The organism is Thalassobius sp. Cn5-15, assembly GCF_022347685.1.
Classification (GTDB): Bacteria; Pseudomonadota; Alphaproteobacteria; order Rhodobacterales; family Rhodobacteraceae; genus Thalassobius.
Window position 1 is genome coordinate 515,900 of sequence record NZ_JAKRGF010000001.1, and the last position, 52,904, is coordinate 568,803.

Genomic DNA, 52,904 nt, shown 5'->3' on the forward strand with positions numbered 1-52,904 from the left:
TCGCCAATGATGGTTTTATAGTCCTCAAGCAAAGTGCCCGACGAACCATCAACCAGATGCAGCAGTGCGGCGCAGCGCTCAACATGGCCAAGGAACAGATCGCCCAGACCACGGCCCTCAGACGCGCCTTCGATCAAACCGGGGATGTCAGCGACAACAAATTCTGCGCCATCCACACCCACAACGCCAAGGTTAGGGTGTAGCGTCGTGAAGGGGTAATCCGCCACCTTGGGACGCGCGTTTGATGTGGCCGCAAGGAAGGTCGACTTACCGGCGTTCGGCAAACCCAACAGGCCCACGTCTGCAATCAGTTTCAGGCGCAGCCAAAGGGTCCTCTCCACCCCTTCCAGACCGGGGTTTGAGCGACGCGGTGCCTGATTGGTCGAGGATTTGAAATGCAGGTTACCCCAACCGCCATTGCCGCCCTTGGCCAGCTGCACGCGCTGGCCAAGTTCGGTCATATCGGCAATCACCGTTTCCTGATCCTCATCCAGAATTTCAGTGCCCACCGGCACCTTCAGGATGATGTCCGCACCATCTGCGCCGGTGCGCTGGTTACCCATGCCCGGACGGCCGTTATCAGCGAAGAAGTGTTGCTGATACCGGAAGTCGATCAGCGTGTTCAAACCATCCACGGTTTCAGCCCAGACAGTACCGCCTGTGCCACCATCGCCACCATCGGGGCCGCCATATTCGATGTACTTCTCACGGCGGAAGCTGACACAGCCGTTGCCGCCGGAACCCGAACGAATATAGACCTTTGCGAGATCAAGAAATTTCATGACTGTCTCCTAGCGCAAAGGTCGCGGGATGCACAAGCATGCACATCCCCCTTTGCTTACGCCTGTTTTGGTTTTTCACCGGCGTGTAGTTTTTTCAGGTAAGTCCAGGTGGCCATATTGGCGCCGCGGGCAACCGAAAAGGTTTCCGCATCCCCCAAATATTCAAAACCGCAGTTGGTCAGCACACGGGCCGAGGCCGGATTGTCCTGAAACACCTCGGCAAACACGGTTTCCGCGCCATGCGGGTTTGCCTCCAACAGAGCCGTAACAGCGGCAGAAGCAATCCCATTATTCCAATGCGGCGGCGCCACCCAGAAACTGATCTGGCTCTGACCGCGATCCATTTCCTCTAACCCGATCAGCCCCATTACCTCGCAGCCGCCCACATGGGTGCCGTCGATGGCCCACATGTCTTCTGACCGTTCATCGTCTAATGCGCGATCAACAAAGGCATCAATCGCCCCCGGCGGCAACGGATGCGGGATTGTACGGGTATTGCGCGCAACCCGCAGGTCGGCGCTGTTCATCTCAATGAGACCCTTGTCCGATTTGCGCAAGGGGCGCAGCACGAACCGGTCTGTTTCAATCGCCGCCTCCAGCGGCTGCTTGTCGAGCATCATATCAAACACTCCTCCAACTAAAACGCATCAACCTGGGCCAGCCTGCCTGTGCTGCGGCCTCCTCTTGCCGTGTTGCCGACCCCGCAGAGGGGATTTCCGATCAACCTGCGCGGCATCTAACCCGCTGATGTATCAAACAGATGGCAATCCGCCCTGCAAAAGCAAGTCACACTGCCAAAAACTCTTGTGAACTTAAAACCTTATCGGCATCGCCCGCGCCCAAACGGGCCAAATCAACAAAAGAGAAAGGGGACCGGCTTTCGCCGATCCCCCAATTTGCTTAACGCGAAACCGATCGGCTTACTCAGCGGCCTCCGCCACTGGCAGAACAGAAACGAAGGTACGTTTCTTCAGACCTTTGTGGAAGGTCACTTTGCCTTCGACGGTAGCAAAGAGGGTGTGGTCTTTGCCCATGCCGACGCCTTCACCCGGCCACATCTTGGTACCGCGCTGACGCACGATGATGTTGCCCGGAATTGCGGCTTGGCCACCGTAGAGTTTTACGCCAAGGCGGCGACCAGCTGAGTCGCGACCGTTACGGGATGAACCGCCAGCTTTTTTATGTGCCATGAGGTGTCTCCTAAAGCTCTACTTATTTCGCCAGTTCAGCGGCTTGCTCAACCCATTCGGGTTTCACTTTGACGTCCGAAGATGCGGCGTCAACAGCGGCCAGCTGTGCGAAGGTGGTGATGCCGGCTTCGGCCAGCTTTTTAGCGGCTGCGGGACCAACACCGGTGATCTGGGTCAGATCGTCGGCTGCGCCTGCGGCTGCTTCGGCTTTTGCGGCTGCGGGCTTGGCTGCGGGTGCTGCTGCAACCGAACCTGCGCCTACGGCTGCTTTCACGCCCGACTTCTCTGCGCCTGCGGCCAGAATGTCGGTTACCTTGATCAGGGTCAGTTGCTGACGGTGACCTTTGGTACGCTTGGAGCTGTGCTTACGACGACGCTTCACGAAGTGGATCAGCTTTTCGCCTTTGATCTGGTCAACAACTTCGGCCTGAACAGCCGCGCCGTCTACCAGAGGTGCGCCAACAACCATGTTGTCGCCACCCAGCATCAGAATCTCGTTGAATTGGATAGTTTCACCTGCATCGGCAGCCAATTTTTCCACGCGGAGGATATCACCCGCCTGAACTTTGTACTGCTTGCCGCCGGTTTTCAGAACCGCAAACATTTGCATTTCCTTCAGTTTCCGCGTTCTATGGTCCCCGTTTCGGGCGTTCATGCTACAGGCATTTCATCCTGCACCACCGCGAACTGCGTGCCCCTCTCAGGGCGATATTACAACAAAACAGGGCAGAGTTACCCCTGCCCTAGAGTGCGCTTATTGTAGGTCGCAGGGGATAAGTCAACAGTTTCTTGCGGCAAAGAGGCAGAATGCCCCCTTATTTTCTTGCGTCTTTGCGCCGCCAGCACGCCTAGATACACCCCCTACAGTGTCTGCCCTTGCATCTGCCGCGCAATCGCGACGCCCAGCGACAGCGAAATCGCCCCATACATATTGTCAAAGCCAGCAAAGAGCGCGCGGTTCATTGCTGCCCCCTCTTTGGTCCCGGACAGCGCGACATAGGCCTGAACCTCCTCGACACTCAGCGGTTGGTAGGCCAGCGTCAAAAATGCATAGATCCATTCGCGGCTGTCGGCGCGGGTCTCCTCCTCCTGCGCCCAGACATCGGCCAGAATATCGCCCTCACTCATCTGAAAGGCACCACCCTGCACCAACCCGCGCATGAACATGTAATTGGAGTTGAGCGCGCCGGTGACATTCATTTCCACCAGATCGTTCTGTTCGACAAAGGCGTCAATTGCGCCGAGGTGGTCATCAAAAGGTGCCGCAATATCGCGCACCTGCTCACGCGCAGCCTCTTCGACCGCATCATCCATAAAGGCACGCCGCGCCGCCAGCTCCAGCCCGACAATTCGCTTGCCTGCCTCACTGTTAAAGAAGTCCAGCAAAGGCGCCGCGTCCGTATCGCCAAAGCTTTCCTCAAACCCACTGCGCATCAGGGCGCGCAGATCATCGGGATTGTGCAGATCAGCCACCACCGCCTGCCACACCGGATCGCTGCCGCCGGGCAGCATCTGTTCAGCCAGCTCATCGCCGTACGCCACACCCTCATCGCGCAGCATGCCCAGCATTTCGGGCATACCCAGCGCCTCAAACAAAGCATCAATTTGCGCGCCCCGCGCCACCTGCGCCGATGCAGGCAGCCCCGCTATGATGATCAAAAGCGCTGCCATCAATAGGTTGCGCAGCACATCCGCACCCCGCCTGATCGTAGAAATGATATGGTGCACGCTCTGTCCTTCCTAAACTCAATGCCGACCGCACGGCTGCCTCAGGGACGATGTCCGACACGTCGGTGTGACTTAAAGCACTTCGCCCAAGGCAGCATGCCGTTCGCCTAACGGACACTATGCCCCAGCACGCCGTGCACTCAACCCGCAGACTGGCCCACGACGGTAAAGACTTCGCGAAGCGTGGCACGACTATGGGCAAAAATCGCCCCCACCACACAGAGTTAAGACAAAACGCTACCGTTTCCAGCCACGCTCTGTGCCCACTGGCCACAATGCAACGCCAGTGCACGCGAAAAAAGTGCACGCGAAAAACTTTTACAAAAGTCCAAAAAGCCCCTTGCCCCCCACAACATTACTCTTTAAATCGCCCCTCACCAAGACCACGGTCTCAGCGGACGGAGAGGTGCCGGAGTGGTCGAACGGGGCGGTCTCGAAAACCGTTGTGGGTGCAAGCCCACCCAGGGTTCGAATCCCTGTCTCTCCGCCACAACTCCACCCTTTTTAAAAAATATATTCATAAAAAACAGGCAATTAGGCTTTTTATGCCTGCGCGGCCTTGCTGTTTGACACGATTTTTGACACGACTTTTGACACGAAAAGGACGGATTGGGTATGTCAAATAGTCTGCAATTACGCGGCAAAACTTGGTGGATTAGGTGGCATGTTCCGAAGCGGTTCAAGTCGGTCGAAACACGCAAAGAAATATTTTTCAGCCTCAAGACCGGCGACGAGGAAGTCGCCCAGTTGCGCGCGGCCACTGCCAAAAAGCGAACCGTCGCAATGTGGGAGGCTCGCCTTTCCGGCGAAAACCCCGACTTTGAGGCCGTCGTAAAATACTGCCAAACACTCGGCTTCACATACCGCCCTGTTGCAGAGGTGTCAGACGAGGAGTTCATTGCGCGCTTCAAAGCGATCGAGGACGTGAAAGACGCGGCAACAGCTGATGCGGTCCTTGGCACGGTCAAGCCCCCTCAGATGAAGGTATCCGGCCTTGCCGACTGGTACGATGAACACACCGCATACAAGCGCAAGAAAAAGAACAAAGAGCAAAACCGGATCTGGAAGTCACCCTTTAACCTCTGCATCAAACGCTTTCAGGAAGCGTGTGGCGACATGGAAGTCCTGACCATCGACCGGAAGGATGCCGTAAAATTTCGCGACAACCTGAAAGAAATGGTGGCCGCTGGGTCCATTCAGGCCGACACGGCCAATAAGTCGCTCGGTTCAATTAAAACCATGATGAAATACTACCTGCTGGATCTGGCACCAAATACAGCGAACCCGTTTGACGGTCTGGCCCTATCCGCCGGTAAGAAGCAGCAAAAAACGCGGCCGCCGATCCCAAGTGCAAGCATTCAGCAATGGCTGCGGTCTGGTGTTCTGGATGGGCTAAACGATCAAGCGCGCGACATCCTGCATGTGGTGGTCAACACCGGCTGCCGGCCTTCTGAAATTTGCGGCCTCCTGCCCCACCACATCCATCTCAATGCAAACGTGCCCCATTTCGATCTGGTCGAGGAAGGGCGCGAATTGAAAACCGCGGCGTCGATCCGAAAAGTCGTGGTGGTCGGTGTGGCCCTAGAGGCTATGCGGCGCAACCCCGAAGGCTTCCCGCGCTATCGCGGCAAACACGGGACGTATTCAACGGCCGTGAACAAGTATCTGCGGGAAAACAAACTGACAGGCGATAACGGGTTGAGTTTCTACGGCCTGCGTCACGCCTTCAAGGACCGCCTGCGCGCTGCCAACATGTCTGATAGCCTGATGGATCAGCTGATGGGGCACACAGAGAAGGGTGAGAAGTATGGCGAGGGCTACGATCTGCACCGAATGCAGGAAGCCCTCACCGAGGTCAGTTTTTACTGATACCAGTAAGCGTCTGCGGTGTAGTCACGGAAACTCGCTGCGCCGTCAGCGTCGATCTTCATCAGCTGAACGCGCCCATAGGCGCCGTATTCGCTGCCCCCGCCGGTTGCGCTGGCAAAGAACACGGCCGAACCGTCGTCATACTCGGAAATCAGGCCGCTGCGCTCGTCCACCGGAACGTGCTTGCGCCAGTCTTTTTCCTGCATACCATCGACCAGCTGCCAGTCTTCGGCCAGCATATCGCTTTGAGATGCCAGCCATCCATGCAAGATCGCACCTTGCGCGGTGATCATCGCAACACAGGGCAAGCGGGTGCTGGTGTCGTGATCACCCAATTCAAACAGCTTTTTGTCGATGCCTGCGCGCTCCGCATCACAAGCACCCTCAGGCGCAAAGCTACCGTTGACGATGTAGACGCACATTCCCTTGCCGTTCCAGCCTTCACGGGCGACCCGCGCGCCGTGCTTCATCGCATCAATTGCTTGACCAAAGTTCATTCGTCACCTTCCAATTCATCAAGATCTTCCTCTACCTCCTCCGGCACTTCCTCTTGTGATGGCGGCTCAATCGGCATGATGTCCTGCATCGGGCGCTTGGTGGCCGCCTTGACCGCGTTCATCGCGCCGTCCTCAAACTTGCTGGCTGCCATTGCCGCTTGACGCCCACCTTCGGGAACGCCCTCTGCGCCGGAAGCCAATGTCATGTCGATCAGGTCGGCCGCTGCCGCCTTGAGGATCGAAACCGAGCCAGAAGCTGACGGGTTGAATTCGGTGCCGACGCGATAGCTTCCCATCGTTTCGTTACGCTCGACGCCCAGCCCCTGCACGGCCAGAGAAATCGCCTGCAGCGCCAGGTCATGTTCGGGCTGCGCGATACGCATACCCGCGCCTCTGAGAAGGAAATAGCGGACCAGCCGGTCCATTTCCTGCGGGATCTCAGCGCCAATGGCTTTGAGGGTGGTTTCCGCAGCAACGCTAATGTCGTTCAGTGTTTGATTAGAAATCATAGCTCTTTATCTTTCTCGCTGATGGGTCAGACGCCGAAGGTATCCGGCGTTTTTGGGTGTATTGCGGCTGTGGCGCTAAAAGGCGTCGGAAACACCTTATTCATACATTCGCGCATGGTGGCCGCTTCGGCTTGGGCGATCCGCATTGCGACAATGGCGTTGGCTTCGGCCTTCTTGGCTTGATCCAGCGCCTCGCATTCTGCCTTTGCCTGCGCCACCTGCTCTCGCAGCAGCTGGATGGTTTTAACCATCGCAGACGCATGGCTATCCTTGCTGACCGCCTCCATATTCAGGCTGGCGACATTTTCCTTATCGATGATCGCGCACTGTGTTGCGGCCTCAATGGCTTCGGCGGCAGCGATCATCTTTTTATTTTTAGTGGTGTCCGCGCGTTCGCGGATGTAGGCGACTGCCTTCTGAAAGGCGTCACATTCAACGTCAGGGCGGATTTCGGAAGTATCCTCAGACATTAGGAAGACTCCTCTGGTTAAGTGTTCATTTCGTAGATAAAAGCCGCAATCGCTGAGAAAATTCCGATCAGGGCGGCTGCCGAAAGCCCATCAGGCTGCATAGCTGCGGCTGTGAATGAGGCGCTGGAAATGGAAACAAAAAAGTAGTTCATATTAGCCATTCTCCTTATTTCATGCGGGCAATACGGGCGGCGATGAACACAAGGACGACAACCATTGCATCCAGCACCCAGTCGATCACCGGCGGCATTACGGCCTGCAACGCGGTGAGGGTGGCGGCTGCTGTGACGGACCACAGCAGCACCTTTTCTTTGAGCCAATCAAGCATCGTAGTCAGACAGTTTCAGGCTCAGCTTGTCGGCCAGCTTTTCCAGAACCTTGATTTCAGCCGGATCGACTTCACCGTCCGCATCTGCAATATCCATCGCGGTCAGCAGAACGATTTCGCTGTCTTCGTGATTGCCGGCCACATCCTCGATCTCTTTCCAGAGGCCAATCTTGCCGACACGGCGGCCTTGAGCGCGCGCCAGCATGCTATCAATACAAGCTTCGATTTCACGGGTCGAAAACGAGTCTTTCAGCACCTTGTTTGCGGTGACGGCATTGGCCGTTGCTTCGATTTCGATGTCGTCAATGTCCCCGTCAGCGGCCGCAACCAGCGCGGCAGAGGCGCAGACAGCCTCCAACAGATCGGTGCGGCCCGACATGCGTTTTGCGCCACCAGACAGTTTTTCTTTCAGTTTACCAAACATTCTCTCTCTCCAAGTTTTGGTTAAATCGGCTCTGTCGTCCGCCGCTGCCCCCGACGCGCAGGGGCAGAAAAGGGCGTCAGGATTTTTTGGAGGCCGTGAACATGTGGACCTCACTCATCAGGAGTTCCTCGCCGTCTTGCTCAAGGCTGCTTTCGTGAAAAATCTGCGGGTTATCCTGTGCCGCCATCATCATTTCGCGACGCATGTTTTTCACTTGCATGTCGCGCAGCTTCGGCTGATCCATTTGACGGATTAGATCAAACCTACTGAACGCACGTCGGCCTTGGATTGTCGCAATTCTATTGCGATCAACGCACACCATGCCGTGCAGTTCAGCCTCATGGATAAGCTCTTGGCGGGAAAGCCGCGTCAGGCCGGAGGGGGCTTGATTGCGCACAGACTTGAAGGTCGGTTCCGTCATGTCAGCCACTCCACCGCAAAGAACAAACCTACAATCAGCGACCAAGCGAATATGAAAATGACGACCGCATCCACGATCAATGCGGATTTTGATTTAATCTGATGCCTATGGATCGTTCGGGACATTTGCGCCGCCGCGATTAAAACGATCAGCTGGCACAAATCCACAATGGTGACCCATGCTTCTAACAGCCACTCCATCAGTGCAGCCCCTTGCCAGGCATGATCAAACCGCTTTTCTGGCCTTCGCCTTGCAGAGCCGCATCAATCGCTTGAGTGGCGTCCAGCTTTTGCGCTGCGACCGAAAAGTTTGATCCAGTATTGGCGATTTCGAGGATCAGACCCTTAAGCTCATCGCGCACCTCTTTTGCCAGCGCGTTGTCTTCGGGGATTTCCATTGCCCCGATCTTTTCTGACACGAAGAGTAAATGCTGGTAGATCGAACCTATCGCGTTGCGGGCATTGACATCAAGCACAGCAAATTCAGTCGCGAGATTTTCGAGGCTCTGCCCCGGCATGGTCATGACCGCGATTGCGGACTGGGTGAGTTGCTGCTCCAGCTTGTTGGTCTGGGCCTTGTTCAGTTTTTTAGGCTGCATTCTGCATGCTCCTTGCGATTTCGCGCGCTCTTGTGATTGCGCACTGGGATGATTTCGCGATTTCAAGGCGCCGCTCGGCTTCCAAAAAAGCCGGCACGAACCGTTCGCCGTGAATGGCGACCAGCTGCGCAGCCTTTTCGTGAGCTTCCTCAAAATCGCGGAGGGTCAATTCATCTTCTCCGGCTTGGCGGCTGGAACGCAGATGAACGTCAGTTCAGCGTGATAGGTGACTGTCGGGCGCACCTCTTCGTCGCCATCCTCAAAGGTGCCGTCGATCAGCTGCACCGGCATCAGATCCATTGACCGACGCGCCAGTGCGTTCTGGGTTCGGACGCAGCGGGTTTCGTGCATCTTCTCGAAGTTCTCAGAGCATTTTGCACAATTGCAATACTCATACCCCGCCTCAAGGCGCACCACTGCATCCTTGGGGGCGCACAGGTAGCCCCGCCGCTCCATTTCAGCCAGCAGCTCCTTGATGCTTGTCTTTTCAATTGAGGACATCTGCAAACTCCTTGCGCGCCCAGCGAACAAAGGCGGCCATATCAATGTCAGCGGCGTCACACAGAATTTTGAGATCCTCGGTTTCTGTGGTCAAAAGGCGAATATCCCAGATGGTGCGCGGCACGGTGCCGGTCTCCATCTTGGTTTTCAGCGCTGATTTTCTTTCGCGTTGAGCGTCACGGATTGCGCAGACCAATACCGACGCCCACATCGCGCGACAGGCTTTGTAATCCCTCGGCTCACCACCCCCCAAAAAACCATCAGGCCAAGGCATCCGATCCATCTGCGGTGAGCCACCTTCCCCATTAGTCATAGGTTCAGGCTGGCTCACCGCCGGACGCTCGGCCGATCCGCTCCCCAAAGCGTCGGCCATCAGCTGCGCCAAGAGATCGTTGTCACTGCTCACGAAGAAACCTTTTCAGCAAGATTTCATCAGCGCCGCTGAAAATCGCACCGCCTTCGCGGGTGCCCGTCATATCAAGAAACACCTTCTTGTCCGCGCCCGCATCGACCGGCTCTACAGCCACATATGTGAAGGTGATCGTTCCGGCCGCACGACATGCACCCTTAGCACCCTCGCCCTCTCGGCACGGCATCAGCGCGACCTTGCCTGCGTTTACCTTGACGCCCAGCTGCAGCCTCATCGGCTTGGTCGGGACGCCATCAGGCCAGATCTTCTCCGCAACCACCTTCTTGATCGAAAGCGTTATAGTGGGCTTTTTGCGCGCACCGCGGCCAGTGCCGGCAGACTTCACCGAAAGCGTCACATTCCCAGACGCCATGATCGCTGGCATGGTAACAAAAGTCATACCGACACCCCGCACAGACGACGTACCCAAGAAGGATTGTGGCAGATCATCGTGTCACATACTCGCATCAGATTTCCTTTCTCAGTTTGCTGGAAGGGGGAAAGAACAGGCCGGAACAGCCGACATAGAAATGACGTACCCAGCCAGCAGCTGAAGGCCGAAAGCCACCGAAAAAACCAGAGCCACAAGACCCAAGCTCCCAAGCACGAGGCAGGTAAAGCTGGGCGGCCCCATGCCTTCGTTCAGATCCTCAAAATCATCGGGGTAGAGGGGAAATTTTTTGTCCATTTTGTCTATTGATCCCATTTTGAAAAATTGGTGTCGCGAGGAGAGAGGGGGGCTATGTATAGGGAACCCCCGCTGCCATTCGGGGTTGATGGGGGGGTGGGTGTTGGTGCACGCATGGCTCCTTGCCTACCCCCTACCCCCCTTAGACCCACGTCACCGCGCCACCACTGACAGCGCTGCCATACCCAACACGAACCCGATTGCGATTAGAGCCATGCAGATACCCATCACACGGTCGCTTCGGCGCTGCGCTTCTTCCTTGCGCTGTATCCGCGCCATTGCCTTAGCTGCCTCCTCCTTTATCGTTGGCGCTGGTGCTGGCTTCCACGGTTCGGGCTGTTCGTATGGCACGAGGCGCTTGGGTGGCGCTGCCTGCACCTCCCGCGCGTACCAGTCAGCCGCGAGTTCTGCCCGTAGCTGCTCTTCATCATTCAGCAGGCCCAGCGACGGCGTGTATCCGAGATACCGTTTGGCCTCGACTGTCTCTGCCTCCCGCGCCTCTGCCTGCCGCTCCAGCTTGCGCAGGCCAGCCTCAGCCGCACGCCGCTCCTTACGGTTCCCAGCCTGCTTGATCCGCCGTCGCGCTACCTTCCGGCGCAGTGCTTTCTTCGATGCCATTGGCTCTATGCCTCCTGTTTTCGCTCTATGAGAGTACAAACCCCGTGAATTTCGGTACTAACCCGTGGTTTTCCTATCCTCAGGTTGCAAAATGGGAAAATCTCTGGGGAAAATCCGGTAGAGGAAGGATTTGATGGTCCATCCTCCCTGCGAATATTTCCCATTTTTGCTAGGATTTCTTCGCCTTTGCGTACAATACATCCATCATACCCACCTATCTGTGCATTATTGTCGTGTGGTGCGCGGTACAGGGCGTCAGTCAGTCGGCATTGGCTCTCTACTTGGGCTATTACTTGGACTGCTTGTTGTTCTATGAGTTCTGTTATGAGTTTGAGGGTTTGTGCAGGTGCGTGGTGCTGGCCCTGCCAGATCAGTGAAGGCGCAGAATTTCTCCCGTTCTTGCTCATTTCAGGGTCTCCTGAATGTCTGCAATGCGCTGTTCGATCTGTTCTGTTGTGGCGTCTTGCAGGCGTGTGCGACCCTGCATGACCCAACGCACCATTTGGTGCTGGTGCTGGTACAGATCGGCCTCAATTTTCTGCATTGCGAGTAGCCAAGCCTTCGCGGTGATCGCGCCGCGCAGGTGCTGTCGTGGATCATCTGCAATGGTGATGTGCTGGCTATAGGATGCAGTGGAGCGGAATAGCCCAGTGCCCTTTGCCTTATGGGTATCCGGCCATCCCTGGCTTGTACCCTTCTGCGGGCATGATGTGAGTGGATCGAGGTTGACCCGTGCCACGGGTTTGGGCGGCAAAATAGGTGAACGCCTCATGATCGCGTAGCGGATGATCAGAGACAACGTTTGGCCTGTCACTGCGCGCTGAACCAGATCGTGCGCCAACACAGCATCGTCGTGACTTCTGTTGGCAACCTGCATTTCTGCGGCGCTGGATGTGTCCACCCGAACGCCCAATCGAACCATACCTGATATGAGGTTGGTGGCGCTGTTTGCACCATAGCCTTCCACCCCATCAAATGACATGTGCGCCTGCTCTACAGCATAGGCCCAATGCAGCATTTCCAGCGCGTTTCCGCGATATGATCGGTGAAATTGGCTCATGACATCATTCACTAATGACACATGGCCGCATCCAGAAGGCTTTTTTATCCAATACGGCAAATAAGTAGCGCTAAATCAGATACTAAAACCACAAGAAACCATCAATGCAAGCGACTCAACATACTGATATTAAACATAAAAATAAAATAATGCGATTATTTAGAAAAATCCCCAAAATGTCCTTGCTTGTATCCATTTTGGATAATATAAGAGTCCGCAGAAGAACAATAAACGCACCGAAAAGGAGAAAGGATGCACAAAAGAAGACGGGGCTAATTCGGATCAGATGGCCCATACAACCCCCCCGATATGTTTGGCTCATCTGTGTGAGCCGCGCGAACCACTCACTTCCCCATCCCTCGACGCGCGGCTCACATCACATGGACCAACCACCCATGACAGCGAAAGGACAACCAAATGATTAACAGTATGGGAAGATTAGCGGACGCTCAGTTGGCCCGCTACATGGCACCGGATGCACAGAAACACATCCACGACACACCCGAAAAATGCATCGAATTCCTCAATGAGGATGCAAAACTCGCCTACCTGCGCCGCTTGTCGTATGTAAACGACCGCGCAGAGAAAACCGCCAAACGTCTCGGCTATGTGGGCGTCGGCATTATCACCTTCGCAGAGGATCGCATGGCGACGCTTAACCGTCGCGCGACCCGCGCCATGATGGGCAAAAAGGTGGTGATGTAATGACCTTGAAATTCACCATTGAAATCGAGTGCGGCAACGCAGCCTTTGACCCTGAAAGCGGCGGCGAGGCGAATGAGATTGACCGCATCCTCAGCAGGCTTTGCCGCAGCAGTTATATTTATTTGATGGCGCAGAGTATGCACAACGGTGCTGACGAGGCAGAACACAGCCTGTCCGACCTGAACGGCAACCGCGTCGGCACGGCCCGCTTTACCATCGAATAAACGCTTGCCTCGGGTGCTGGGTTTACTGTCCCCAGCTCCCACTTCCCCCGCGTGGCGTCACTCCACCACTCACGGGCCGCGCGGGGGCTTTTTCAGCGAAAGAATGACCAATGACAACTTGGATTACCGACGAGAATGGAAACCGCGCAAGCGTTGAGCATTTCGGCAGTGAAGAGGCAGCACGCAACGCCCTCGCAACCCTTATTAACTGCACGAACTGCAAGAACTGCACGTACTGCACGTACTGCACGTACTGCACGCGCTGCACGGACTGCATGCACTGCACGAACTGCACGAACTGCACGAACTGCACGAACTGTCACCGCATCAAGTACGCAACCAGCCCTATTGTAGTCGGCCCTTTCCGGTCTGACGGCTGGCAATTCGTTATGAATAACGACGGCGGCATCCGTGCGGGCTGTCGGTGCTTTGGCAACATTGAGCAGGCGTACGAACACTGGAACGAGACGCGCGGCGGAACGCCGCTGGGCGACGAAACCACGGTTATTTTGGACGCGCTGGAAGCCTTGGCGAAGGTGAAGAGATGAACACAACGGAAATCATCATGCGGGCGCTTAACGATTACCTTGACGACCCGATGCGGCTCCTCGGTGACGTTATTGGCGCTGCCAGCATCTTTATAATCATTCCATTGGGCCTGACTTTGGCCGCGATGTTTGGGGGTTGATGCAATGACCGCAAGCGAAAAACTGGAAGCAATACAGCAACTGATTGACGGAAATTGGGACCACCCGATTTTGAGCGCAGTTGGCCCTCTTTTCACAAATTTGACTGACAACATTCAGACTGTGCTGGATTTGGAACTGATAGAGTTTTGATGACATGAACGACATGATGCCCGCCTACGCCCTTGCCGCCCTGCTTATGGTCGGCGCGTTTATCCTCACTGTTGGCCGCGAGTGCCCCCACGAGGATAGCTACAACTGCACCCACGACGACGGCACCGGAACGCCCTTTGTCGATGTGCTGGGCTATCGCTTTTACGATCAGAATGCAGAGGTTGAGACATGAAAACCAGACGCACAGAAGCCGATATACGCCGGAACAGACCTGCACGCAGTATTGATAACATCGTGCCTGTCATGGCGCTGGAAATGGCGCTGGAATGCGCCCTGCCAGACAACGTAACCGACTGGCCTACGGGCTTGCTGGGGACATGGGGCAACGCAATCCAAAACGGCGCCTTCGACGAAATGCCCCAATACCCCAGCATTGGCGACATGGCCGCTGCCTTCATCAAGTATCAGGCCAAAAAAATCGAAAGCATGGTCGCGGCGGACAAGACAAGCGCCGAAGCCGCGCAAGAGGAGGATTGATCCATGCGCGTTTACACCAAAGACAGCAATGGCACGGAAACCCGACTACGCGTCAATCGTGGCTCCGGTGAGTTTTCCGAGCGCGTCGGCGTAACCCTCTACAGCGATGCCATCGACGCTGAGTGCATCCCCCTGCGCATGACCGTAGGGGAAGCCGCGCAGCTGGCCGCTGCCCTGTCCACAGCGATTGCAGAAGTGAACGCAGCGAAGTGACCGCGCCATCGGTGAGGGCTGACAGAGCGCAGCCCGATCCCATGCCACGGCATGAACCAACCACCAGCGAAAGAACCACCATGATCACCAACGAATACCTATGCCTCAGACTGGGCTTGCGGCCCTCTGAAATCCCCCAAAATCGGCTGAAACGCCAGCAAGGACCGCATGTCCTTCAAATCCGCGTGCATCACCACGCGGGCGAAAAATCCCTGAATGTGGAAATCACTTCGGACACCGTGCAGTTGACCAACAACTGCCAATCGCTTTGCCACATGACGAATGCGGACCTCGACGCAGCAATGCGCTATGTGTTGGCGATCACCACAAACGCGAAGGAAATCAAACGTCTGGTTCTGAAAGATCGCGGCACTGACTGGGTGCGTATCTGGGATCTTATCAAGGCTGAGGTGAGCGCATGACATACGCAGTGATCGACAACACCGGAACACCCTACCCCGTATCAGACATGGATGACGCCATTTACAAGCTGGCAAGCATCGCGCGGCACCGTGAAGGGGCAGACCCTGCCAAGATCCGCGTCGGCTTGGAAAATGACGGCGTGTATCGCATTGACGACAAGCCCTGCATCAATACCAGCCGCTTCAACGCCGCTGTGATCGACCTGCGCCGCGCCGGAATGCAGCACTATCAGGCGATGAACCGCCACCTTGACGGGATCAACCAAACGATTGCCGACGAGGCACAGGCCGCTCGGTTGCAGGCCAAACGCCCCCTCAATGGCGATTGGCTGGTGCTGGCATCCGGTGATCGCCGTCGATTGGCTCTTGTCCATGATGATTTGGGGCAATGGGAAGCGCAGCCGACCATGACCAAAGGTGGCTCATTCACCATTTCAAAAAGCGGAAAGTCCGGTTTTTCAGGGTTGTTTGACGACTGCTGCGCCATCGAGCCGTCCAACCTGCATCCCGAACCCGCGCATTTCTGGTTTTTCGATCACGGAGAGGCCGGAGCCAACCGTGCCGTCAACTGCATGATCCGCGTCAATACGTGGATCGAAGGACTTCCCTTCTAACCAAGGATCAACACCATGACCAACGAACAACGCGGCCCCCAGGCTGCGAACAGTATCCTCTTGTCTGACGACATGGCCACGATTGCCGAAGCGCTGATGGATTATTGCGAAAACAACATCGCAAGCGATGCACACGAGGAATACCGCAAGGAACTCAATGCGGCTTGGGATCGCGTGAAGGAAGCAGCGAAAGCAGGGTGCGCGGCATGATCAGCACCCGCAAAACCATCGGCGCCAACATCCAGAGATTAAGACGGGAACGCGGCCTGACTGTTTGCTGTTTGGCAGAGCGCACAGGGAAAAACCCGAACTCGCTCAACCGGATCGAACGCGGCCAAACCCGCCTTTCCGTTGATGTGCTGGCCTGTATCTGCCGTCACCTCAACGTGACCCCCAACGACCTCTATGGATGGGAGCCGACTCAATGACCCAACCGAAGAACAAAAAGCGCGCGCACCAGAATGTTTCTGCCCGTTTCCGCGCACAAGACGAAGCGATTGAAATTTTCACAGACGCTTACGTATCTCACAGGCGGGCCAACAGAGGCGGATATGCCTCGTCTTTTTCACTGAATGTGGACGACGCCAAAGCGCTCCGCGACCTGATCAACATAGCTTTGGAGGATCATAACGATGCTTGATAGCCTTTTCAGTCATTCGGATCTGGCCCAGCCAGTGTGCGAAAAGCGTCCTCTGATAATTGACAGTTTCGCCGGCGGCGGTGGCGCGTCTACTGGCATCGCGCAAGCCCTTGGCTGCGATCCAGACTTTGCGATCAACCACGACCCGCTGGCCCTGTCTATGCACGCGGCCAACCACCCGAACACAACGCACCTGATTACCTCGGTCTATGCCGTGGACCCGCGCGATCTGGTGCGGCGCGGGCAGAAGGTCGGGCTGTTGTGGGCCTCGCCGGATTGCACTCATTTCAGCCGCGCCCGTGGATCAGCGCCAACATCTGACCGTGTGCGCGGTCTGGCTTGGGTTGTCCCGCATTGGTTGGAGGTGCTTGGCCCCGCCCAAAGCCCTGACGTGATCCTACTGGAGAACGTCGAGGAGTTTCAGACATGGGAGGACTTCAAACCGTGGTGCGCGAAGATCCGCAGCCACGGATACCGGATGGAGTTTCGTGTGCTTCAAGCCTGCGACTATGGCGCACCAACGATCCGCAAGCGCCTGTTCATGGTCGCACGGCGCGATGGTCGCCAGATTGTCTGGCCTGAATCGACGCACGGCGATCCGAAATCCCCCGAAGTGCTGGCGGGAAAACGCCTGCCTTGGCCCACCGCTGCAAGCTGCATCGACTGGTCTGTGCCTATGCCGTCGATCTTCGACACCAAAGAACACATCAAGGCCACTATGGGCATCAACGCGCAACGGCCATTGGCCGACAACACGCAAGCGCGCATCGCGGCAGGGATCAAGAAATTCGTGATCGAGGCGAACGAGCCGTTCTTTGTCAGCTACGCCCAGCAAGGCGGGGCCAACCGCAGCGCAAACGACCCCATGCACACCCTCTGCGCCAGCCGGAAAGACCAAAACCAGATCGTTGCGACCAAGCTGCGGCTTGCAGCTGGCTTCATGGCCCAGCACAACACAGGCGTTGTCGGCCGCGATCTGAATGCACCCCTGTCAACGCTTACGACGCGCGGGACACAGCAACAGTTGGTTGCCGCGCATCTGATCAACATGCGTGGAACAAAGCAGAACCAACTAAAGGGTCGATCCCTACTAGACCCCATGCCCACAATCACGTCGGGAGGCGGACACGCCGCTCTTGTCGCTGCCTTCATGGTTAAATTCTATGGAACCGGCATTGGCGCAAGCCTGCATGAATCCATGCACACCGTCACGACCAAAGATCGCTTTGCGCTGGTGACGATAAACATTGGCGGCGAACCCTATGTGATCACCGACATTTGTATGCGGATGCTGACGCCACGCGAACAATTCCGCGCGATGGGCTTCCCTGAGGGCTACAAAATCGAGCGCGGCCACGACGGGCGGAAACTGTCCAAGACAGACCAAACCCACAAGTGCGGCAACAGTGTGCCGCCCCCTCTGGCACGCGCCCTGTCAATGGCGAACTGCACCCACCTGTATCAATGAGGATCAAATGCAAGTTTATGAGCTGATTAATGAACTGGAAAAGCACAACCCACACGCAACCGTGGTTTTTCCCGACACATCTGGTTCCGCTGATTTTGAGATCGTCGGAGATGTGAAATTCCGCTGTGGCACCGACACAAACGGCTATGGCGTCTATTTCCGAGAAGCCAAGAACGACGGCAGCGCCGAAAATTTGGATTTGGTGGCGCTGTCATGAGCCGGAAATCCACAATTTACGAAGCCCTTGCCGAAAGGCTGGGGCGCATCCTGCACGAAGTCGCAGAGGAAAGGATCCAGGCATGAACGAAGATCGCAAAGCACTGCTTGAGCGCATCCGCGCCATGCAAGCAAAAGCCGAAAGCGAAGCCGCATCGGAAAATGAGGCCATGCAGGCCGCAGCGATGGCCGCAAAGCTGATGGCAAAGCATGAAGTCACCGAGCAAGAGCTGGACCTGATCGAAGGCGGTGCGGCGGGTGTCACAATGGAGCGCCTCAAGGCCAGCACAAAGACTGTGCATATGGCTGTCCGCTGGGCTGCATCTGGAATTGAAGACATGACGGAAACGACTGGGTTTTTCTCAAAGTCGAAAACCCTTGGTCGCGAGCAACTGGTATTCACAGGAATTGAGACCGACGCAGAAATGGCGATCTATCTGGCCCTAATGATCAGGGGCGCGGCGGATCGTGCGTGGAAAAGTCATGCGCATGGCCAGCATTTCCGCAACCGGAACAAGTCCCGCAAATCCTTCATGATCGGCTTTGGTGTGCGTATTTCCGAGCGCCTAAGGGTGCTTGGGCGTGAGCGCCGCGCATCCCGCGCGCCTTCGGGCGGAACGGATTTGGTGATCCGAAAGCAAGACCTGATTGAGCGCCACCTTTCCGACATCGGCCTTGACATCACGGAGCCGCGAAAAGCCCGTCGGATCGAGGTGGATGAGAACTATCACCACGGACGTCAGGCAGGCGACCACATCAACCTCTCTCGCCCCATTGAGGAGGGCGAAGGCGACACCGCCGCAATCAAAGAAGCCACACGAGGATAAAACCATGATCAACGCAACAGTTTACACCTTCGCCACCGACTGCAACGACGGCACCAACAGCGTCACCTTTGGCACCGAAAGCGAGGCCGAAGAATACGCATGGGAGTGGTGCGCAGAACGCGCAGACCTGTGCCGCATGTGCGTGGACCTTGACCTGAAATTCGACCCCGAAGACCCCACCGAGGCGCTGGCAAACTCGGACGTGTCGTGGGGCGACATCTGGGAATACAACACCGAAATGTTGGCGACGTGCAGCATGGAAAGCCACGTTATTCGCATCCCCTTGCCCCACCCCGACATTGGGGCTTTCAACAGTATGGAAGCCCTTGCCAGTGCGTTGAAAGACGGTATCGGCTCAGACATTTGGTATGACGCTGACGACTATAAGGACTTTAACGCCGCCGCGCAAATCACAAAGACGCAAAACGCAATGGCAGCAGCTGCAAATCTGGTCAGCGAAATGTTTGGAACGCGCGCGCCCCTTCACAACATCCGCGATGAAGCGGTGCAGCTGGTGCGCCAGATCGCAACCGGACAATTCGATCCGGCCACAATCACCGATACCGCCAGCGACATCGTGCATCGTCTGGAGGGGGGCAAGTGATGAAAATTATTCGTTCTTTTTCGATCTATGTAGCCAAAGGGCTGGGAGTGGTTGCGGCTATGATGATGGCCCTTGCATTGCTTGGTGTGTTGATATTTTTCCCTGCAATTCTTTCCGAAATTTTCAACAACAAAGCCTTTGACTGGCTGTTCGCAATCCATGTCGTGCTGATCTTGGCTTGGACGGGAAAGGAATTTTCACAATGACAGCCCTGCACCTTGTCGAATGGCGCATGCACATCGACGCAGACAGCCCACAGGAGGCCGCACAGAAGGCTTGGAGCTATATGCGCCGCCAAGGCAGCACGGCCAACGTGTTCGACGTTTACAGCGACGGAGGGAACGTCGAACGCGTGGATCTGCAAGCCCTGATTGAAGATGAACAGACTGAACCCAGTCAAGAAGAAATCAAACTGGAGAATTAACCAATGAGCGAAGAAACAACCACCGTAGGCGTCCGCCCAACCCTGGTAAAAGCCACCCTCGAAGCGATTGTCGAACATACCGACAACCACGCCGAAATGATTGCCCACGCCGCCCTTATCTGGCTTGTACTAGAGCGCGAATTTGGGGTCGAAAATCTGGATCATATTCGCAAGGAGTTTCAGCCTATCGCTGACGAAATCTTTGCGTCAGTGATCGACGAATTGGAACTGCCGGAGCGCGAAGGCGAACCTGACAAAGGGCAGGCCCAAGAAGCTACCCCCGACGGCCCTCAAAAATTCTACTACACCGTCCTATTGATGGAGGACGAAGGGATGCGCGATGAAGACCAGCCCCCCTCCGAATGGGTCAAGCGGTTCTTCATCGAAGTGGAGAGCGAAGATCAAGCTGTGATCATCGAGGCAGCGCGGCAGGAAATGGCGGATCTGTTCAATTGGCAGGGTGAATACACCCCCGAAGAACTGCGACAACTACTGGATGCTCAAGAGCCGGTCGCGATCTATGCCGGGCACCACACTGACGAGCTGGTGTCGTGAGATGGCACATCGAGTGGCTGGATGAAACCGGCCACTCATGCACCACCGAGATTGACGCAGCGCACTGGCAAGGTGCCTGCGACGACCTTCTGGACCAACACCCAAACGCCGAAATCGTGTCTGTGACCGATGAAGACGGCGAGAAAGTAGAAATCTGATGAGCGGAATGGTAACGATTTTCGCTGACGCCTCTGTCAACACCCAACACAAGCGGGCTGGCGCAGGCGCATGGGCCAAGGGCGACGGGCGTTCCTCTGTCTTGTTTCGCAAGACGCTGGAATATGATCGAAACGTGACGCTGGCTGAACTTCGAGCATTGCGGTTCATGATCGAACACCTGTTTGAAACCGGATACATCCAGCCAGACGATGATGCGATCATGCTGCAATCGGACTGCCTGCAAGCCCTATGGGTGCTGAGCAGGATCATCCCCTACGCGGTTGAGAAGAAACACCCCAACGGCGCGCCCTTGAGCAAATGGAAACAACGATCCTCCGAAAGCATTTGGCAACGACGAGAAGCAGAGGCCATTCGTCAAACGCTGGGTTCCCGTCGCGTGTATCTTCGTCACGTCCGAGGCCACAAGGAGGGTGACGGGCGGCAATGGGTCAATGAACAGTGCGACCGACTGGCAAAGAAGGCTGCATGGGAAGACAGCCCTGCCTGATTTCTCTCTAAATCCCCACCAAAGGCACGACCAAGGCCCGCGTTTTGGTTGTGCCTTTGACCCACTAAGGGCAGATAGTGGACGAATGGGATAACGCAAGACTTTCCGATTTAGCAAGTCTATGTGAAATAAAGGGGCACTGTATTTAATATCAATTTTAGAGGCTTATGGTGGACAACCAGATCCGAAACATCCGAAGACAGATTGGCATGACGCAAGAGAAACTTGCAGCCCTAACTGGTGTATCAACCGGATACCTCAGCCAAGCAGAGCGCGGGATAATTGAGAACATCCCAGCGTACCGCCTATCCGATCTGGCGGAAGCATTAGGCACCACCGTTGAGGATCTGACACGGCCCGACGAAGAAAAAGAACAATCAGCGGTCGATATGATCCGAGAAATATTACGAATGCCCCGCGCCGCAAACGAGGTGATCGTTCTGGGTGGGGAAGACATCGAGCGCATGAAAGCGCTAGTATCCAAGGACTAACAACATGCTAATCATTCTACACGCCACAGTCGGCGGATATTTTGCAGCTGGATTTATGAGCGATGGGGAGCGCGAAACAAAGCCTATTGGGCGGATCGCAATCATCATCGCTGCCACCCTGCTCACCACTGGCTTCTTTACGTTCCTGTATATGTTGGCCGAGCAAGAAGAAATGCACAACCTCATCAAGCGCGGCCTGAAAGAACACACAATACTGGCGCTGGTGTGCAGCGCCGTTGGGTCGATTATTGGCAGCAGGCCACGACGCACCACAGGCGCTTACGGCAATTCAAAACGATAGGTTCCCCCGAATTTTAAAGAGTGATTTGTGTAAGAAAAGACGTCCTTATAAGGGCGTCTTTTTTCTTTATATTTAGCTCAAAAAACATTTGGTTTTGTCCAGTTTGGCTAATAATATATAGCCACTAGCGAAAGGATAACCAATGAATGCAATGACCAAATCCCCCGTCACCCCAGTACCGACACCCGCCGAATTTGCGGAAATGATCGCTGCCAAATACGGCCAGAAGTCTGGTGTTCTGGATGGAGAGAATACCCGCCAAGCTGAGAAGCTGGTGCGCCTTGCCCTGATCGGCCTGATCGGTAAGGACGACCCGCTGTCCAAGCTGCTGACAGCCTATTCCGCTGCCCAGCACTACGCCCTGATTGGTGCGCGCTATGATGAAGATGTGCATCTGGCCTGCGACAACGCCGTTGAAGCGTGTGAGGAGATGGTGCAGTTCATCCAGAACAGCCTGCGACCAGGCGGGCAGCACTGATGGGGAGCGTGAATATCGCCCAAATGCGGGCAGAGTTGAAACGCATTCGTTTTGAAGATGCCTATAAAGCCAAATGGCTGGCCGAAAAGCCGACCAAGGCCCAACAGCGCGCCCTGATGGACGTAGGCACCCGAAAGTTTACTGTCTGTGGGTTCCGCTGGAGCAAGGGCGCTTCGACGCTATCAACGGATCTTGCCGCGCTACAGCCGAAGAAGCAACCCGACGGGTCTTGGTTCTTGTGTGATGATGACGCCAAGATCCTCATGATACTGGACGAGCAGGAGCCGACGCTTAACCGCGCACTGACAAATGAAGTGCGCAGCAAGAACGCCGGAACCGATACCATCAAGAGCAATACGGATCGAATGCGAAACTTCTGCCTGATCCGGCGCATCAACATCGGGTTAAAAATCTCTTGGGTACTGACACCGGAAGGTCTGGCCGAAAAGAAACGCAGAGAAGCCACAGCATGACCTTTGACGAATATCGGCGAAAACACTCTGTATCAGGGCGGTCGATATTCGCATTACGGGCTATGGCAGAGCGGGAGGGCGTGGAAGTCCCGCCGCTCAAGGCAAGCCCAAGGCCGGAAACGCCGGAGGCTGGTCCAATCACCCTACCCAGTGAGCGAGAGGCGGAAATCATCCGCGATGTGTTCAGGCGTTATTTCAGCCAAGGATAAACAACAAGGCCGCGGAGACAAACCGCGGCCTTGTTTTATTTGATCCGACCCGCCGACCGATCAAAGTCCTCTTTCATCCGGTCGAAATTCTGGCCCACCTTATCGTCCTTGCCGATAGCCGCGCGGCTTTCTACTCCCAGCAGCTTCCGCATCCCGATAGCTGCACCCTCTTTGTCGCCAATGGTCATTTCCAGACCGCAGAGATCCAGAACAGCCGCCTCAAGCCATTTCCAGTAGGCTTTGTCTTGGCACAGCACCGCAGCCTGTTTGACCCGCGTCTTGCCGCGATCAGCCTTTTCCAGCTTGTCGTGGTCCAGCTCCTCATCGTCAGCTATCGGGGCCAGCACCATCATGTAGCGTTGACCCCCGCCAATGGCAGAAAGTGTATCCAGAAACTCACGGTCGGCCACCTCAAACACCGCCGACGCGCCGTTCTTGGTGGACCAACTGCCCCGAAGAAATTTGACCTCACAATGGGGATTGTCAGCCATCTGGCGTAGCCTCCTCAATCGCTTTGATGATCCGGTGCGCCTCGCTTTGGCTGTCTACGTTCCGCTTGACAGCAGCGATAGCAGCCAAGCGGATAGCCTTTGCCTTGTCGCGCTCCAATTCCAGCATGTGCTGGTGGTAGCGCTTTTCGCTATCAAACACATCGGCATGGACATAGCGGCAAAACTCACCCTCTTTTTCTGAATAAGAGTGCATCCAGTTGTGCTGCATGATGTCCACATCCTCCTGCGTGATGTAGATGTTCATCGGCCAATCGGGGTCATTCATAGGTCCAGCGCCCCCTGTGAAAAGATCTTACCCAGTCTGGTCAAGCCTTTCGGCGTAACCAGCGCCTGATGGCGACTACGATCATCGCCGCCCTCCACTGACTGAGTGAAGGTTTTGACAGTCATTAGGCCAGCTTTGGTCTTGTCGGAATAGGGTAGCCACGCCCCCTTGTTGCCAGGTCGATAGATCCAGCCATGTTCGTGCATCCAACTGATGAATTGGCGCTCTTTCACCTGCAAGATCTTGGCGGCCGCACGGAGGGAATGCCCACCTTCTGCCCGCGCGATCCGGTTTAGCGCCCCAACATCGTCCTGCATGTCTTGGATCTTCTCAGCCTGTAGTCGGCTTTCCAGCGCCAGCGCCTTGTTCTCCTCCACCTGATCGGCCCACGCACGAGCGGCGGCGGCAGGATCAGCGAAATTGGGAAGCTGCAAGGAGGTTTTCGCTTCCAGCTCTTGCCAGCGGTCCACCACCCGGGCGGTGAACTCCGGCGATAGCTGCGCCACCACCACGTAGCTGTCGCGCTTTTCGAGAAGGTAGACAGACATGGTGCGACCGCGCCCCATCACATCTTGAATTTGTTCATCCTCAGTTTGAGGACGGACAATCACCCCCTTATTTACAAGGGTTTCGATAGTTCGCTTCACATTGTCATGTCTCACATCCAGTAGGTCAGCGATTTCCTTGCTGGACATAGTGAGGGGTTCGGCGGTGTTAAAAATCATATCGTTCATTGTCAGGCTCTCCCTGTCATAATCTGGTAGATGAAGTCTCTGTTGGTTTGTCCCAGCATGTCCCGTAAGGTGTCATCACATGCCTCTGGGTTGCCCGTGGCCTCGGCTAATCGCTCTGCCCAGATCCGAGGGTCATTGTCCGAGCCAATCGGAAAACCAGCCTTTTCCCACCAGTCGAGGCCGCTTTTTTCCTGATGGATGTGAATTTGGTGACGCAGCGGCAAGACATGCCGCCAGTGGGGCTTGAGCGCCATTCCGGTGTGGACGCGGATATGGGCCACCTCCAATTCCACAGAGGCACCCGATAAGGCGCAGCGCCGAAGGCTTTGCAAAAAAGCAAAATGCCGTTTTTCTTGGGTACTCCAGCGCTCATCGCGCAGATTTCTTGATGTGTGCATGATCATCCCCTGTTCTGGCTGGGGCCAGCGGGCAAACACCGCTTCATGGTGTCCTTCATTTCGATGATAAGAGGGTGACGCTTGGAACTATCGGAAAGACGCTCAAACCACCAATGACGCAGATCGTCTTGGTTCTTGACCGATCCGGCAGCCCGAACCGCCACCCAAATGGCGCCGTAATCACTCACGGCACCACCTGGTCTTTCAGAAGGCATTAGAACGGAATTTCGTCGTCTAGGTCACGGACAGGATAGCCACCGTCGCCCTGCTGATTGTCGTAGCCGCCCTGCTGGTTCTGGTTGCTACCGTTGTTGTAACCGCCGCCCTGCTGGTTCTGACTGCCGTTACCGTAGCCGCCACCGCCGTAGCCACCACCACCATAGCCACCGCCTTGCTGGTTGCCGCCGCCACTATCGCCACGCCAACCTGACAAGATTTCAACGCTGCCTCGATATGGCTTAACAACAACCTCGGTCGTGTAGCGGTCTTGGCCGTTCTGGTCCTGCCATTTTCGGGTTTCCAGCTGCCCCTCAATCAGAACCTTGCTGCCCTTGGCGGCGTTGCGCTCAAGGAAGTTGGCGACCCCCTCCCCGAACACCGCCACACTATGCCACTCAGTCTTTTCTCGACGTTCGCCGGTCTGCTTGTCTTTCCAGCTTTCACTAGTCGCAACCCGAAGATTTGCCACCTTGCCGCCATTCTGGAAGCTGCGAACCTCAGGATCACGCCCAAGGTTCCCAGCAATAATCACACGGTTGTAGCCAGACATTAAGCCGCCTCGCGCGCGGTGCGCTGGCGGATCTTTTCAATCACCTCCAACACATCCTGCTCAAACTCAGCGGCCTTTACTTCCATATCGGCAATGATCGCGTCGTCACGCGCAATACGAACAATCCACATCTGCATTTCCAGATCCTTGATGCGCGGATCAAACACGCAGTAATCACAGAACAGCGCCTGCGGCTCACAGGCCATTTGCCAGTGCATCTGGTGGACATATTTTTCCTCCAGATCATCCTCACCCTGAATGCCCACGTATTTGACGAAAGTGTTGCTCTGCGGGCATTTGAACTCAGTCAAGCCGATGAACTTACCCTCGGAGTTATAAACCCGACCATCCGGCGAAGCGCCGGCATTCGGCAGCGTCGGATGGTCAGCGAAATCTGCATCTTCGATCTGGTTGCCCGTGATGAACTCATAGGCGGCGCGCGCCTGCGGCTCAGTCTCGGTGCCCCAGCGCATTGCGGCGTTTTCGTAGAAGTCACCAGCCTCGCCTGTAAGGCGTTCAGCTGCGACATCCGCCACATATTCCCAGTAGGTCTTTGATTTTGGCGTCCCCTTGCTTTTGAGGCGGTGCATCATCTTGTACGCCATCGAAGCGGTCATTTTACCAAGGCGGGCGGCATACCAATCGTCGGTACGTTGTGCGTTGTTTTCCATTGTCGTTGTCCTTAGTTGACGCGCTTGTTGAGGGTGTCCATGACCTGCTTGAAGGCGGCAGGTTGCAGTTGCTCAAGGCTCTGGATGTTGTAACGGCCAAGAATGCTTTCGGGGCGGGTGCCAGTCTTCTCAATCAGCGCCTGCAATTCGGCCATCTTTTCAGGCGGCACCATCTGCGCCTGCTGATTGCGGCCACCGTTGCCGTCGTCGTCCTCACCAGAGGAGAGGGCAAAGCCCAAGCGCAGAAGATAGCGTGCGCCATAGCTCATCGTGGAGCCTTTGGCCTGAATTGCCGTCTTATTAGTTTTGCCGCCAGTACCAGCCGCATCCAGAGGAAATTCATCGCTCATTTCCTCCTCATAACCGTCCTCGTGGCACATCACCATCGTCAGACCTTGGTGGTTCTGCTGCTGGGCGGGAAACGGGCGGTAGTAAATGCTCAGACCATAGCGAGACAGCGCAGGCACAACCGCGGCAAGGATCGTTTCAAGATCGGCGTATTTACTGCGGGTGTGGTTATTTTCTTTGGTCTTAATGATATTGCCGACCTCAGCGCGGGCCTGTGCCACAGCGCGCCGGTAAGCCTTCTTGGCGCTCTTTGCCTCCTCGCGGTCGCGCATGTCGATCAACTGCTGGAGGCGATCCAAATCCGCACCGGAATGCAGTGCCATCTGGATCATGTTTTCAGCCATTGAGGCGTTGGGGTTTGGGGTGAATGCGGCTTGTGGCGCAGGCTGAGCGGCTACAGGCTTTGCGTCATGAGATACAATCTCACCGGATTTAGATGCACCGGGCGCAATCGTATCAACATTTTGAGTCTGTGTTTCCATTTTTGTGGTTCCTTTGTCTATCGCTGACGATTGGACGATATGGATAATGATAGAGGACTGCAAGCAATAATATCCAATAAAGATTAAAATATAATCCTAAATATAAATATCAATCTATCCATTTTGGATATTTATATTGACGACTAATGGAATTTGAACATATGTTGCCGCCCATTTAGGGGATGTGCGATGAGCCGAAAATCCAGGCGCGGTAAACGCGACAACAATCACCAAGAGATTTTTGCAGTGATGCGACCCATCGCATCTGTGTGCGATCTTGCTGACGCAGGCGATGGAATTCCTGACGGATCGGTGAAGCCCAAGGGTCACGTCGGCTGGCAGTGGTTCGATGTGAAAAACCCTGAAACACCGTATGGCCGCAGCGGCCTGAACCCTATCCAGATGGATTGGGCAATGAAGACAGGTGGGCCTGTCTATCTGATCAGCAGTGTCGATGAGGCGATGCAGCTTGCACGCGGGGATCTGGATGGACTGAACCGCTTCCCCCCCGAAAACGGGAAAATCTCGGCTGGCGACCTGCTGGCCCTAAAGAAAATGGGCCGCCCAAAAGGACGACCCATCAGCGAAAAAACAACCACTGACCAAAGAACCACCAAAGGCCAGCTACGCACGACGTAGGGCGACAGCGAAACACCGACGCAGACACCGACGTAGAAAGGTTATTCGCCTCCGTTTTACGTCGCTGAATTTCAAAACTCAAGGCGATAACGAAGGTAAAAATGAGCATCATTGCGCTACAATCCGCATTCAAGCACATCCAAACCACCCCAATGTCGGCCCCTGCGCGACTTGTGATCTTGGCGCTTGCTAATCGCCACAATCAGGAAACAGGCCGCTGTGACCCGTCGAATACAAAGCTGCAAGGGGACACGCAGCTGACCGAACGAACGGTCAGAAAGGCGATCCGGGAACTGGAGAAGCTGGGAATTATTGAGACTGTCGAACGCACCAAAAGAACTGGTCGCGGCAAGACGAATATGACGAACCGCTACCGTATAAATAGGGGGGTCCAATATGCCGGTCGGGGGGGGTCCAATATGCCCCCAAAACAGGAATATAGAAAACCGAGCGCTTTCGACGATCTGGCGATGGGAATTGAGGTGGTCGATTACCTCAATCCGCACCCCCAGTTTCAAGCGCCACGCAGCCCCCTTCCAGATGATGAATGCGATCTGGATTTTCTGAAAAACGATTTCTCAGTCTCTGGCAGGGGAAATCCCGCCGCCAGCGATCAGGAGGAACGCTGATGGTGGATCTGCCCTTCACACTGCGACCAGCCCAAGCGAAAGCCGTGCGTATGGCCCGCGAGGCCGTGCGGGACGGGCACACGCGCATCTGCATTCAGCTACCCACCGGCGCGGGCAAAACCCGCATGTCGATTGCAATGATCCTGTCGACCCTTGCCAGTGGCCACAAGGCGGCGTTTACCTGCCCCGCGATCACGCTGATTGACCAAACCATTTCCGGCTTCATCGCTGACGGGATTACCGACATTGGCGTGATACAGGCCAACCATCCCATGACCGATTACAGCAAGCCAGTTCAGGTGGCGTCGGTCCAGACTCTCAAAAACCGCCCGAAGCCGCGCGGAATGAAGCTGATCTTTATTGATGAGTGCCACATCAAATCCAAAGCCGTGCGCGACTGGATGGACAGCGAAGACGGTAAAGACGCAATCTTCATTGGCCTGTCTGCTACCCCGTGGCGGGGCGGAATGGACGAGGAATACAGCACCCTGATCATCGCGGGCACCATGCGCGAACAGATCGACAGCGGCGTATTGTGCGAATACGACTTCTACGCCCCTGATGTGCCAGACCTGACGCGCGTTAAGATCACCGCCGGTGACTACGACGAAAAGCAAATCTCTGAAATCATGTCTGACAAAACTCTTGTCGGCAATGTCGTGGACAACTGGATCAAGCACGGCGAAAACCGCCCTACCCTGATCTTTGCCGTCGATAGGGGGCACGCTCAGGCCATCCAAGACGAATTTATCGCCAAGGGTCTGTCCTGCGGCTACGTGGACGCATACACCGACCGCACTGAACGGAACGCCATGCTGCGCAAACTGGGGCGCGGAGAGATTAACGCAATCGCCTCAGTCGGCACCATGATTGCTGGGGTGGATGAGCCTGCAATCTCTTGCATCATCTGGGCGCGACCGACCCGCTCAGAAATGATTTGGGTGCAAGCGATTGGCCGCGGCCTGCGATCCATGATCGGCAAGCTAAATTGCATCGTTTTCGATCACGCTGGCACCGTTTCAAAGCTGGGTTTCCCCTGTGAAATCCATCACGACAGGCTCAAGCCACGTCGCGCAAATGCCGAGGAGAAAGCACGCGAAGAACGCCGCGTTCGGGAGCGCGAACAGAAAGCACCAAAGCCTTGTATCAAATGCGGCTTTGCCCGCCCCGGTGGCGTGCTGATCTGCCCCAAATGCGGCTTTGAACACCAGCCGCCACGTTTGGAAAACACGACCAAGCACGAGGAAGGAGAACTGAAATCCATCAAGCGAGTGTCGATGGAAGACAAGCAGCGCTTCTATAGCGAGTTGTTGTCAATGGGGCGCAGCAAGGGGTGGCGCGCGCACACCTATCGGGATCGCTTCGGGGTATGGCCGATCAAGATGAAGGAGATCCCCCTACCCGCCAGCGCGGAAACCAAGAATTTCGTTAAGCACAAAGACATCGCTTGGCGGAAATCCAAGCAGAGGCAAAACGCATGAATACCCGCACCTCAACCGCTGAACTGGCCCAAGGCAAATGGGTCGCTATCCTGCAAGCAGCAGGCGTTCCAAGTCAGTTTCTCAAGAATAAGCATGGTCCCTGCCCCGGCTGTGGTGGAGAAAACCGCTATCGCTTCGACAACAAGGAAGGGCGCGGCACTTGGATCTGCAGTCGTTGCCAATCAGGCGATGGACTGGACCTGTTGCAAGGGTATTTCGGCTGGGATTTCAAGACGGCCGCGCAGAAGGTGGATGAGATCATCGGCAATAATCCAGACCTCAAAAGCGAGGCGCCCAAGGGCGGCACAAATAAAGAAAGCGCCGAGCGGTGGCGGCGTGAGCTGTGGCAGCAGTCGGAACCTTTCGACCCCTCAAGGCACGCCCATATTCGCGACTACCTGACCAAGCGCGGGTGTTATGATCCTGACATGCTGGGTGACGTGCGATATGCGCCCAGTGCGCGCGTCAGGGACGGCCTGTGGTTGCCCGCGATGGTTCTTGCCGTCAGAGGCTCAACTGGATCTGTTGTGCAGCTACACCGCACGTTTCTGGACCCCAACAGCCCCATTAAGGCTGAGATTGAAGCCCCGCGCGCGATGATGCCAGGGGCGGTGCCGGAGGGCGCGGCGGTATGGACCAGCGCACCAGCTGAAACAATGGGTATTGCCGAGGGCTTTGAAACCGCGCTGGCGGCATCACTGATGCACGGCATTCCGGTATGGTCCGCTATCGACGCTGGCAAGCTGGAGAAATTCACCCCGCCAGAAGGCGTAAAGCATCTTGTGATTTTCGGGGACAATGATCGGTCATTCACTGGACAGAAAGCCGCCTACGCATTGGCGTGGCGGATCAGTCGAAAGGGTGAAGTCAAGGTTGATGTTGAGATCCCAGCCGAGACAGGGGACTGGAACGACGTGCGGCTAAGTCGCCTACTTCATTCGTAGCGGTTGAGGCGCATGGTGTCGTCCACATCGCGCCTCAACCTCTTAAATCGTTCACTGCGGTTTGTGAAATCGCTGTGCCTGCGCAACTTCACCGTTAATCCTGTCTGGGCCTCAAAGGCTTTGATCTTTGGATCCAGCCACGGCTTTGCCTGAATGAATGGCTCCGTAACTTCCTCCACCACGGTTTCAACCGGCTGGCCGGTTTCCTCATCCATGATCTGATATTTGAAAGTCGGGCAATAGTCCCAGAGCTTGCGTCCCAGAAAGACAAAAGCGTGAGGCTGCTTCACGCGCAGGAAAGCGATCTGGCCGCGCTTCTCCTTCCTGCGCAGCTGGAAATACCTCTCAGCCTCAAAGTGGCTTTCAAACATGTGCCCTTCTACCTCGACCTTTGCCCGCGCGGTTTTGGTGGCTGAGATCATGCCGCGAACGCCGCGTTTTGCCCGACTTGCCATTAAGCATCATCCTTGGGAATTTCTACACCAAGGGCTGCGAATGCTGGCCCTGCTGCATTTTTAAATTTTCCCTTGCTGGCGCGCGCCACCCGTTCATCAAGCGGGCGATACATCTTGAAGACACCAGGGGGGAATGTCACCCCTTTTGCCATACACTCCACAGCAAAAACGATTGCGTATCGCGCCGGCACCTCGCCGCGGAAGATCCACTTGTTGATTGAGGCAACAGGAACCCCTGTTTGTTTTGAAAACGCACCTGGGCTATCGGCCAGTCTGTAGATTAGTCGTGAAACCTTATTGTTGATTTTCTCTCGTGCCATGCAGCATTCCATTATCCATTTTGATAAAAAACAATATCCCAAATGGATAAACCGAACAATGCTTTGAGTACAAAAATAAATGCGGATCAGCTCGTATATACTAAATCGCCCTTTATTGTTGTCCAATTTGTCCTTATTAATTACTCCCATTCAGAGAAAGGACACAGGCAATGAAGGAAATCTCTTATATCTTTGATGATTACGAAGGCACCGATAACATGATGCGCTTCCGGTTTAAGGCGTGGCGTCAAGTCAAGGGTTGGTCCCGTGATCAAGTCAAAGAATTTTTTGGAAAAGGCGCCGACATAAATAAGTTTGAACGTCCAGACGGTCCATCCAAAATGATCACTATATGGCGAATGATCCACGAGTTAGGTGTGGACGCTGAGTTTCTGACGAAAGGTAGCTATCGCGGCATCAAAGACAAGGATATGTCAGATCGACTGAAAGTCTTAATGAGCATAGGTCACACCGTCACAGACAAACAAGCCGCTCAGCTGCTATCTGACGCAGGGCTTGATCGGCGGATCGAATTGAAATGATCTGATGCGCCCTGATCGGCAAAGAAATCCATGCCAGGCATAGTGACCTGCATCGGCCGGTCGAATACATTCCAAATGATCGCATTCCCCACTGGACCACACATAGACAGCAGGCCAGCGATAGCACCTTTGATGCCGTTTCTTTTCGTGATTGATACAATGTACCGGACTGTAAGACTTCTCATATTCACACCTAGAGTATTATCGGAGTGAAACCTTCACGACCAAGGGGCGATTCTCAATCCTCTTGGTGGGGGTTCTGAGAGAAATAACTTTATCCTTCAATAACTTGAAAAATATATACATTCCCCCGCTAAGACCTATAAGAACTTTTCCACACAGCGAAGCGAATAGCCGTCACATAGCTGCTTTTGGAGAGTTCTTTCAAAACCTTCACGAACCTCTTAAAATCCCAGAACAGCCCTTTTCTGGTTATGAAAAAGCGCTTTTTCTCTGAGGTCGCAAGACCCTCTTTCTTTAGGGTGTTCAGCTCACGATGGACCGTTTGATAGGCAAATCCGGTGATCGTGCTAATCTCGGAGATAGTCCAACCTTTTGTCTTGGGATGGTAGGTCAGGACATTTGCCACCGCGCTTTGGGCGAGTGTGTGGCGTAGTTTCCGCGCTGCCCTATCCAAATCGCAAAAAACGCGCATAAATTGACGGACAGGATGTTGATAGCATGCCTTGCCAAATTCCCGAATAATCAGTCTCAATTCGACATCCAAGTTTTGCCAAAAGCGCCTGAATAAACCCCACGCCTTGAGTTGACCCTTTTGCGTTAAGGACCACCCCTGTTCAACATAACCACCGCGCTCAAGTGACCGCAGGCTCGATCGGATCGTAGATCTATCAATACCAGATGCGTCCGATAATGCTGAGATATTCCAATCTCCCCCACTGACAGACATCAACCAGATAATCGACACGGTTGCCCGCGACATTTCCAGCTTATTGGTGGCATATATTATTGATATGGTGGCGGAGCCGAGCCGTTGTCGCTTGGCCCCAACATCGTTTAAGTTCATGACGTATAACATCGCACATTTTCTTCATAAACTTAAGTGAAAGTTATGAAGACTACGGGATGAAATGCACAAATTTAGGGCAAATTCTCGCATACTGTGCATACAGCATTGCGATTTCATTCTGTGTTTGGGGGGTGTCTTTAGTTGATCGGGTAGGAAGCCGTCGCCCTACCTCGATACAAACCGCATCCGCGGTGGCCGTGTATGGATCAGTCCCTGTACCCAGCGTCGTCAAACTTGCGCAACTCGTGGTCGCTAAAAGGGATAGCGCCCCGGTGATGAGCCTCAAGGGCTGATTTATGGTCATGCAGCTCAACCTCCGTGATTGCATCGCGGCGGGCGTCACGGCGCACCACAGTCACCAGAAAGGCGCCTAGGGCGACAATGCCACCCCAGACCTTTGCGCGGGATGGAATAAAACTCCAGAGCCAACTCACCGGCTTTCCAACCATTTCCAGATCAGCAACCCCACACCAATCCCGATAAGGACCACAGAGGCCGTTTGTGCGACGGGGTGAAGCCCCTCAAGAAAGCCGCCGGTATCTTTCAGCACACCGGACGCTTCACGCACCACAGGGGCCGCAATCAGGGCGCTGACGCCTTGAACGCCTTTGTCCTTGGCCGCTGGCTTGGGATGATCCTGCTCCAAAGGCAGGCCAGTTGCGTGGCGGCCTGCATGCCACCACTTACCCCATTCCCGCTTGGGTCCGGTGTCGATGTGCATAAAGCCTTGTTTGGGGTAGCCGCCAAAGCCGGTAAAGCCCACAGCCTCGGCTGCTTCACGGAATACCCACGGATCGTGGTTGTCCATGCGAACATCATAGGCTTGTGCCTTTTTGTGGAAGCTGCCCTTGGCCCCGCCAACACGACGATTGTGTTCATCTGAGCGGAAAGCGCTATTGACGATCACAGGGCGCCCTAGACGGTCGCGCAGAGCCTGCAGTTTATCCATGCTGGGTGGGTGGATCGCCAGCCGGCCAGTACCACGGCAGGCCATTTCCTGAGGGCTGAAATCCTTCCAGCGCCATTCAGACATCGGAAACTCAGACCAGTGAGGATAGATAGTCAGCATATTGCGCCTCTTAACTTTAGGACAGGGGGCCGAAGCCCCCCGCCCTGTTTAGAACTGGCTTTCGCCGCGCTCGTCTTTCACGCGCTCATCGCTCACGATGACAGCGCCGCTGCGCTCAATGAAACGGTCGGCAGACGCGCGGGAAACATTGCGAACAGCGGTTCCGTCAGCCGCAACGACGCTGAAGCGCGGATCGCCGCCGCCTTCATTCGCCAGAAGAACCTTGGCGCCGAAATATTCACCGGCTGCCTCGCCGTCGAACATGTCACCGATGGTCGGATCGCTAACCACAGCATATTTACCATGCAGCTTCTCAAAGGGGCCTTCGCGGTCAGTCACCACAGACACAACCGCACCGGCGTCACGCAGAACCCAGACAGGCACAAAAATGGCCTCACCGACCGCCTTTACGGAGGTACGCTCCACGGTCAGTGCTTCATCTTGAACCACCCACGGCCACGCATTTACCGAGGTGGGTGCGAAGGAAAAGGAGGCCGCCAAAATGGCAGCCGAAAAGATACCGCAGATTGCGGCGTAGATAGTTTTGGTCATGATGCTCTCCATGAAGAAAAGGCGGCGTTAATCCTTGAAGCACACCCCCAGCCGCCAGCGGGGATGCAGGAAAGTCTCAGACTGCGATCCAAGCGGCTCCAACATTAAGCTGAGTACCGCCAGCATTTCCCTGAATGTCGCCCCCAGGTCGAGCAATATCCAACGATCCAATCCGGTCGCTGCGGCTGTAAATCCAGTAGCCGTCCGCCGTTGGCCCGCCAGGGAAGGTAATGGTGCGGTTGTTGTTGTCGGTGTTTCGAGCTGACAAAGACGCCCGCCAGCTACCTGAGCTTTGACCTGCAGTGTAAGGCCCAACACCGCCACTACCGCCACCGGCAGACGGAAGATCACCAATCTTCACCTGACGCAGTGCCCCGTTTGCCAGCTCCACCAAAACGGTTTCATCCGTGGTCAGCGCGGTAATTTCGGCCGCCGTCGCGTCTGCGATCCCGTCATGTAGAGCGTTCAGGTCAGCACCGGCAGACGGAAGATCACCAATTTTCACCTGACGCAGCGCCCCGTTTGCCAGTTCCACCAGAACGGTTTCATCCGTGGTCAGCGCGGTAATTTCGGCCGCCGTCGCGTCTGCGATCCCGTCATGTAGAGCGTTCAGGTCAGCGCCGCCAACTTGTGACATCGCAGATCCATTCCACGAATAGATCCCGCCGGTGGTCGCTAGACCATAAGCAACGCCAGCTTGAGGGGGCGAAAAGACCCACGCGCCATTGATGTGAGTTGCAATTTGATTGTCGCGCCCCGCCCAATCGCCAGTGCCAGCGGGCGCCACCAGATAGGATGCACCTTCTGGTGAACTAGCTGGCGGCGTTGATAGTGTGATGTCATTCAGCACCTGAGTACTACGCAAAGCCGCAAACACATTGCGCAGGCGCATAGGGCCATAGGTGCCAGCTGCTGCATTGCCGGGGGCGCCGTTACTATTGGCATCCAGAAAGGTGCTATCGGGGTTGATGGTCATGCCTGTTCTCCAAAAAAAAGGCGCCGAGGAGAGGCGCCGTGGAAATCGTTTCTGTCTCAGACTGTTAGGTCAGTTCGTTCTGACTCATCCAATACAGCCGATTGTATTGTGGGGCGCTCATAATGCCCGCCTCTGTCGCGGTCGCCGCCGGCAAATCAACATTGGAGCCAGAACTACTGGTTACGGGCAGTACGTTCGCTTGCCGCGTTCCTACGCCAAGGTTTGCTGCACCGACCCCGAAGGAGTTCCATTGAGTGCCATTCCAGTGGTGGAGAGTATGCGGTGTGGTGCTGGTGTCGATGTAGAGGTTGCTCTGATCGTCGGTCGGCGCCGTAGTGGGTATAGCCCCGCCGCGGATCGGCTGAGCCAAGGCCACATCCATGCTTTCGTACTCACTGGTCTTGATCCACCCTCCGTTGCCAAAGGTGTAGCTGGCAGCGCCACTATCCACAGTGGGGTCTCCAGTTGCATCGTTCACAAAGGCTTGGTCCCCATTCAAATTGCCGGCAGTTGGCAGTTCGGAGAAGACGCCCAGAAAATGCTGTTTCTTTCGCGGAATGGCCGCCAAGGTGGCGCCGACTTCCTGTAGCGCAGCCTCCACGTTGTCATTTGTGAAGTAATTGCCAGCATCTTCAAGATTTCGGCCCGTTTGGTTCGGGCCAGTCAGTTCATCCGACAGCGCCTGAATTGCACCTTTCACAGAGGTGTCGTCGGGGATCAACCCGCCGCTGAAGTTGCCAAGATTTTCATCACCAACCGGCACACCAATCAGCCCATAAATCTTAGCCAGGCGATTATAGAAATCTCTCATGAATTTAGATTTCATCAGCATATCAGGTAATCTCCGCGTTTTGCATCCAGCTGCCGACCTGAACGCCTGAATTGTCATTGCGCACCCAAAAACGGCCATCGGCCGACTGGATCACCGGCGGCGCGGCTGCGGGCAGCGGGACCGCCGCCGTGACCGTGCCGGTTGTATCGACCGAATACCAATAGCTGACACCAGAATTGATGAGGTGCATGCGCTGGATCGCGGCGTCAGTCTGAGCCGAAATGTCAGCGGGCGTATCAACGGCCTGTGCGGCGCCGGTGTAGATGTCGGGCAAATACGGGTTCAGATCCGTCGCCTCATCCACCGCCTGCCACGTTCGCCCATCGACGCCAAGGATCACGGACGGCGCGATAGCTGGCGTCGTGGTCGGTGCCGGCAACGGCGTTTCCTTCGACACATCCGCATAGAACTGCGCCACCTTGGCATTCACCAGCAGCAAGTGTGTTTTGGTGGTGTCTGTGTGTGTCTCGATCTGGGTAATGGACCGCACCACACCGATGGTATCGTCCAGATACGAGTAATCGCCGTTGTAGACCCAATCGGGTGCATCAACGTGGTTTCCAGTCAGAGGCATTTGGATTTCCCATAAAAAAAGGCGCGCTGCCCAAATGGGCGGCGCACCTCTGATGCTTGTTCTATGCTGCAATGCACCGGAAAAGTCAAGGTTTCCGCTTCAATGAGCGCTCTTTTGCGGCCTTGGCCTTCTCCGCTGTTTCAAGGAACTGCTCGGCCGTTGTCATGCGTTCAGCTTGAATTGCATCATGCTCCTGCCAATAGGCTGCAAATGCACTTGGGTCTTCTATTAGGCCATTGTACTGATCCAAGAATTTCTTGCGCTCCTGCTGCACGCGACGGTTCAGCTTGGTGTTTGCCGATATAAATTGCCGCACCGGGCTATCCAGCTTAGCGGTGAAGATGTTGAATTTGACGGACTTCTCACCTGGCACAACGGCTTGTTTTGCGCCTGAAAGCAGCGCGCTTTTAATCAGCTTTCGGTTCAGCTGACCGCGTTCATCAATGGCCCCGCCAAGATAGGCAAGATCGCGATTTTCGCGCAGGTATGTTTGAAGATCAGGCGGGATACCCTTTTTCAAAATTGCTTTCGCAAGAGCCTTTGGGTCTGTGCCGACTTTGTACCCCTGCCCGCTTTTCTCTGCATGCTTTGCCAAACTGCGGTAATAAAAATCCATCACACCTTCGACCTCATCAATGGTGTCATATGCGGCGCCAGTGATCGCGCTGACTTTTCGGTCAGCGGTATACGCATCAAGGATCGGAATATCAGAGGTTTTGATGGATTGACCCCCATAAAGGCGCGATGCCACCACGCCTGATTTTTCAAGCAAGGTGTAATAGCCGCCCAAATAGCCCCGTAGAACATGGTCCACCTGCTTGGGGTGCATATCCAGCTTGCCCTTCTCAATGTCTGAGCCGCCGGTCACAAGGTTTGCCTTTTGCGCGATAGGTCCAGCCACCCATGATTGCGATGGCTGGGACTGGTGGGACATGGGGCCGCGATCCTCATCACCGAAGTGGATCTTTCCACCGAAAAAAGCGTTCTGGTTGAAGTAGGCTTGCGCGACCGGATCAGCAGCATCAGGCACAGCGGCAGACCAATGGAGCATGTTGCCCATAGGGGACCACGACGAACCCATTTCGCTGACCATGCTGCCGAACATGTCGGCGCCACTCATCTTACCGCGGATCAGCCCCGCCGACATGACGCGGCCGAAGTTGATGAACGTCGAGAAGCCATAGGGCAGCGACACCTTATTGAACCCCTCGCCAGTGAACGAAGGAAGGATCAGGTTGCGCTGTTTTTCGTATTCCGGCAGGCTGTCATATTCCTCGTCGTCCTGCAGGCCGGCCCCCATAAGATCAGACAGCATGCCAGTCGCGACAAGAGCCATGAGGTATCCGGCAGTGCGCTTTGTTCCCAATCTCTTCGGGAGTGTCAGGATAGCGTGTGCGCCTTGGATCGCCGCATTCACGAACATGAAGTAACTGGACAATTCCGAGGTCATTTCGCCGCGCCGGTTAAAGTTGACCGTCAGGTTTTTGGCCTCATTGGCCGCCGCCTCTTTGCTGTAGGTGGGGCGCCCTTTGTCGTCGGTAATTTCTCGCAGGCCACGATACAGCGCAAGGCGAGTTGCATTTTCAATAGCGCCCCCGAAATGCTCCATCATTTCCGGCATGAACATGAAGAAGTCTCGGCCACGGTTCATTACGACGTGATCGCTGGCATGACGACGCGCCATCTTTTCAATCTGCTTGCCTGTGCGGGTCAAGTCATTGAATTGCGCAAAGGCAGTTGGCCCACCCACCGCACGAAACTCCTGCGCCCATCGCGCCCATTCGCTGTTAGCATCCAGTACCTTGTTGCCATTCGCATCCTTGCGATAGATCGGCTTCTGGTAGGTCTTGAACATGGCCCGTGCCGCCGGCAGCGCGTTCTTTGCCACCTTCATGGTCAGCCCCTTGTGGCCAGGCATGCTGGCGTATTGGCGGGACATGATGAGCGCGGTCGCGATGTCGCGTGGAAGGTTTTTGCCGAATACAAAGATCGGGTTCCAGCGCGTCAGCACGCCAGACATCGCAGAGGTAATCGGTCGAAAGATCCGCGCCAGCAGCGTTAGTCGGGCAAAGTCCAGCTTGCCATAGGCCCGCGCCAGAGCTGGATCTTTCATCTTGATCAGCACCTCTTTGCCGCCGACCTTGATGAATACGTTGCTGGGGTTATTGCGATCAGACTGGCTATAGGTAGAGATCCAATCCACCGTGCCGGTATCGGGGTTGAAGGCCAGCTGAGGCTTTTTCTTCACCAGTGCCCAGTGATCAGACGGGTTGTTTTCAACCACATCCAACATCACCTGTCCGACTTCGTTTTTGTGGGCGCGGATAATCGCCTCATCCACCTGCGTCATGACGTTTGCAAGGATAGTATCCATGTCCGCAAGGTTTTTACGACCGCGCGCCTTGAGGGCCTCGGGGCCACGCACATTGAAGCCTTTGCCAGTGCTGTTTCCGCCGCCCATTTCCTCCAGATCATGACCGCCGGCCATTTCATCGAAACCTTTGAGCGGAACATAGTGCTTATAGGCCGACCAGCTGGCCGCATGTTCTTTGGAGATAAGGCCAGACGCCACACGCAGATCACGCATCTCCTTGTGCATTTCATCGACTAGCTGGCCGATTTCCTGCAGGGCTTTCATCTGGTCGGGGGTGTTTTGCTGCATTTCCGCGTCGATTTCAGCAATCATTTCGGCCGACAGACCAGATCCGTTTTCATGCCCGAACCGTTTTTTGATTTCACGGTCCCGTTCGTCTGCATGTCGGCGCATAAGGAACGCACCAACTGCGCGTTGAGACAATTTGTTTTTGCCTATCAGTGCAGCAATCGGCTCCTTGAACCGAACCTCAATGTCCTCCATTGCGGCGCCCGCCTTGCTGTCAAACAACCCCATGTTTTGATAGACACGGTTGTCACCGACACCCTCCCCGATATCCTTCCAGCGCAAGAAGGCATCCTGAAAGAAACGGCGCAAATTGAACACCCAGCCGTGACGCATGCCGGTATCCATCGCGCCACGATAGAAGCGGTTCAGTGCGCCCGCGATGGCGTGATCATACCCGCCATATGCGCCGGTTGTCCGACGCGCCTTGTCAACGGCCACTTGGTAATCGCTACGTTGTCGCTGCCCGATGTGCCCGCTATCCACCCCATCAAATACGCTTTCTGCGCGGGACATATTACTATCAAGTAAAGCATGAGCAATGCCGTGGAAGAATTTGTAAATCTTCTTAAAAACACCCTCATTTGGGTGGCGGCGCTTGGCTGCCGCCCATTCCGCAAAGGCTTCGGCAATAGCCTCCTCGTTCCGCGCGTCTTCGCTCAGATCGGGATAGCGTTCATCAATGCTGTAGCGGTCGCGCCATTTGGGGGCCACCTTCTCCAGCGCCTTCCATTCGGCGTCAGTGAATAGGCCAAGGTTGCGCAGCGCGTGGATCGCCTCGTGGTTAAGCGTATCCATGCCACCATAGGCCGCGTTCAGTAGGATGCGGCGCGTGTCCCCAAAGGACTGGAAGCGGCCCAGATCATCACGATCCACCCCTTCCAGCCAATCCAGCTTCACGTCTTTCAGGCCCAGATCATCAAGCCGCTGGCGGGCGGCGCCATGCAAGATCGGTACGTCATACCGGAAGTCAGCGCGCACATCACCGGATCGACGGAATTTCTCCGTGATCACATCCTTCATTTGACTGGCAGCGTCTTTGTCGTCAAACAGCCAGCCACGGCTTGCCTTGCTGTATTTGCCGCCCAGATCCTTTGCGTGATCATTCATCGCTTTCCAGATCGGACGCGGCGTGTAAGTCGTCAGCTTAACCGCGGTCTGGCTGCCGACCTCCTCCAGCTCAACCTTGGATTTCTTCACCTCGGCGGCCGCAGCTGGAGTCACGTCGTTGTCAGGTTCAGGCTCCTTGGGGATCAGGCGCGACGGGATCTTGTGATGTTTGATTTCATCAAAGAAGTCCTTGATGTCCTTGACCTCCTTGAACCGATGTGCCGGCTTCGACATGCTCGACATGGCCGCGATGTTGTCGGCGTCTGTCTGCTTCTCCAGAACCAGAATGCGAGTTTTGACACTGGTGCCTGCGCGCTTGAACGTGATCGCGGGCAAATCAAGGGAGGCAATAACCCCGATATTCTTGAACTGATCGCTGTCGATCATGGCCGCCATGCGCTTATCAGCTGCCGGACCAGCTGGAACCAGCGCTACAACACGTCCGCCATTGCGCAGGTGCCCCAGTGCCTTCTCTACATGCTCATAGGCCAGCTTCCCGCCGCTACCAAAGGGCGGGTTCATGACAATGGCGTCATACTTCACCCCGATGTGCAGATCCTCAAAGGTATGTTCGCGGTGACGCGCCCCTGGCGTATACATCATGGCCTTGGTCATGAGTGACTGGGACGGCTCAATGATAGTCCTGTCTGTATTCTCCGGCATCCAGCGGGCAATGGCGCCATGCCCTGCGCTTGGCTCCAGAACGCGCTCTGCGCCCTTGATGTCGGCCCACTCCACCATCTTGAGGCCCAGAGGCTCCGGCGTGGCAAAGTAGTCCTTACCGGCCCGCTGGTCGCGCTTGCCGCTTTCTTTCTGGTTGCTGAAATAGAAGCTGGTGGCGCGGTCCCACGGCGTCAATTCCGCCGCGCGGTCCTTCTGCTTGCCGCCCTTGCCTTCGCCCTGCCGTGGATCACGCGCAGAGGTGGACACAAAGCTGTCGATGATGCTTTCTCGCAGCCCGCGCGCCTTGTTGCCCATCGCCAGCGCCTCTGCAATATCGGCGCGCTCCGCCATGCGCTGCGCAAACATGCGCTCCTCAAACAGCGTCTGAGTGTTGTAGTAGCGGAAGATCGCGTCAGATGCCTGACCTACACGGAACGCGCGCCCTTCCTGTTGAACAGCCTGTGTTGGTCGCACGGGTAGGCCAAGGTTATGGATCGCACGCTGGTGTACCCCAGTCGTGTCATGACCGGACCAACCGTCCTTGCCGCTCTCTGCCTGCGTGACAACCACGTCAACGCCTGAGTTGTCCATCTGGAACAGGTTATGCGCTTCAAGGCTGGCCTTTTTGCTGACCGTCTTTCCTTGGCGGTTGATGCCGGAACCAATCGGCATAGCCTTGGGAAATGCCTCAAAGATCTGCTCACGCGCAGGTCGCAGCCCAGAGAAATCCAGCTGTCCAACCCAAGGGTGTTCCGTCAGAAAGTCGCCCCAAAGCGATCGCAGTGCGTCAGGATCTCCGTCCCATTGCTGAATGGCCTCGTTAATATCAAACGGGTTCAGACCGCCGCCCACCTGCCGATCATGGAAAAAGATAACTTTGCGCCCCAACGCAATGTCTTTCTTAGCTTTTTCGATAGCCTGAGGTGCCTTGATTGCTTCCAGAAGCTGCACCTGCTTGTGGTACGTGAACACCTTTTTGAAAGCGTCGTTGAGCGGGCGATAATCCTTATTGTCCCACATCAACTGAAAGCCCTCGTCAATCTTGTTGCCGATGCCTCCATCCACAGCAATGAACATGCGCTCATAGTCGTGATCCACATCAAGCACATTGCCATCAACGGAACCTTGATCGCGCAGCCACTCGTGGAAGGTTCGGGCCATAAGGTTCTGGTCTACATCAGCTTCTGGCGCCGTCAGCTTGTTGTACCGCATGCGGTATCCAAAGTGCTGGATCATGAAGGCGTCCCGACCGTCAGGCGCGTTGTAACCGCTGCTGTCCTCAATGGTCGGATAGTCGAACAGGAACCCCTCAGCGAAATCCACCGTCTTAACCGTGGCGAAGGGCGTGGCCGATGCCATGAATACCTTGGGGCGCTCCATCTTGGTGTAGCGCGCCAACAGGGCTTCACGCTGCTTCCTGATCCGGTCATTCAGTAGATCAGACTCTTTCTCCAGTCGTTCAGCCGCAGCGTAATCGTCGGCTGCATTCGCCTTGGCGATCTGCTTTTTAAGCTCGGTCGCCTTTTTAATCTGCTCATGCAATTCCATATCTGCGCGGCGGTTAAGGTGGCGCGGATGTAGAGCTATACCGCGGAAATCGTGGGTCCGCGTGGAGGGCTTGCCGTCCATGCTTTCCATGACGTGATTGATCTCATCCCCAACGATCAGATCCCACTCAACCTTACCCAGCTCCTTGTTCAGCCCCAGCTGTCCATTGATGGTCGTGATCACCACACCATCGCCCGCGTCCTTGCCGTCCTTCAATACGCTGTGCGGCACATCCAAAACATCAAGTGCCTCGCTTACAGTCTTGATCGGATTGGTTTTTGTGAGGATCAGAATGCGCCCCTTGCCAGCGGCATGGAAGCGTTTCACCACACCGCCCAGAATGAAGGATTTACCCGTGCCAGTGCCGGAAGTCGTCAGATAGCCTTCGCCCTGCGGCTTACCTTCGTCGGGATTGAAATACCGCTTTTCTGCCTGCAGAACCTCCTTACGCTGCGACGGGAACAGCGCTGGCAGCATCGCATCAATGCTGTCAGCGTCACCCCATTTGGGCGTCAGCTTGGCCTCATTTGCAGCTTTCTGCTTCTGGGAGGGGCTTAGGTCAGGCTTTCGCGGAGAGGCTTGTTCAGCAGCGTCAGCAACGCCTTCATCCGGTCGTGGCCCAAACGATATTCCGCCTCGGCCAGCTTCCCCGCTTCCGTCAGCGTCAGGATTTCGGGAAACACCGCCGCCGGTATCATCCCCGCGCTGACCGCCTTCTGAATTGCGATCCGCTCGTGCAGAAGGGGCGCCGTTGTTAGAAACGCGCGGGCCACTATCGGCTCCACCCCGTTCTGCTCCAGCTGATCCGTCAGTTGATCCACCTTCTCGTCCAGCGCCGTCGCGTCCAGCGGGAAGATCTCCTTGCCCCACGCTGTTTCCGGCCCCTGCTGGGCCACCGCGTTCCACTGATCCGCCGTTCCGAAATTCATTGTCGAAATCCTTCATGATTGCACGGACGGCGCTCGGATCGTCCATATCCGACACGTCAAGGCCCGCGTCCTCGATCATGTCGCGGGCGCCGTTGTACCATGCCCGCGCGTATTTCTTCAATGCCTCCGGCTCTGCGTCGATGTCAGAGGCGATAGCCTTCACCAGATCCACAAAGCGACGTGTACCGGCCTCAATGTGAAATGCCGCCAACTCGACGCCGATTGACAGCATTTCGGGATCGAAGCCGCTGTTAATCTGGTTCTTGAGTTTGTCTTTCAGGCGCTTGCGCAGTTCATCTGCGCGATCCTGAGAAACCAGTGTGTTTCCAGCGCCATAGTCGCTCTTGACCGGCTCTTGATTTTTATTTCCGCTTTTTTGACTTTCAGAGGTATTTTCCGACTTTTCCTCATTAATACCAGATACTTGCTTTTTTGCTTCTTTCTTGATCCCGTCTTGATCGGAAGGTGGAGTAATACCATCCAGCCAGTCCAAAATCTTGTTGGCCTGTCTTACATCCATCTTGGAATGGTGGCCGCCTTTATTCTGGCTCACCTTCTCCGCAGCGTCACGGATACTGGATGCGCCAGCGTCGAAAGCCTCCCGCTCAGTTTCGTAGCCGCCACGGAACGGATCGACATGACCACTACTGCCGAAATGAACGCCGCTTCGCACCATGAACCCGCCATCGGGGTTCGGTCCAACGGACAGCTCTCCGGCGGGCATGCCTTCCTTCTGGCGACCCGGCAAACGCTCATCTAGTGTTGCGTTCTCTGAGGCATGATCGCGGCGGGCTTTGTCCGCCACTGCATCGTCTGCGCGCTTCTGGCGTTCGGCCTCCGTATTGTCTTTTGACGGCGGCGCGTCAAACAGATCGCCACGGTTAGTAGGATCGCCAAACAAGCCATCGTCCTGCATGGCGTTGTCACCGCCACGCATGGGCTTGTCCTGCTGGGCCTGCGCTCGATCCTTATCCGTGACCGGCGCAACGCCTGGGATCAGCTGCTGCTGGCCTGCTTCGGTTTGCTCGGTGATAGGCTTTCCAGCATTGCGTCCATTACCTCCGCTGCTTCCTGTGCTTTCGCCTTCTGCTCCGGTGTTGCCTTGGGGTCGGCCAGCACGTTCTGCGCCTTCATCCAGATCTTGCGCGCTCGCAGCAGCTTCTGGGCTTTTGTCATTGGTGCTTTCTTCATAAGCCGCGATGTCCTCGTCCAAGAATGGGATAAAATCAGATGGTCCAGATGCCTGAATATCCTCGATCACACCGAAAGCGTCAAATAGTGCCTCATCCACATCTCCGCCGTTGTCCTGCAGGTTGGAGATCACCTCGGATACAGTGCGGGTGCGGATCTTGCCGCCCATGTTTGTCCCGACCAGACGGTCATGCACGGCGTCCTCAATAGTCTTGCGGCGTTCTGCGTCCGTACTGATGTCTTCATTGCGATCAGGGATGATAAATACGGGCGACTGATACATGCCGTCGTCGGGGCCAGTTTCACCGCGCAAGGCTTCTTCTGGCCCCGCTAGAGCTTGCTCATAAGCCTCATTATACACATCCGCCCGATCCTGCAGCTGTTGCTGCTGCGTGTTGTTGACAGGGAACCCCGCCGCCTCGTCTGACAGGCGGTCGATGAACCACTGGCGGTTCACATAGTTTCCAGTGTCGTCAGCCTCAGCATGTGGATAGTCGCCCACCCATTCCTCATGCGGTAGGTTGTCCAGATCCTTGGCGCCGCCTTTGCGGAAAAGCCCCGGTGCGGTCTTGCTGGTGATGCCGCGGGCTTTCAGTTCCGCCGCGATCTGCCCGCTGGGATCAATGCCGATCTTTTTCATGCGATCAGTGAACGGCTTTTTCTGGGGCGCTTTCTTCGGCTTCTCAATCCCGATAGCTTTCAGGCGCTCAACCGCTTCTGCCTCGGCCGCTTCGGGGTCGATCTCCGGCGCTGGCTCTGCCTTCGGCGGCGTTGCCTCATCCACGGCCTTGATCGTGCCGTCGGGCATACGCTGAACCTGCATCATTTCTCCGGTCTTGACGTTCTGAACGTCAAGGATCTCGCCCTGCCCCTGATCCGGCTCTGCTGCGGGCGTCTCTGGCGCTGCGTCGGGCTGCACGGGGGCGTCAGGGGTTGGCTGTGACTCTGGGGGCGCGGCCGGCGTTGTTTCGGCTTCTGGCGCGGGCTGTGTCTCGCCGTTTCCTCGCAACGAGCCAGCGGCACCAAGGCCACCACCAAGAACAGCTCCTACAGCTGCACTTTCCAGTGCACCCTCTGTCCAGCCACGCTCTGGGTCATAGAGGCCGCTAGCCACCATGTTGTTAGCGACCTGTGCCAGATATTCCTGTGCCGCTTCCTCACCTGCAGATCCGGCGATGTGCGCAGCACGTTTATAGACAGTGTTCGTCGCCTTCTTGCGCAATCCACTGGGTAGAAGTTTCAAGGCGCGGGTGATCGGGACAATCTCGGCGCTGCCGATGATCCCGCCCCAGCGCGCGGCCTGCAGCGCAACATCATCGTCGGCGCCCGCTTCTTTGGCCTCTTTGTAAAGCTGCTGCGCGTTCATGGACGCACCCATTGCGGCGCCGCCTACACCCATCGTTGGAACACCGGCCGCCACCATAGCGGCCATGTTGCCGCCGCCATGTGCAACCTGCGACCAGAAACCTGTGTCGCGCGGATCTGGGGTGCCGAAGGCTTCGGCCGACTTGTCGCGCACCTTATCGCCAGCCTTGAACAGATCGGTTTCCTCTGCGGGAACAACCTCGGCCTGCGCCATTTCATTCATGCGCGCAATGCCTTGAGCGATCTCATTGCGGCGCTGCAGAATGAAGGCACGGGCATCTGGCGCCAAAGACGGATCGGCCAGTGCCTGATCCATTTCAGCGACCATTTGCATCTGACGCTCTGCCACATGGCCCGCACGGTCACGGCGGGACAGCTGACCACCATATGCGGAAATAGCAAGGGCTTCGGGCAAGGACGCAACGCCTTCGGTCGCGCCCTGTGCAAACTGTTGACCGCGGCGCCTTGCAAGCGGACCCAGCCCCTCGCCAACGAACGGATCTGCCTCTGGCGCCGGTGTCTCTGCTGGATTGGCATAGGTGATTTCGCCAGTGTGCGGATCGACGCTGACGATTTCGCGGCCCTCCTGATCACGGATGCCGGTCGTAGATTGCACCGGCCCCGCCGGCTCTGCCGCCATAAGCGCCTCAGACAAGCCGGATGGAGAGCGAGGAGGGTCCGGTTTCATGGGCGCTTGATTGGGAAGAACGGGCGGGGTGCCGGTTCCCATCGGCGCGCCCAGACCGGGGGCAGCGCGAGAAATCGGGCTATCCACGCCTGGGAGGGCTACCTTGGGTTCGTGCTGGCCTAGGCTTGCGACAGCCTGACCTTGTGGGTTGATACCCTGCGCCAAAGCGTCAAGGGCTGGCCGGCCTGCAAAACTACCGGCTTCGGTGGAACTGTAGCCAATGCGGCCGTAGAAATCGGCCTTGTCCAGCTGGGGGTAAAACTTGGAATGCAGCGCATCGGCCAAGTCTCCATCGGACATGTCTTTATACTGCGGGTACTTAGCCCGCACTTCTGCAATTGTGATATTTGCCATGATTTAGTCCAGAATGCCTAGCGGGTCTGCTGCGGTGCCGTTTTTGGGTAGGCTTCCACCGTTGCGCGGGAGAGGCGTGGTCTCTGAGGGTGGCGCCTCCCCATCAAGAGACAGAGGCTCCTCTAGCTCATGACGATGCAGCGCGGTGAAATACTGATCCCAAGTAATGTGGTTGCCGTGGTAGAGCGCATCCAAATGCTCTTTTCTCTTGTCGAAAACGCTGGGCTTGTACTTCTTTTCGGGACCGGCAAGATATTGTTGAGCTTGGTTCAGTTGGGACTTCAACGCATCAAGACCCGCCTGTTCTTCTGGGGAAATCGTACCGTCTGCAAGTGCAGCCGCAAGGCTGTTGTTCATCTGATTTTTGATGCCAGAAATTGCCCCGTTGCCGCCAGCACCACCGCCGCGGCCGACGCGCGGCGGCTTGGGCTTCGCCCCCGCCAAGATCATGCTCTGGATCTGGCTATTCTCCAAAAACTCAGCACCCGGCACCGCCTTGCCCGACTGACGCAGAAAGTCGATCATTTGCTGACGCTCCTGCCTCTCCTTGTCGTCGGCCATTTGCCCACGGATGCGCTGTGCCGCCATATTCGACGGGTTGTTGGGGCTGGCACCATAGGACTGCGCCAGATACCCCAGCGCCTCTGCAATGCGCGCACGGTTTTCCGGTTTGCGCATGCGATCCATGAATGAATTACCCTCGCCCATTTTGGTGCCGGTTGCGTTGATCGCGTCCCCAAGATTGGGGCCAGAGTTTTTGGGCTTGGTTCGGGGGGACATCGAAGGGGATGATACCCCGCCGCCCGAAAGCGAACCGCCGGTGTGCGACAGCGCGTCTGCAAGCGATGCGCCACGCTGAGCGCCTTTGCTCATAGTGTCAGCACTGCGGCGCTCCTTCTCCGCGCCCATGCGCCCAGAAAATATACCCAATGCCTCAGCAAGTCCGCTCATCAGTGGATCTCCCCGTAATTTACAGCCAACAGCCCATCGGGGCGCTCCACAACAGCCTCTGGGAACTTATCCTGCGCCTCTTGGGCCATAACGCCCATCTGCATGGTGCTGTCGCCTTTGTATCGGTAGACGTAGACGGGTAGGCCACCATCGGTTTTCCCAACGCGGCGAATGTCTGTTTTGGCGCGACGGTCGGATAGCGCAGCGCCAGCAATCCCAAACAGATTGCCGAACATTGCGTTGCGACCAGCCTGACGCGCATTGGCTTGCGCCATTTGAGCATCGTAATTGCTCTGCATCATACCGGCCACGTCGATGTTGCTGGGTGATCCACCGCGAACCAATGGCGACGGAGAAAAGCGGCCAGAGGTCACGCCTGTGATTTCGTTGATCGCACTGTCACGCGCCTGTCGGCCAAGCCCAAAGCGCCGGCTCTGTTCTTGCCCTGCGTAATTGATGGCGTTTGCAGAAAGTCCGGTAAGCGCACGGTTCTGCGCATCCATGACCGGACGCATGCCGTCTTCGTAGGCGGCAGATCCAACAGGCAAGCCGCGGTTTTGCATACGCCCCATCATGCGCTCTTGATCGCGCCCGAAATGCTCCGTCAACAGGCCCACATTGGCGTCGAAATACTGTTGCGCGATACCGTTCTGATCTTCGATCTGAGGCACCCCGGGTAGCGCCCCGCCGCCCTCACCATCAAGTCCGTAGCTGCCGAGAACGGCGCTCTGCAACCCAAGGGTTCCGGCCTCGTTGCCTTCGCGCAACTGACGCTGGAACTCGGTTTCTTCGGTCTGCATCGCCTGTTGTTGATCGCGCCCTCCTCGACCCGCAACGAACTGCCCATCATCACCGACATGGCCGTAGACCACATTGCCGTTAGGGCCATAGCTATTCAGGCGGTTGTAGTGGCTTTGCGCTGCGGCCATGTCCCAAGGGCTAATTGGGTCTGGCATGCGAGGTGTTTTGCCCATTAGAGAAACCTACATTCAGCTTTGAGAAGGCCCAGTAGAACAACGTCGCCGTCGTCTGCGCCCTGCCGGATTATCCCCTCCTGAACAAAGCCAAGGCCACGGCACAGCCGTAGTGAACGATGATTGCTTTCGTCCACAGTGGCAGTGACCCGTTGACAGCCGAGGCTATTGAAGGGGTAGTGAAACAACGATTTAAGGATGCCCTTTCGGGACCAATTGGGGCTGTCAGCCGCAATACTCATGATCACGTTGCGGCCGTCGAACCCGTGGTAGACCGCGCCTGCGATCAATCCACTTCGATTTTTATCTAGCACACCAATGGCCGCGAAGGAACCCGCCCAAGGGGTTGCCGACAGTCTTTTTGCCACCCAATCCGCAACAACACGGTCGGCGCGCAGGACCAGCTGCCCGACTACAGCCGCGCTCTGGCCTGCTTCATCCGAACGGAACACTTCCGCCATTTGACCGCCCCTTCTCCGTTGTCGATGGTGATAGTCAGCTGCAACGTGTCGCCGCGACCGTTGATAGGCAGATTGTTTAACGCCGAGGGCGATGCAGGAATGATCGCCGTAGACATCGACATGGTGTCGTCCTGCCCATTGATGATGTTGGCCTCGATCATGATCTGCCTGTCACAACTGAACAGATTGTGGACCATAGAAACTGAAGCCTCTTGCTCCCGTGACATTCCCCCAAGCGCCGCAAACGCGGTGATGCTGCTGAGGTAATCCTTTTCTCCGGTCCAGAACTCCCCAATGGTTCCGCCCTTAGTGACGAAATACATCTTTCCATCGAAAGTAGCCCAGTCCACCGCGCCGATGCCGGTAAAGCGCACCCACACACCGGCCTCTAGGCACTTCACATATTGGTGGATCTCTCCGTCGCTACTCTCTTGATTGAGGATCAGCATTTTGCCGTGCGGATCTTGCAGCCCAACCCAAACCCCGTAGTTTCCTAAGTAAGCGCGATCCACATAAAGCGCATCCACCGGCTCAGAGAAGTTGCGTACCGCTGATAATTCAGCAGACCGGAACACACTCGACAGACTGATCACGCCTGATTTCGTTTGGATCAGAAGGTCTGAGCCATGCTTGAACGCAGCGCGGCGTGACGGGATTACATCCGGCAGCTTAAAGCGGCCGGTAAGGCGCCAGTCGCTTGCATCGCTTGGGTCGATCCCCTCGTAAGCGATCACCTCGCCCTTGCTGGTCATGATCACCAGCACGTCGTTTGAGCCATGTCCAGCGTCAACCGTCCACGACGCCATACTGACGATGTTGCCTGAAATACTGCCCAGCTGCGACAGTGGGAATAGGGTCATATTCCCGCGGATTGCGCCCGTTTCGCCATGCCAGAAATCGGCGCTGTCCTCAGCCCAGAAGAAACACCGTTCGTTGTGCGAAAGCACCCCGCTAATGCGCGTTGCCGTGGGGCCGCCTGTCCAGACTTCTTCTTGAAAGGTGGTGCCATTGTAGGAAAACAGCTTGCCGGCCGTCGCTACGACAAGGTGGTTTGAGATATGGGTATAGGATGCCTTGGCGCTGCCTAGACCATGAACAAAGATCCTCTGCCCAGTCAGTGCGTCGGTAATTATCCCCTGGCTACTGCACAGCAACTGCGACTTGCCGTTCAACTCGTATGGCATGAGCGTAGAGGCGATGTTTGACGCACACTGCCCGACCTTCTGCCAGCCTTTACGGATAGTCACCTCGTTATTGCGGCCGATGAACCAGTTATCCAGCAGTGAGGCGGTGCCAGCGGGCAGCGAGTATTCCCAACCGGCCGCGTCCATTCCGTTGACGGGAAGAATTGCAGGAGTGTCTTGCTGGCGGGGGCGCCCCGCTATCTCTGGGATGATGCGCCTCATGTTTTTATCCACCAGTAAATGCCCACATACGGGGGTGTTATGTCGATAGGATCGCCGCCGCCAGCATTGCCCACGGTGACGCCAGATTGTGCGTTGTTGATAGTAATGCCGGTCTGCGCGGGTCCGGTTGTCGCGGGCGCTGGCGCCGATACCGGCTGCCCGACGCCCACTGCCGCCTCTGCAGTCTGCACCACCCCAGTTTCAGTGTGGGTGTGTCCTGCATCTGTGACCGTGTGTGTGTGCCCTGCGTCATTGACGGGGTGATCGTGCGGGGGCAGCTGCGCAACGGAAAGCGAGACACTGGCCGCGCCGCCGGTGCTGAGTGCGGCATAGGCGCCGCCAGCCCCCATAGGAACGCGGTTACGGAAGTCAGGCAGGGTATTCCCGCCCAGCAATGCGGACAATTCAGGATTGGCCGCTGCATCAAATGTGCTGCCATCACACAGCAGCCAACCCGCGTCTGGCGTAGGGTTCACAGTCGGCTTGAGATCCCCGACATTCACGGCTGTGACATAGGGCGACACGATGTAGTCAAGGATGGACTGCAAGGCGTTGGCAATGCCAGTTTTGGCGTCATAAGGGCGAGTGCGGCGACGGTTTTCTGTGACAGTGGTGTTGATGGTGGGTTGAGGCATTATCCAAGCACCACTGTGTTGCTTTCATAGTAGCCCGCCAGACCGCTACTATCGCGACTACCAAACCGGATAGACGGCGCGGCCGCCTCCTGCGATTTGCGCTTGGCAAACTCCTCGTCTGCCTCCTGCTTTTCTTCCGCATAGGGTTCGCCAAATTCGCGCAGGATGCGCCATTTCAGTTCCAGCTTGAGGACGAAATCATCGAACACACTGCGGAAATCGTCACTGGTGCAGAAGCCACGGAAATAGCCGTTGATGTCCACCCACGGAAAGCCGCTGACATACTCGAAATCAAACACCATCTGATCGCTTGGCGTGGGATAGATGAAGATCCGGTCTGCGCCGATGCGGAAACGATCCACAAACGGGCTGTAGTTGCCGGATTTCAGATAGCGCCATTCCTCAGCCGTAGCATTGCCATGCACACGGTCATATTGGTGACTCTGCGTGTAAAAGGTGTTGGAACGAATGCGGTCCATATCGGGGGGAAACGGAACGCTTTCGTCGCCCGCGGGCACAGTGAATTGCGCGGTGCGCCACTGGCTCTGCCACACGGTTTCACGGTTCAGAAACTGTGCAGCGTCGTGAATAACGCCTTTCAGACGCCGCGTGGTTTCGTCAGTCGGGGCGGCAATCGCTGCAGTGCCAAAGATGGCGGGCAACGCCGAAACAGATGCAGAGGCCGACGCCTCGTTGACGATTTCCAGAATGCTGCGGCTGAAAGGCATAGTGTTACTCAGCCTCCAGAATGGCTTTGTTCAGTTCCAGCGGCTCAAGCTCACCATCAT

At 56.1% G+C, this 52,904-nt stretch carries 76 protein-coding genes and 1 tRNA gene (2 of these 77 running past the window's edge); 33 read left to right on the forward strand and 44 right to left on the reverse strand.

Annotated features, from left to right (window positions below; translation table 11 throughout):
• From obgE to MHM86_RS02460, 5 genes are all read right to left on the reverse strand, one after another.
• Positions 1-782, reverse strand: partial view of a GTPase ObgE gene (gene obgE, locus MHM86_RS02440; RefSeq protein WP_239195360.1) — the 5' portion only. 268 nt of this gene lie to the left of the window's left edge; only the first 782 of its 1,050 coding nucleotides appear in the window; the start codon lies at positions 780-782; its stop codon lies beyond the left edge, outside the window.
• A 56-nt stretch (positions 783-838) separates the two neighbouring features.
• Positions 839-1,402 carry a GNAT family N-acetyltransferase gene (locus MHM86_RS02445; RefSeq protein WP_239195362.1) on the reverse strand — a complete coding sequence of 188 codons (564 nt, stop codon included), beginning with the start codon at positions 1,400-1,402 and terminating at the stop codon, positions 839-841.
• 300 nt (positions 1,403-1,702) lie between these two features.
• Positions 1,703-1,972 carry a 50S ribosomal protein L27 gene (rpmA, locus tag MHM86_RS02450; protein ID WP_058317267.1) on the reverse strand — a complete coding sequence of 90 codons (270 nt, stop codon included), beginning with the start codon at positions 1,970-1,972 and terminating at the stop codon, positions 1,703-1,705.
• Positions 1,973-1,994: 22 nt separating this feature from the next.
• Positions 1,995-2,576, reverse strand: a complete 582-nt coding sequence (locus tag MHM86_RS02455; protein WP_239195364.1) for a 50S ribosomal protein L21 — start codon at positions 2,574-2,576, stop codon at positions 1,995-1,997.
• 257 nt (positions 2,577-2,833) lie between these two features.
• The gene (locus MHM86_RS02460; RefSeq protein WP_239195366.1) at positions 2,834-3,700 is read right to left on the reverse strand and encodes a DUF2059 domain-containing protein; all 867 of its coding nucleotides are present in this window, start codon (positions 3,698-3,700) and stop codon (positions 2,834-2,836) included.
• Positions 3,701-4,100: 400 nt separating this feature from the next.
• Between MHM86_RS02460 and MHM86_RS02465 the strand changes: the two genes are divergently transcribed.
• Together MHM86_RS02465 and MHM86_RS02470 are read left to right on the forward strand one after the other, a co-directional pair.
• Positions 4,101-4,190: transfer RNA gene (locus MHM86_RS02465), tRNA-Ser, on the forward strand.
• 125 nt (positions 4,191-4,315) lie between these two features.
• The gene (locus MHM86_RS02470) at positions 4,316-5,569 is read left to right on the forward strand and encodes a site-specific integrase (RefSeq protein WP_239195368.1); all 1,254 of its coding nucleotides are present in this window, start codon (positions 4,316-4,318) and stop codon (positions 5,567-5,569) included.
• Here the strand turns inward: MHM86_RS02470 and MHM86_RS02475 are convergent.
• From MHM86_RS02475 to MHM86_RS02550, 16 genes are all read right to left on the reverse strand, one after another.
• On the reverse strand, positions 5,563-6,066 hold the full coding sequence (locus tag MHM86_RS02475; RefSeq protein WP_239195369.1) for a DUF2829 domain-containing protein: 504 nt from the start codon (positions 6,064-6,066) through the stop codon (positions 5,563-5,565). The genes MHM86_RS02470 and MHM86_RS02475 overlap by 7 nt on opposite strands.
• Positions 6,063-6,575, reverse strand: a complete 513-nt coding sequence (locus tag MHM86_RS02480; protein WP_239195370.1) for a hypothetical protein — start codon at positions 6,573-6,575, stop codon at positions 6,063-6,065. The genes MHM86_RS02475 and MHM86_RS02480 overlap by 4 nt, the downstream gene beginning before the upstream one ends.
• A 26-nt stretch (positions 6,576-6,601) precedes the next feature.
• Positions 6,602-7,045, reverse strand: a complete 444-nt coding sequence (locus MHM86_RS02485; protein WP_239195371.1) for a hypothetical protein — start codon at positions 7,043-7,045, stop codon at positions 6,602-6,604.
• 17 nt (positions 7,046-7,062) lie between these two features.
• Positions 7,063-7,206, reverse strand: a complete 144-nt coding sequence (locus MHM86_RS02490; RefSeq protein ID WP_239195372.1) for a hypothetical protein — start codon at positions 7,204-7,206, stop codon at positions 7,063-7,065.
• A 5-nt stretch (positions 7,207-7,211) separates the two neighbouring features.
• On the reverse strand, positions 7,212-7,373 hold the full coding sequence (locus tag MHM86_RS02495) for a hypothetical protein (RefSeq protein WP_239195374.1): 162 nt from the start codon (positions 7,371-7,373) through the stop codon (positions 7,212-7,214).
• The gene (locus tag MHM86_RS02500; RefSeq protein WP_239195376.1) at positions 7,366-7,797 is read right to left on the reverse strand and encodes a tellurite resistance TerB family protein; all 432 of its coding nucleotides are present in this window, start codon (positions 7,795-7,797) and stop codon (positions 7,366-7,368) included. The genes MHM86_RS02495 and MHM86_RS02500 overlap by 8 nt, the downstream gene beginning before the upstream one ends.
• Positions 7,798-7,873: 76 nt before the next feature.
• Entirely contained in the window at positions 7,874-8,218 is a 345-nt protein-coding gene (locus tag MHM86_RS02505; protein WP_239195378.1) for a hypothetical protein, read from the reverse strand.
• The gene (locus MHM86_RS02510; RefSeq protein WP_239195380.1) at positions 8,215-8,418 is read right to left on the reverse strand and encodes a hypothetical protein; all 204 of its coding nucleotides are present in this window, start codon (positions 8,416-8,418) and stop codon (positions 8,215-8,217) included. The genes MHM86_RS02505 and MHM86_RS02510 overlap by 4 nt, the downstream gene beginning before the upstream one ends.
• Complete coding sequence (locus tag MHM86_RS02515) at positions 8,418-8,816, reverse strand: hypothetical protein (RefSeq protein ID WP_239195382.1); 399 nt, start codon at positions 8,814-8,816, stop codon at positions 8,418-8,420. The genes MHM86_RS02510 and MHM86_RS02515 overlap by 1 nt, the downstream gene beginning before the upstream one ends.
• A complete protein-coding gene (locus MHM86_RS02520; protein ID WP_239195384.1) occupies positions 8,806-8,985 on the reverse strand; it encodes a hypothetical protein in 180 nt (59 codons plus the stop codon). The genes MHM86_RS02515 and MHM86_RS02520 overlap by 11 nt, the downstream gene beginning before the upstream one ends.
• Positions 8,982-9,317, reverse strand: a complete 336-nt coding sequence (locus MHM86_RS02525) for a hypothetical protein (RefSeq protein ID WP_239195385.1) — start codon at positions 9,315-9,317, stop codon at positions 8,982-8,984. Before MHM86_RS02525 ends, MHM86_RS02520 begins: the two co-directional genes overlap by 4 nt.
• Positions 9,304-9,723, reverse strand: a complete 420-nt coding sequence (locus tag MHM86_RS02530; protein WP_239195386.1) for a hypothetical protein — start codon at positions 9,721-9,723, stop codon at positions 9,304-9,306. Before MHM86_RS02530 ends, MHM86_RS02525 begins: the two co-directional genes overlap by 14 nt.
• Positions 9,713-10,126 (reverse strand): hypothetical protein, encoded by a 414-nt coding sequence (locus MHM86_RS02535; protein ID WP_239195387.1) that lies wholly within the window; start codon positions 10,124-10,126, stop codon positions 9,713-9,715. Before MHM86_RS02535 ends, MHM86_RS02530 begins: the two co-directional genes overlap by 11 nt.
• 81 nt (positions 10,127-10,207) lie before the next feature.
• On the reverse strand, positions 10,208-10,414 hold the full coding sequence (locus tag MHM86_RS02540) for a hypothetical protein (RefSeq protein WP_239195388.1): 207 nt from the start codon (positions 10,412-10,414) through the stop codon (positions 10,208-10,210).
• A gap of 153 nt (positions 10,415-10,567) precedes the next feature.
• Positions 10,568-11,032 (reverse strand): hypothetical protein, encoded by a 465-nt coding sequence (locus MHM86_RS02545; protein WP_239195390.1) that lies wholly within the window; start codon positions 11,030-11,032, stop codon positions 10,568-10,570.
• 403 nt (positions 11,033-11,435) lie between these two features.
• Positions 11,436-12,092 (reverse strand): hypothetical protein, encoded by a 657-nt coding sequence (locus MHM86_RS02550; RefSeq protein WP_239195392.1) that lies wholly within the window; start codon positions 12,090-12,092, stop codon positions 11,436-11,438.
• A 417-nt stretch (positions 12,093-12,509) separates the two neighbouring features.
• On the opposite strand from MHM86_RS02550, the gene MHM86_RS02555 reads away from it, so the two are divergent.
• The 26 genes from MHM86_RS02555 (at position 12,510) to MHM86_RS02680 (ending at position 22,751) form a co-directional block, all read left to right on the forward strand.
• Positions 12,510-12,797, forward strand: a complete 288-nt coding sequence (locus tag MHM86_RS02555) for a hypothetical protein (protein WP_239195395.1) — start codon at positions 12,510-12,512, stop codon at positions 12,795-12,797.
• Positions 12,797-13,021 carry a hypothetical protein gene (locus MHM86_RS02560; RefSeq protein ID WP_239195397.1) on the forward strand — a complete coding sequence of 75 codons (225 nt, stop codon included), beginning with the start codon at positions 12,797-12,799 and terminating at the stop codon, positions 13,019-13,021. Before MHM86_RS02555 ends, MHM86_RS02560 begins: the two co-directional genes overlap by 1 nt.
• 110 nt (positions 13,022-13,131) lie before the next feature.
• Positions 13,132-13,569, forward strand: coding sequence for a hypothetical protein (locus tag MHM86_RS02565; RefSeq protein WP_239195398.1), 438 nt, complete (start codon positions 13,132-13,134; stop codon positions 13,567-13,569).
• Positions 13,566-13,709, forward strand: a complete 144-nt coding sequence (locus MHM86_RS02570; protein WP_239195399.1) for a hypothetical protein — start codon at positions 13,566-13,568, stop codon at positions 13,707-13,709. Before MHM86_RS02565 ends, MHM86_RS02570 begins: the two co-directional genes overlap by 4 nt.
• A gap of 4 nt (positions 13,710-13,713) precedes the next feature.
• Positions 13,714-13,860: a hypothetical protein gene (locus MHM86_RS02575; protein WP_239195400.1), complete on the forward strand. Its 147-nt coding sequence runs from the start codon at positions 13,714-13,716 to the stop codon at positions 13,858-13,860.
• Positions 13,861-13,864: 4 nt separating this feature from the next.
• Positions 13,865-14,053: a hypothetical protein gene (locus tag MHM86_RS02580; protein ID WP_239195401.1), complete on the forward strand. Its 189-nt coding sequence runs from the start codon at positions 13,865-13,867 to the stop codon at positions 14,051-14,053.
• Entirely contained in the window at positions 14,050-14,358 is a 309-nt protein-coding gene (locus MHM86_RS02585) for a hypothetical protein (protein ID WP_239195406.1), read from the forward strand. Before MHM86_RS02580 ends, MHM86_RS02585 begins: the two co-directional genes overlap by 4 nt.
• Before the next feature lie 3 nt (positions 14,359-14,361).
• Positions 14,362-14,571: a hypothetical protein gene (locus tag MHM86_RS02590; RefSeq protein ID WP_239195408.1), complete on the forward strand. Its 210-nt coding sequence runs from the start codon at positions 14,362-14,364 to the stop codon at positions 14,569-14,571.
• Positions 14,572-14,651: 80 nt separating this feature from the next.
• Positions 14,652-14,993 carry a hypothetical protein gene (locus MHM86_RS02595; protein ID WP_239195409.1) on the forward strand — a complete coding sequence of 114 codons (342 nt, stop codon included), beginning with the start codon at positions 14,652-14,654 and terminating at the stop codon, positions 14,991-14,993.
• Complete coding sequence (locus MHM86_RS02600) at positions 14,990-15,607, forward strand: hypothetical protein (protein WP_239195411.1); 618 nt, start codon at positions 14,990-14,992, stop codon at positions 15,605-15,607. Before MHM86_RS02595 ends, MHM86_RS02600 begins: the two co-directional genes overlap by 4 nt.
• Positions 15,608-15,622: 15 nt before the next feature.
• The gene (locus tag MHM86_RS02605) at positions 15,623-15,817 is read left to right on the forward strand and encodes a hypothetical protein (protein WP_239195412.1); all 195 of its coding nucleotides are present in this window, start codon (positions 15,623-15,625) and stop codon (positions 15,815-15,817) included.
• Positions 15,814-16,035: a helix-turn-helix domain-containing protein gene (locus MHM86_RS02610; RefSeq protein ID WP_239195413.1), complete on the forward strand. Its 222-nt coding sequence runs from the start codon at positions 15,814-15,816 to the stop codon at positions 16,033-16,035. The genes MHM86_RS02605 and MHM86_RS02610 overlap by 4 nt, the downstream gene beginning before the upstream one ends.
• Complete coding sequence (locus MHM86_RS02615; protein WP_239195415.1) at positions 16,032-16,247, forward strand: hypothetical protein; 216 nt, start codon at positions 16,032-16,034, stop codon at positions 16,245-16,247. The genes MHM86_RS02610 and MHM86_RS02615 overlap by 4 nt, the downstream gene beginning before the upstream one ends.
• On the forward strand, positions 16,240-17,715 hold the full coding sequence (locus tag MHM86_RS02620; RefSeq protein WP_239195417.1) for a DNA cytosine methyltransferase: 1,476 nt from the start codon (positions 16,240-16,242) through the stop codon (positions 17,713-17,715). Before MHM86_RS02615 ends, MHM86_RS02620 begins: the two co-directional genes overlap by 8 nt.
• A 7-nt stretch (positions 17,716-17,722) precedes the next feature.
• Positions 17,723-17,932 (forward strand): hypothetical protein, encoded by a 210-nt coding sequence (locus MHM86_RS02625; protein WP_239195419.1) that lies wholly within the window; start codon positions 17,723-17,725, stop codon positions 17,930-17,932.
• Between the two features lie 82 nt (positions 17,933-18,014).
• On the forward strand, positions 18,015-18,758 hold the full coding sequence (locus MHM86_RS02630) for a DUF2786 domain-containing protein (protein ID WP_239195420.1): 744 nt from the start codon (positions 18,015-18,017) through the stop codon (positions 18,756-18,758).
• Positions 18,759-18,762: 4 nt separating this feature from the next.
• On the forward strand, positions 18,763-19,362 hold the full coding sequence (locus MHM86_RS02635) for a hypothetical protein (protein ID WP_239195422.1): 600 nt from the start codon (positions 18,763-18,765) through the stop codon (positions 19,360-19,362).
• Positions 19,362-19,568: a hypothetical protein gene (locus MHM86_RS02640; protein ID WP_239195424.1), complete on the forward strand. Its 207-nt coding sequence runs from the start codon at positions 19,362-19,364 to the stop codon at positions 19,566-19,568. The genes MHM86_RS02635 and MHM86_RS02640 overlap by 1 nt, the downstream gene beginning before the upstream one ends.
• Complete coding sequence (locus MHM86_RS02645; protein WP_239195427.1) at positions 19,565-19,786, forward strand: hypothetical protein; 222 nt, start codon at positions 19,565-19,567, stop codon at positions 19,784-19,786. The genes MHM86_RS02640 and MHM86_RS02645 overlap by 4 nt, the downstream gene beginning before the upstream one ends.
• A 3-nt stretch (positions 19,787-19,789) precedes the next feature.
• Positions 19,790-20,341, forward strand: a complete 552-nt coding sequence (locus tag MHM86_RS02650) for a hypothetical protein (protein ID WP_239195432.1) — start codon at positions 19,790-19,792, stop codon at positions 20,339-20,341.
• Entirely contained in the window at positions 20,338-20,499 is a 162-nt protein-coding gene (locus tag MHM86_RS02655) for a hypothetical protein (RefSeq protein ID WP_239195433.1), read from the forward strand. Before MHM86_RS02650 ends, MHM86_RS02655 begins: the two co-directional genes overlap by 4 nt.
• On the forward strand, positions 20,499-21,008 hold the full coding sequence (locus tag MHM86_RS02660; protein ID WP_239195434.1) for a ribonuclease HI: 510 nt from the start codon (positions 20,499-20,501) through the stop codon (positions 21,006-21,008). The genes MHM86_RS02655 and MHM86_RS02660 overlap by 1 nt, the downstream gene beginning before the upstream one ends.
• Before the next feature lie 167 nt (positions 21,009-21,175).
• Positions 21,176-21,499 carry a helix-turn-helix domain-containing protein gene (locus tag MHM86_RS02665; protein WP_255722997.1) on the forward strand — a complete coding sequence of 108 codons (324 nt, stop codon included), beginning with the start codon at positions 21,176-21,178 and terminating at the stop codon, positions 21,497-21,499.
• A gap of 4 nt (positions 21,500-21,503) precedes the next feature.
• Positions 21,504-21,800 (forward strand): hypothetical protein, encoded by a 297-nt coding sequence (locus MHM86_RS02670; RefSeq protein WP_239195438.1) that lies wholly within the window; start codon positions 21,504-21,506, stop codon positions 21,798-21,800.
• A gap of 142 nt (positions 21,801-21,942) precedes the next feature.
• Positions 21,943-22,278 carry a hypothetical protein gene (locus MHM86_RS02675; protein ID WP_239195440.1) on the forward strand — a complete coding sequence of 112 codons (336 nt, stop codon included), beginning with the start codon at positions 21,943-21,945 and terminating at the stop codon, positions 22,276-22,278.
• 8 nt (positions 22,279-22,286) lie between these two features.
• Positions 22,287-22,751, forward strand: coding sequence for a hypothetical protein (locus tag MHM86_RS02680; RefSeq protein ID WP_239195442.1), 465 nt, complete (start codon positions 22,287-22,289; stop codon positions 22,749-22,751).
• Between the two features lie 244 nt (positions 22,752-22,995).
• Here the strand turns inward: MHM86_RS02680 and MHM86_RS02685 are convergent, their stop codons facing one another.
• From MHM86_RS02685 to MHM86_RS02715, 7 genes are all read right to left on the reverse strand, one after another.
• Positions 22,996-23,451 carry a hypothetical protein gene (locus MHM86_RS02685; RefSeq protein WP_239195444.1) on the reverse strand — a complete coding sequence of 152 codons (456 nt, stop codon included), beginning with the start codon at positions 23,449-23,451 and terminating at the stop codon, positions 22,996-22,998.
• Positions 23,444-23,737: a hypothetical protein gene (locus MHM86_RS02690; RefSeq protein ID WP_239195446.1), complete on the reverse strand. Its 294-nt coding sequence runs from the start codon at positions 23,735-23,737 to the stop codon at positions 23,444-23,446. The genes MHM86_RS02685 and MHM86_RS02690 overlap by 8 nt, the downstream gene beginning before the upstream one ends.
• Positions 23,734-24,471, reverse strand: coding sequence for a phage antirepressor KilAC domain-containing protein (locus MHM86_RS02695; RefSeq protein ID WP_239195447.1), 738 nt, complete (start codon positions 24,469-24,471; stop codon positions 23,734-23,736). Before MHM86_RS02695 ends, MHM86_RS02690 begins: the two co-directional genes overlap by 4 nt.
• A gap of 2 nt (positions 24,472-24,473) precedes the next feature.
• Positions 24,474-24,908: a hypothetical protein gene (locus tag MHM86_RS02700; RefSeq protein WP_239195448.1), complete on the reverse strand. Its 435-nt coding sequence runs from the start codon at positions 24,906-24,908 to the stop codon at positions 24,474-24,476.
• 175 nt (positions 24,909-25,083) lie between these two features.
• Positions 25,084-25,638: a single-stranded DNA-binding protein gene (ssb, locus tag MHM86_RS02705; RefSeq protein WP_239195450.1), complete on the reverse strand. Its 555-nt coding sequence runs from the start codon at positions 25,636-25,638 to the stop codon at positions 25,084-25,086.
• Positions 25,638-26,309 carry a lambda exonuclease family protein gene (locus MHM86_RS02710; protein WP_239195452.1) on the reverse strand — a complete coding sequence of 224 codons (672 nt, stop codon included), beginning with the start codon at positions 26,307-26,309 and terminating at the stop codon, positions 25,638-25,640. Before MHM86_RS02710 ends, ssb begins: the two co-directional genes overlap by 1 nt.
• An 11-nt stretch (positions 26,310-26,320) precedes the next feature.
• Entirely contained in the window at positions 26,321-27,139 is an 819-nt protein-coding gene (locus tag MHM86_RS02715; RefSeq protein ID WP_239195454.1) for an ERF family protein, read from the reverse strand.
• A gap of 189 nt (positions 27,140-27,328) precedes the next feature.
• Between MHM86_RS02715 and MHM86_RS02720 the strand changes: the two genes are divergently transcribed.
• From MHM86_RS02720 to MHM86_RS02735, 4 genes are all read left to right on the forward strand, one after another.
• Positions 27,329-27,778, forward strand: coding sequence for a hypothetical protein (locus MHM86_RS02720; RefSeq protein ID WP_239195456.1), 450 nt, complete (start codon positions 27,329-27,331; stop codon positions 27,776-27,778).
• 101 nt (positions 27,779-27,879) lie between these two features.
• Entirely contained in the window at positions 27,880-28,407 is a 528-nt protein-coding gene (locus tag MHM86_RS02725; protein WP_239195458.1) for a helix-turn-helix domain-containing protein, read from the forward strand.
• Positions 28,407-29,888, forward strand: a complete 1,482-nt coding sequence (locus MHM86_RS02730) for a DEAD/DEAH box helicase (RefSeq protein WP_239195460.1) — start codon at positions 28,407-28,409, stop codon at positions 29,886-29,888. Before MHM86_RS02725 ends, MHM86_RS02730 begins: the two co-directional genes overlap by 1 nt.
• Complete coding sequence (locus tag MHM86_RS02735) at positions 29,885-30,832, forward strand: toprim domain-containing protein (RefSeq protein ID WP_239195462.1); 948 nt, start codon at positions 29,885-29,887, stop codon at positions 30,830-30,832. The genes MHM86_RS02730 and MHM86_RS02735 overlap by 4 nt, the downstream gene beginning before the upstream one ends.
• Here MHM86_RS02735 and MHM86_RS02740 read toward each other — a convergent pair.
• Both MHM86_RS02740 and MHM86_RS02745 read right to left on the reverse strand, forming a co-directional pair.
• Positions 30,823-31,287 carry a hypothetical protein gene (locus MHM86_RS02740; RefSeq protein WP_239195464.1) on the reverse strand — a complete coding sequence of 155 codons (465 nt, stop codon included), beginning with the start codon at positions 31,285-31,287 and terminating at the stop codon, positions 30,823-30,825. The genes MHM86_RS02735 and MHM86_RS02740 overlap by 10 nt on opposite strands.
• A complete protein-coding gene (locus tag MHM86_RS02745; RefSeq protein WP_239195466.1) occupies positions 31,287-31,733 on the reverse strand; it encodes a hypothetical protein in 447 nt (148 codons plus the stop codon). The genes MHM86_RS02740 and MHM86_RS02745 overlap by 1 nt, the downstream gene beginning before the upstream one ends.
• A gap of 44 nt (positions 31,734-31,777) precedes the next feature.
• On the opposite strand from MHM86_RS02745, the gene MHM86_RS02750 reads away from it, so the two are divergent.
• A complete protein-coding gene (locus tag MHM86_RS02750) occupies positions 31,778-32,149 on the forward strand; it encodes a hypothetical protein (protein ID WP_239195468.1) in 372 nt (123 codons plus the stop codon).
• Positions 32,150-32,462: 313 nt separating this feature from the next.
• Here the strand turns inward: MHM86_RS02750 and MHM86_RS02755 are convergent, their stop codons facing one another.
• The 14 genes from MHM86_RS02755 to MHM86_RS02820 form a co-directional block, all read right to left on the reverse strand.
• Positions 32,463-33,188 carry a helix-turn-helix domain-containing protein gene (locus tag MHM86_RS02755; protein ID WP_239195471.1) on the reverse strand — a complete coding sequence of 242 codons (726 nt, stop codon included), beginning with the start codon at positions 33,186-33,188 and terminating at the stop codon, positions 32,463-32,465.
• A gap of 421 nt (positions 33,189-33,609) precedes the next feature.
• Positions 33,610-34,248, reverse strand: a complete 639-nt coding sequence (locus MHM86_RS02760) for a D-Ala-D-Ala carboxypeptidase family metallohydrolase (protein WP_239195474.1) — start codon at positions 34,246-34,248, stop codon at positions 33,610-33,612.
• 48 nt (positions 34,249-34,296) lie between these two features.
• Positions 34,297-34,800, reverse strand: a complete 504-nt coding sequence (locus tag MHM86_RS02765; RefSeq protein WP_239195476.1) for a hypothetical protein — start codon at positions 34,798-34,800, stop codon at positions 34,297-34,299.
• 76 nt (positions 34,801-34,876) lie between these two features.
• Positions 34,877-35,776 carry a DUF2793 domain-containing protein gene (locus MHM86_RS02770; protein ID WP_239195478.1) on the reverse strand — a complete coding sequence of 300 codons (900 nt, stop codon included), beginning with the start codon at positions 35,774-35,776 and terminating at the stop codon, positions 34,877-34,879.
• A 64-nt stretch (positions 35,777-35,840) separates the two neighbouring features.
• A complete protein-coding gene (locus tag MHM86_RS02775) occupies positions 35,841-36,608 on the reverse strand; it encodes a hypothetical protein (protein WP_239195479.1) in 768 nt (255 codons plus the stop codon).
• Position 36,609: 1 nt separating this feature from the next.
• On the reverse strand, positions 36,610-37,182 hold the full coding sequence (locus MHM86_RS02780) for a hypothetical protein (protein ID WP_239195480.1): 573 nt from the start codon (positions 37,180-37,182) through the stop codon (positions 36,610-36,612).
• Positions 37,183-37,267: 85 nt separating this feature from the next.
• A complete protein-coding gene (locus tag MHM86_RS02785) occupies positions 37,268-47,689 on the reverse strand; it encodes an LPD38 domain-containing protein (RefSeq protein WP_239195481.1) in 10,422 nt (3,473 codons plus the stop codon).
• A gap of 3 nt (positions 47,690-47,692) precedes the next feature.
• Positions 47,693-48,640 carry a hypothetical protein gene (locus MHM86_RS02790; protein WP_239195482.1) on the reverse strand — a complete coding sequence of 316 codons (948 nt, stop codon included), beginning with the start codon at positions 48,638-48,640 and terminating at the stop codon, positions 47,693-47,695.
• Positions 48,640-49,596 (reverse strand): tail fiber domain-containing protein, encoded by a 957-nt coding sequence (locus MHM86_RS02795; RefSeq protein ID WP_239195484.1) that lies wholly within the window; start codon positions 49,594-49,596, stop codon positions 48,640-48,642. Before MHM86_RS02795 ends, MHM86_RS02790 begins: the two co-directional genes overlap by 1 nt.
• Before the next feature lie 17 nt (positions 49,597-49,613).
• A complete protein-coding gene (locus MHM86_RS02800; protein ID WP_239195485.1) occupies positions 49,614-50,075 on the reverse strand; it encodes a GNAT family N-acetyltransferase in 462 nt (153 codons plus the stop codon).
• Entirely contained in the window at positions 50,027-51,481 is a 1,455-nt protein-coding gene (locus tag MHM86_RS02805; protein ID WP_239195486.1) for a hypothetical protein, read from the reverse strand. The genes MHM86_RS02800 and MHM86_RS02805 overlap by 49 nt, the downstream gene beginning before the upstream one ends.
• Positions 51,478-52,116, reverse strand: a complete 639-nt coding sequence (locus tag MHM86_RS02810) for a phage tail protein (protein ID WP_239195487.1) — start codon at positions 52,114-52,116, stop codon at positions 51,478-51,480. The genes MHM86_RS02805 and MHM86_RS02810 overlap by 4 nt, the downstream gene beginning before the upstream one ends.
• Positions 52,116-52,844, reverse strand: a complete 729-nt coding sequence (locus MHM86_RS02815; protein ID WP_239195489.1) for a hypothetical protein — start codon at positions 52,842-52,844, stop codon at positions 52,116-52,118. The genes MHM86_RS02810 and MHM86_RS02815 overlap by 1 nt, the downstream gene beginning before the upstream one ends.
• A gap of 4 nt (positions 52,845-52,848) precedes the next feature.
• Positions 52,849-52,904, reverse strand: the 3' end of a protein-coding gene (locus tag MHM86_RS02820) for a hypothetical protein (protein ID WP_239195491.1). 778 nt of this gene lie beyond the right edge of the window; 56 of the gene's 834 nt are visible here — the last part of the coding sequence; its start codon lies beyond the right edge, outside the window — the gene reads right to left on this strand; the stop codon is at positions 52,849-52,851.

Coding starts and splice junctions, on each gene's coding strand:
- MHM86_RS02660 (WP_239195434.1), top strand. CDS start 20,499: ATGAGCGGAATGGTAACGATTTTCGCTGACGCCTCTGTCAACACCCAA.
- MHM86_RS02730 (WP_239195460.1), top strand. CDS start 28,407: ATGGTGGATCTGCCCTTCACACTGCGACCAGCCCAAGCGAAAGCCGTG.
- MHM86_RS02610 (WP_239195413.1), top strand. CDS start 15,814: ATGATCAGCACCCGCAAAACCATCGGCGCCAACATCCAGAGATTAAGA.
- MHM86_RS02580 (WP_239195401.1), top strand. CDS start 13,865: ATGAACGACATGATGCCCGCCTACGCCCTTGCCGCCCTGCTTATGGTC.
- MHM86_RS02755 (WP_239195471.1), bottom strand. CDS start 33,188: ATGTTATACGTCATGAACTTAAACGATGTTGGGGCCAAGCGACAACGG.
- MHM86_RS02670 (WP_239195438.1), top strand. CDS start 21,504: ATGCTAATCATTCTACACGCCACAGTCGGCGGATATTTTGCAGCTGGA.
- MHM86_RS02510 (WP_239195380.1), bottom strand. CDS start 8,418: ATGGAGTGGCTGTTAGAAGCATGGGTCACCATTGTGGATTTGTGCCAG.
- MHM86_RS02545 (WP_239195390.1), bottom strand. CDS start 11,032: ATGGCATCGAAGAAAGCACTGCGCCGGAAGGTAGCGCGACGGCGGATC.
- MHM86_RS02455 (WP_239195364.1), bottom strand. CDS start 2,576: ATGTTTGCGGTTCTGAAAACCGGCGGCAAGCAGTACAAAGTTCAGGCG.
- MHM86_RS02765 (WP_239195476.1), bottom strand. CDS start 34,800: ATGACCAAAACTATCTACGCCGCAATCTGCGGTATCTTTTCGGCTGCC.
- MHM86_RS02815 (WP_239195489.1), bottom strand. CDS start 52,844: ATGCCTTTCAGCCGCAGCATTCTGGAAATCGTCAACGAGGCGTCGGCC.
- MHM86_RS02470 (WP_239195368.1), top strand. CDS start 4,316: ATGTCAAATAGTCTGCAATTACGCGGCAAAACTTGGTGGATTAGGTGG.
- MHM86_RS02605 (WP_239195412.1), top strand. CDS start 15,623: ATGACCAACGAACAACGCGGCCCCCAGGCTGCGAACAGTATCCTCTTG.
- MHM86_RS02600 (WP_239195411.1), top strand. CDS start 14,990: ATGACATACGCAGTGATCGACAACACCGGAACACCCTACCCCGTATCA.
- MHM86_RS02695 (WP_239195447.1), bottom strand. CDS start 24,471: ATGAACGATATGATTTTTAACACCGCCGAACCCCTCACTATGTCCAGC.
- MHM86_RS02485 (WP_239195371.1), bottom strand. CDS start 7,045: ATGTCTGAGGATACTTCCGAAATCCGCCCTGACGTTGAATGTGACGCC.
- MHM86_RS02760 (WP_239195474.1), bottom strand. CDS start 34,248: ATGCTGACTATCTATCCTCACTGGTCTGAGTTTCCGATGTCTGAATGG.
- MHM86_RS02690 (WP_239195446.1), bottom strand. CDS start 23,737: ATGAATGACCCCGATTGGCCGATGAACATCTACATCACGCAGGAGGAT.
- MHM86_RS02780 (WP_239195480.1), bottom strand. CDS start 37,182: ATGCCTCTGACTGGAAACCACGTTGATGCACCCGATTGGGTCTACAAC.
- MHM86_RS02715 (WP_239195454.1), bottom strand. CDS start 27,139: ATGGAAACACAGACTCAAAATGTTGATACGATTGCGCCCGGTGCATCT.
- MHM86_RS02495 (WP_239195374.1), bottom strand. CDS start 7,373: ATGCTTGATTGGCTCAAAGAAAAGGTGCTGCTGTGGTCCGTCACAGCA.
- MHM86_RS02650 (WP_239195432.1), top strand. CDS start 19,790: ATGAGCGAAGAAACAACCACCGTAGGCGTCCGCCCAACCCTGGTAAAA.
- MHM86_RS02445 (WP_239195362.1), bottom strand. CDS start 1,402: ATGATGCTCGACAAGCAGCCGCTGGAGGCGGCGATTGAAACAGACCGG.
- MHM86_RS02740 (WP_239195464.1), bottom strand. CDS start 31,287: ATGGCAAGTCGGGCAAAACGCGGCGTTCGCGGCATGATCTCAGCCACC.
- MHM86_RS02585 (WP_239195406.1), top strand. CDS start 14,050: ATGAAAACCAGACGCACAGAAGCCGATATACGCCGGAACAGACCTGCA.
- MHM86_RS02550 (WP_239195392.1), bottom strand. CDS start 12,092: ATGAGCCAATTTCACCGATCATATCGCGGAAACGCGCTGGAAATGCTG.
- MHM86_RS02525 (WP_239195385.1), bottom strand. CDS start 9,317: ATGTCCTCAATTGAAAAGACAAGCATCAAGGAGCTGCTGGCTGAAATG.
- MHM86_RS02635 (WP_239195422.1), top strand. CDS start 18,763: ATGATCAACGCAACAGTTTACACCTTCGCCACCGACTGCAACGACGGC.
- MHM86_RS02475 (WP_239195369.1), bottom strand. CDS start 6,066: ATGAACTTTGGTCAAGCAATTGATGCGATGAAGCACGGCGCGCGGGTC.
- MHM86_RS02785 (WP_239195481.1), bottom strand. CDS start 47,689: ATGGCAAATATCACAATTGCAGAAGTGCGGGCTAAGTACCCGCAGTAT.
- MHM86_RS02490 (WP_239195372.1), bottom strand. CDS start 7,206: ATGGCTAATATGAACTACTTTTTTGTTTCCATTTCCAGCGCCTCATTC.
- MHM86_RS02565 (WP_239195398.1), top strand. CDS start 13,132: ATGACAACTTGGATTACCGACGAGAATGGAAACCGCGCAAGCGTTGAG.
- MHM86_RS02595 (WP_239195409.1), top strand. CDS start 14,652: ATGATCACCAACGAATACCTATGCCTCAGACTGGGCTTGCGGCCCTCT.
- MHM86_RS02665 (WP_255722997.1), top strand. CDS start 21,176: ATGGTGGACAACCAGATCCGAAACATCCGAAGACAGATTGGCATGACG.
- rpmA (WP_058317267.1), bottom strand. CDS start 1,972: ATGGCACATAAAAAAGCTGGCGGTTCATCCCGTAACGGTCGCGACTCA.
- MHM86_RS02555 (WP_239195395.1), top strand. CDS start 12,510: ATGATTAACAGTATGGGAAGATTAGCGGACGCTCAGTTGGCCCGCTAC.
- MHM86_RS02540 (WP_239195388.1), bottom strand. CDS start 10,414: ATGGACAAAAAATTTCCCCTCTACCCCGATGATTTTGAGGATCTGAAC.
- MHM86_RS02725 (WP_239195458.1), top strand. CDS start 27,880: ATGAGCATCATTGCGCTACAATCCGCATTCAAGCACATCCAAACCACC.
- MHM86_RS02710 (WP_239195452.1), bottom strand. CDS start 26,309: ATGGAAAACAACGCACAACGTACCGACGATTGGTATGCCGCCCGCCTT.
- MHM86_RS02795 (WP_239195484.1), bottom strand. CDS start 49,596: ATGCCAGACCCAATTAGCCCTTGGGACATGGCCGCAGCGCAAAGCCAC.
- MHM86_RS02800 (WP_239195485.1), bottom strand. CDS start 50,075: ATGGCGGAAGTGTTCCGTTCGGATGAAGCAGGCCAGAGCGCGGCTGTA.
- MHM86_RS02640 (WP_239195424.1), top strand. CDS start 19,362: ATGAAAATTATTCGTTCTTTTTCGATCTATGTAGCCAAAGGGCTGGGA.
- MHM86_RS02620 (WP_239195417.1), top strand. CDS start 16,240: ATGCTTGATAGCCTTTTCAGTCATTCGGATCTGGCCCAGCCAGTGTGC.
- MHM86_RS02805 (WP_239195486.1), bottom strand. CDS start 51,481: ATGAGGCGCATCATCCCAGAGATAGCGGGGCGCCCCCGCCAGCAAGAC.
- MHM86_RS02790 (WP_239195482.1), bottom strand. CDS start 48,640: ATGAGCGGACTTGCTGAGGCATTGGGTATATTTTCTGGGCGCATGGGC.
- MHM86_RS02575 (WP_239195400.1), top strand. CDS start 13,714: ATGACCGCAAGCGAAAAACTGGAAGCAATACAGCAACTGATTGACGGA.
- MHM86_RS02770 (WP_239195478.1), bottom strand. CDS start 35,776: ATGACCATCAACCCCGATAGCACCTTTCTGGATGCCAATAGTAACGGC.
- ssb (WP_239195450.1), bottom strand. CDS start 25,638: ATGTCTGGCTACAACCGTGTGATTATTGCTGGGAACCTTGGGCGTGAT.
- MHM86_RS02515 (WP_239195382.1), bottom strand. CDS start 8,816: ATGCAGCCTAAAAAACTGAACAAGGCCCAGACCAACAAGCTGGAGCAG.
- MHM86_RS02750 (WP_239195468.1), top strand. CDS start 31,778: ATGAAGGAAATCTCTTATATCTTTGATGATTACGAAGGCACCGATAAC.
- MHM86_RS02735 (WP_239195462.1), top strand. CDS start 29,885: ATGAATACCCGCACCTCAACCGCTGAACTGGCCCAAGGCAAATGGGTC.
- MHM86_RS02775 (WP_239195479.1), bottom strand. CDS start 36,608: ATGCTGATGAAATCTAAATTCATGAGAGATTTCTATAATCGCCTGGCT.
- MHM86_RS02570 (WP_239195399.1), top strand. CDS start 13,566: ATGAACACAACGGAAATCATCATGCGGGCGCTTAACGATTACCTTGAC.
- MHM86_RS02590 (WP_239195408.1), top strand. CDS start 14,362: ATGCGCGTTTACACCAAAGACAGCAATGGCACGGAAACCCGACTACGC.
- MHM86_RS02505 (WP_239195378.1), bottom strand. CDS start 8,218: ATGACGGAACCGACCTTCAAGTCTGTGCGCAATCAAGCCCCCTCCGGC.
- MHM86_RS02500 (WP_239195376.1), bottom strand. CDS start 7,797: ATGTTTGGTAAACTGAAAGAAAAACTGTCTGGTGGCGCAAAACGCATG.
- MHM86_RS02720 (WP_239195456.1), top strand. CDS start 27,329: ATGAGCCGAAAATCCAGGCGCGGTAAACGCGACAACAATCACCAAGAG.
- MHM86_RS02685 (WP_239195444.1), bottom strand. CDS start 23,451: ATGGCTGACAATCCCCATTGTGAGGTCAAATTTCTTCGGGGCAGTTGG.
- MHM86_RS02630 (WP_239195420.1), top strand. CDS start 18,015: ATGAACGAAGATCGCAAAGCACTGCTTGAGCGCATCCGCGCCATGCAA.
- MHM86_RS02625 (WP_239195419.1), top strand. CDS start 17,723: ATGCAAGTTTATGAGCTGATTAATGAACTGGAAAAGCACAACCCACAC.
- MHM86_RS02535 (WP_239195387.1), bottom strand. CDS start 10,126: ATGACTTTTGTTACCATGCCAGCGATCATGGCGTCTGGGAATGTGACG.
- MHM86_RS02560 (WP_239195397.1), top strand. CDS start 12,797: ATGACCTTGAAATTCACCATTGAAATCGAGTGCGGCAACGCAGCCTTT.
- MHM86_RS02480 (WP_239195370.1), bottom strand. CDS start 6,575: ATGATTTCTAATCAAACACTGAACGACATTAGCGTTGCTGCGGAAACC.
- MHM86_RS02615 (WP_239195415.1), top strand. CDS start 16,032: ATGACCCAACCGAAGAACAAAAAGCGCGCGCACCAGAATGTTTCTGCC.
- MHM86_RS02675 (WP_239195440.1), top strand. CDS start 21,943: ATGAATGCAATGACCAAATCCCCCGTCACCCCAGTACCGACACCCGCC.
- MHM86_RS02645 (WP_239195427.1), top strand. CDS start 19,565: ATGACAGCCCTGCACCTTGTCGAATGGCGCATGCACATCGACGCAGAC.
- MHM86_RS02810 (WP_239195487.1), bottom strand. CDS start 52,116: ATGCCTCAACCCACCATCAACACCACTGTCACAGAAAACCGTCGCCGC.